At 73.5% G+C, this 41,330-nt stretch carries 39 protein-coding genes; 27 read left to right on the plus strand and 12 right to left on the minus strand.

All coding sequences use genetic code 11. The features are described 5' to 3' along the window. Nucleotides 1–86: 86 nt before the first annotated feature. Both RIM90_RS07495 and RIM90_RS07500 read right to left on the minus strand, forming a co-directional pair. Nucleotides 87–482 (minus strand): hypothetical protein, encoded by a 396-nt coding sequence (locus RIM90_RS07495; protein ID WP_309059784.1) that lies wholly within the window; start codon nucleotides 480–482, stop codon nucleotides 87–89. 126 nt (nucleotides 483–608) lie between these two features. Continuing rightward, nucleotides 609–1,031, minus strand: coding sequence for an Hsp20/alpha crystallin family protein (locus tag RIM90_RS07500; RefSeq protein WP_309059785.1), 423 nt, complete (start codon nucleotides 1,029–1,031; stop codon nucleotides 609–611). Nucleotides 1,032–1,346: 315 nt separating this feature from the next. On the opposite strand from RIM90_RS07500, the gene dnaK reads away from it, so the two are divergent. Both dnaK and grpE read left to right on the plus strand, forming a co-directional pair. Next, a complete protein-coding gene (gene dnaK / locus RIM90_RS07505; protein WP_309059786.1) occupies nucleotides 1,347–3,230 on the plus strand; it encodes a molecular chaperone DnaK in 1,884 nt (627 codons plus the stop codon). Then, the gene (gene grpE, locus RIM90_RS07510; protein ID WP_309059787.1) at nucleotides 3,227–3,811 is read left to right on the plus strand and encodes a nucleotide exchange factor GrpE; all 585 of its coding nucleotides are present in this window, start codon (nucleotides 3,227–3,229) and stop codon (nucleotides 3,809–3,811) included. The genes dnaK and grpE overlap by 4 nt, the downstream gene beginning before the upstream one ends. A 201-nt stretch (nucleotides 3,812–4,012) precedes the next feature. Here the strand turns inward: grpE and RIM90_RS07515 are convergent, their stop codons facing one another. Together RIM90_RS07515 and RIM90_RS07520 are read right to left on the minus strand one after the other, a co-directional pair. Continuing rightward, complete coding sequence (locus RIM90_RS07515; RefSeq protein WP_309059788.1) at nucleotides 4,013–4,174, minus strand: hypothetical protein; 162 nt, start codon at nucleotides 4,172–4,174, stop codon at nucleotides 4,013–4,015. Between the two features lie 57 nt (nucleotides 4,175–4,231). After that, nucleotides 4,232–4,657, minus strand: a complete 426-nt coding sequence (locus RIM90_RS07520) for an Hsp20/alpha crystallin family protein (protein WP_309059789.1) — start codon at nucleotides 4,655–4,657, stop codon at nucleotides 4,232–4,234. 353 nt (nucleotides 4,658–5,010) lie between these two features. On the opposite strand from RIM90_RS07520, the gene RIM90_RS07525 reads away from it, so the two are divergent. The 4 genes from RIM90_RS07525 (at nucleotide 5,011) to RIM90_RS07540 (ending at nucleotide 7,602) form a co-directional block, all read left to right on the plus strand. Then, nucleotides 5,011–5,385 (plus strand): hypothetical protein, encoded by a 375-nt coding sequence (locus RIM90_RS07525; RefSeq protein ID WP_309059790.1) that lies wholly within the window; start codon nucleotides 5,011–5,013, stop codon nucleotides 5,383–5,385. Between the two features lie 84 nt (nucleotides 5,386–5,469). After that, on the plus strand, nucleotides 5,470–5,892 hold the full coding sequence (locus tag RIM90_RS07530) for an Hsp20/alpha crystallin family protein (RefSeq protein ID WP_309059791.1): 423 nt from the start codon (nucleotides 5,470–5,472) through the stop codon (nucleotides 5,890–5,892). A 173-nt stretch (nucleotides 5,893–6,065) separates the two neighbouring features. Beyond that, nucleotides 6,066–6,458, plus strand: coding sequence for a DUF2267 domain-containing protein (locus RIM90_RS07535; RefSeq protein WP_309059792.1), 393 nt, complete (start codon nucleotides 6,066–6,068; stop codon nucleotides 6,456–6,458). A gap of 229 nt (nucleotides 6,459–6,687) precedes the next feature. Continuing rightward, entirely contained in the window at nucleotides 6,688–7,602 is a 915-nt protein-coding gene (locus RIM90_RS07540) for a HipA family kinase (RefSeq protein WP_309059793.1), read from the plus strand. A 66-nt stretch (nucleotides 7,603–7,668) separates the two neighbouring features. On the opposite strand, the gene aceB is transcribed toward RIM90_RS07540, so the two are convergent. Both aceB and RIM90_RS07550 read right to left on the minus strand, forming a co-directional pair. Beyond that, nucleotides 7,669–9,294, minus strand: a complete 1,626-nt coding sequence (gene aceB, locus RIM90_RS07545) for a malate synthase A (RefSeq protein WP_309059794.1) — start codon at nucleotides 9,292–9,294, stop codon at nucleotides 7,669–7,671. 244 nt (nucleotides 9,295–9,538) lie between these two features. Then, nucleotides 9,539–10,153, minus strand: coding sequence for a nucleotidyltransferase family protein (locus RIM90_RS07550; protein ID WP_309059795.1), 615 nt, complete (start codon nucleotides 10,151–10,153; stop codon nucleotides 9,539–9,541). 233 nt (nucleotides 10,154–10,386) lie between these two features. Between RIM90_RS07550 and RIM90_RS07555 the strand changes: the two genes are divergently transcribed. Continuing rightward, a complete protein-coding gene (locus tag RIM90_RS07555; RefSeq protein WP_309059796.1) occupies nucleotides 10,387–10,674 on the plus strand; it encodes a DUF5955 family protein in 288 nt (95 codons plus the stop codon). Between the two features lie 103 nt (nucleotides 10,675–10,777). Here RIM90_RS07555 and RIM90_RS07560 read toward each other — a convergent pair whose 3' ends face one another. Next, the gene (locus RIM90_RS07560) at nucleotides 10,778–11,584 is read right to left on the minus strand and encodes an IclR family transcriptional regulator (protein WP_309059797.1); all 807 of its coding nucleotides are present in this window, start codon (nucleotides 11,582–11,584) and stop codon (nucleotides 10,778–10,780) included. A gap of 262 nt (nucleotides 11,585–11,846) precedes the next feature. Between RIM90_RS07560 and allB the strand changes: the two genes are divergently transcribed. Continuing rightward, a complete protein-coding gene (allB, locus tag RIM90_RS07565) occupies nucleotides 11,847–13,187 on the plus strand; it encodes an allantoinase AllB (protein ID WP_309059798.1) in 1,341 nt (446 codons plus the stop codon). A gap of 31 nt (nucleotides 13,188–13,218) precedes the next feature. After that, the gene (gene alc, locus RIM90_RS07570) at nucleotides 13,219–14,343 is read left to right on the plus strand and encodes an allantoicase (RefSeq protein ID WP_309059799.1); all 1,125 of its coding nucleotides are present in this window, start codon (nucleotides 13,219–13,221) and stop codon (nucleotides 14,341–14,343) included. 70 nt (nucleotides 14,344–14,413) lie between these two features. Here the strand turns inward: alc and RIM90_RS07575 are convergent, their stop codons facing one another. Next, the gene (locus RIM90_RS07575; RefSeq protein WP_309059800.1) at nucleotides 14,414–15,169 is read right to left on the minus strand and encodes an SDR family oxidoreductase; all 756 of its coding nucleotides are present in this window, start codon (nucleotides 15,167–15,169) and stop codon (nucleotides 14,414–14,416) included. Nucleotides 15,170–15,311: 142 nt separating this feature from the next. Between RIM90_RS07575 and RIM90_RS07580 the strand changes: the two genes are divergently transcribed. Further along, the gene (locus RIM90_RS07580; RefSeq protein WP_309059828.1) at nucleotides 15,312–15,938 is read left to right on the plus strand and encodes a dihydrofolate reductase family protein; all 627 of its coding nucleotides are present in this window, start codon (nucleotides 15,312–15,314) and stop codon (nucleotides 15,936–15,938) included. Nucleotides 15,939–15,986: 48 nt separating this feature from the next. Here RIM90_RS07580 and RIM90_RS07585 read toward each other — a convergent pair whose 3' ends face one another. Beyond that, nucleotides 15,987–16,187: a hypothetical protein gene (locus RIM90_RS07585; RefSeq protein WP_309059801.1), complete on the minus strand. Its 201-nt coding sequence runs from the start codon at nucleotides 16,185–16,187 to the stop codon at nucleotides 15,987–15,989. Nucleotides 16,188–16,366: 179 nt separating this feature from the next. On the opposite strand from RIM90_RS07585, the gene RIM90_RS07590 reads away from it, so the two are divergent. Both RIM90_RS07590 and RIM90_RS07595 read left to right on the plus strand, forming a co-directional pair. Next, nucleotides 16,367–17,653, plus strand: coding sequence for a histidine kinase (locus RIM90_RS07590; RefSeq protein ID WP_309059802.1), 1,287 nt, complete (start codon nucleotides 16,367–16,369; stop codon nucleotides 17,651–17,653). Nucleotides 17,654–17,754: 101 nt separating this feature from the next. Beyond that, complete coding sequence (locus RIM90_RS07595; protein ID WP_309059803.1) at nucleotides 17,755–18,429, plus strand: response regulator transcription factor; 675 nt, start codon at nucleotides 17,755–17,757, stop codon at nucleotides 18,427–18,429. Nucleotides 18,430–18,459: 30 nt separating this feature from the next. Here RIM90_RS07595 and RIM90_RS07600 read toward each other — a convergent pair whose 3' ends face one another. Beyond that, nucleotides 18,460–19,482, minus strand: coding sequence for a Gfo/Idh/MocA family oxidoreductase (locus RIM90_RS07600; protein ID WP_309059804.1), 1,023 nt, complete (start codon nucleotides 19,480–19,482; stop codon nucleotides 18,460–18,462). Between the two features lie 128 nt (nucleotides 19,483–19,610). Here RIM90_RS07600 and RIM90_RS07605 point away from each other — a divergent pair, with 128 nt between their 5' ends. From RIM90_RS07605 to RIM90_RS07640, 8 genes are all read left to right on the plus strand, one after another. Then, the gene (locus tag RIM90_RS07605; RefSeq protein WP_309059829.1) at nucleotides 19,611–20,348 is read left to right on the plus strand and encodes a GntR family transcriptional regulator; all 738 of its coding nucleotides are present in this window, start codon (nucleotides 19,611–19,613) and stop codon (nucleotides 20,346–20,348) included. Between the two features lie 188 nt (nucleotides 20,349–20,536). Further along, the gene (locus tag RIM90_RS07610) at nucleotides 20,537–21,541 is read left to right on the plus strand and encodes a sugar ABC transporter substrate-binding protein (protein ID WP_309059805.1); all 1,005 of its coding nucleotides are present in this window, start codon (nucleotides 20,537–20,539) and stop codon (nucleotides 21,539–21,541) included. Further along, a complete protein-coding gene (locus tag RIM90_RS07615) occupies nucleotides 21,538–22,569 on the plus strand; it encodes an ABC transporter permease (protein WP_309059806.1) in 1,032 nt (343 codons plus the stop codon). Before RIM90_RS07610 ends, RIM90_RS07615 begins: the two co-directional genes overlap by 4 nt. Next, complete coding sequence (locus tag RIM90_RS07620; RefSeq protein WP_309059807.1) at nucleotides 22,566–23,429, plus strand: ATP-binding cassette domain-containing protein; 864 nt, start codon at nucleotides 22,566–22,568, stop codon at nucleotides 23,427–23,429. The genes RIM90_RS07615 and RIM90_RS07620 overlap by 4 nt, the downstream gene beginning before the upstream one ends. Before the next feature lie 89 nt (nucleotides 23,430–23,518). Next, nucleotides 23,519–24,667 carry an ROK family glucokinase gene (locus RIM90_RS07625; protein ID WP_309059808.1) on the plus strand — a complete coding sequence of 383 codons (1,149 nt, stop codon included), beginning with the start codon at nucleotides 23,519–23,521 and terminating at the stop codon, nucleotides 24,665–24,667. Beyond that, nucleotides 24,664–25,242 (plus strand): sugar kinase, encoded by a 579-nt coding sequence (locus RIM90_RS07630; protein WP_309059809.1) that lies wholly within the window; start codon nucleotides 24,664–24,666, stop codon nucleotides 25,240–25,242. Before RIM90_RS07625 ends, RIM90_RS07630 begins: the two co-directional genes overlap by 4 nt. Nucleotides 25,243–25,359: 117 nt before the next feature. Beyond that, nucleotides 25,360–28,281 carry a DEAD/DEAH box helicase gene (locus RIM90_RS07635; RefSeq protein WP_309059810.1) on the plus strand — a complete coding sequence of 974 codons (2,922 nt, stop codon included), beginning with the start codon at nucleotides 25,360–25,362 and terminating at the stop codon, nucleotides 28,279–28,281. After that, nucleotides 28,278–30,341 (plus strand): SWIM zinc finger family protein, encoded by a 2,064-nt coding sequence (locus RIM90_RS07640; RefSeq protein WP_309059811.1) that lies wholly within the window; start codon nucleotides 28,278–28,280, stop codon nucleotides 30,339–30,341. The genes RIM90_RS07635 and RIM90_RS07640 overlap by 4 nt, the downstream gene beginning before the upstream one ends. A gap of 78 nt (nucleotides 30,342–30,419) precedes the next feature. Here the strand turns inward: RIM90_RS07640 and RIM90_RS07645 are convergent, their stop codons facing one another. Beyond that, nucleotides 30,420–30,656: a hypothetical protein gene (locus tag RIM90_RS07645; RefSeq protein WP_309059812.1), complete on the minus strand. Its 237-nt coding sequence runs from the start codon at nucleotides 30,654–30,656 to the stop codon at nucleotides 30,420–30,422. Between the two features lie 109 nt (nucleotides 30,657–30,765). Continuing rightward, the gene (locus RIM90_RS07650; RefSeq protein ID WP_309059813.1) at nucleotides 30,766–31,815 is read right to left on the minus strand and encodes a TerC family protein; all 1,050 of its coding nucleotides are present in this window, start codon (nucleotides 31,813–31,815) and stop codon (nucleotides 30,766–30,768) included. Between the two features lie 609 nt (nucleotides 31,816–32,424). Between RIM90_RS07650 and RIM90_RS07655 the strand changes: the two genes are divergently transcribed. The 7 genes from RIM90_RS07655 to RIM90_RS07685 all read left to right on the plus strand — a co-directional run. Next, nucleotides 32,425–32,949, plus strand: a complete 525-nt coding sequence (locus RIM90_RS07655) for a hypothetical protein (RefSeq protein ID WP_309059814.1) — start codon at nucleotides 32,425–32,427, stop codon at nucleotides 32,947–32,949. A gap of 405 nt (nucleotides 32,950–33,354) precedes the next feature. Next, nucleotides 33,355–35,502, plus strand: a complete 2,148-nt coding sequence (locus RIM90_RS07660; RefSeq protein ID WP_309059815.1) for a hypothetical protein — start codon at nucleotides 33,355–33,357, stop codon at nucleotides 35,500–35,502. Between the two features lie 85 nt (nucleotides 35,503–35,587). Continuing rightward, complete coding sequence (gene pelF / locus RIM90_RS07665; RefSeq protein WP_309059816.1) at nucleotides 35,588–37,174, plus strand: GT4 family glycosyltransferase PelF; 1,587 nt, start codon at nucleotides 35,588–35,590, stop codon at nucleotides 37,172–37,174. Continuing rightward, nucleotides 37,171–38,583, plus strand: a complete 1,413-nt coding sequence (locus tag RIM90_RS07670) for a hypothetical protein (protein ID WP_309059817.1) — start codon at nucleotides 37,171–37,173, stop codon at nucleotides 38,581–38,583. Before pelF ends, RIM90_RS07670 begins: the two co-directional genes overlap by 4 nt. A gap of 82 nt (nucleotides 38,584–38,665) precedes the next feature. Next, complete coding sequence (locus RIM90_RS07675; RefSeq protein WP_309059818.1) at nucleotides 38,666–39,667, plus strand: GDP-mannose 4,6-dehydratase; 1,002 nt, start codon at nucleotides 38,666–38,668, stop codon at nucleotides 39,665–39,667. 53 nt (nucleotides 39,668–39,720) lie between these two features. After that, nucleotides 39,721–40,434, plus strand: a complete 714-nt coding sequence (locus tag RIM90_RS07680) for a sugar phosphate nucleotidyltransferase (RefSeq protein ID WP_309059819.1) — start codon at nucleotides 39,721–39,723, stop codon at nucleotides 40,432–40,434. 6 nt (nucleotides 40,435–40,440) lie between these two features. Beyond that, nucleotides 40,441–41,330, plus strand: an 890-nt coding sequence (locus RIM90_RS07685) for an NAD(P)-dependent oxidoreductase (RefSeq protein ID WP_309059820.1), incomplete at its 3' end; no start/stop codon positions are given.

The raw sequence follows: 41,330 nt of genomic DNA on the forward strand, positions 1-41,330 counted from the left end.
GGACGATCCACGGGTGGAGGCGGAGCGGGCCCCTGCCGCGGCGGGCCGTCACCGCTGCTTCCGGCCACCGGTGACGGCCCCGCACGTCATCCGTGCCCCGCCCGTCCGGACGAGGCGGCGGGAGTGTCCTGCTGGGGCTGCTCATGGGCGTTCGCCTCCAGCGGTGGTGCGGCATGCCGGTCGGTGCGGTGGAGCTCGCGGGACGTGGTGATCCTGTGCCGGGGGGTGCCGACGGGGCCGGGTGGGACGGGGACGGACCGGCGAGCGGTGAGACGACCCACCCAGCGACGGCCGCAGAGGGAGCAGGGCGGAGCGCCCTGGGGGTCATAGGGGGACGGCACGCCGTGACCGTCGCGGGTGAAGTACTCCCATTCGTCCCCGTTCTCGTCGCGGTAGTACTGCACGTCGTAGTCGGCGCTCCACCTGTGCCAGCAGTGGCCGCAGGTGAATTCCACGCGCTCCACAGCGAGTTCGGTGATCATCGGCTTGTCTCCTCTCGGATGCCTGTCTCCTTCCGGAGGGCCGTCGGCCGCACGTCCCCGCGGACCGGGCCCACCCGAGCGCCGACGGGTACGCCGCGTCCGGAGCACGGTCCGGACGCGCGGCCGTCAGCCGGTGATTTCCTTCTTCTCCCCGGCGTGGCCGACCTCGATCCTGCGGGGCTTCGCCTCCTCGGCCACCGGGATCTTCACCGTCAGCACCCCGGCGTCGTAACCGGCCTCGATGCGCTCCACGTCCAGCGTCTCGCCGAGGAACAGTTGCCGTCGGAACACCCCGTGCGGCCGCTCGGCCACGACCATCTCCGCCTGGGAGATCCCCGGCGCGGGGCGCTCGGCGTGCACGGTCAGCGCGTTCTGCTCGACACTCAGATCGATGCTGTCCGGGTCGACACCGGGAAGGTCCAGGTGGACCCAGAACGCACCCTCGCGTTCGTAGGCGTCCATCGGCATGGTCACCGGCCGGCCCGCGGCACCCAGGAGCTGCTCGGCCAGACGGTCCAGTTCACGGAAGGGATCGGTGCGCAGCAGCATCGCCGTCACACTCCTCTCGGATGGTGACAGGCCGTCCTCGACGGCCGCTTCCACGAACCGCTTTCACCGCCCCATATACCCCACACCAGGCATATTGGCAATGTGCGGGCAAGGCCGCCCGGTGGCCGGCTGCGCTCGGCAGGCGCAGGGCGGGACCGCACGTCCCCGGGGACCGGATTCCGCCCGTTGCGGGTCGCAAAAGCCCCCAAAGAGGTGGAAACCGTGACTCATTGACAAACCGAGATGCGCACTTTATCCAGACTCTTAGCGAGGTGTGTCTGCTCCGGTTCCGGGACGCAGATGGAGGAGAGGACCATGACACGCGCGGTGGGAATCGACCTCGGCACCACCAACTCGGTGGTCTGCGTGCTGGAGGGCGGAGAGCCCACGGTCATCACCAACACGGAAGGGGCGCGGACCACCCCGTCGGTGGTCGCCTTCGCCAAGAACGGCGAGGTGCTGGTCGGTGAGGTGGCCAAGCGCCAGGCCGTCACCAACATCGAGCGCACCGTGCGTTCCGTGAAGCGCCACATGGGCGAGGCGCAGTGGCGGTTCCCGGAGACGGGGAGCGTCGACGGCAAGCGGTACACGGCGCAGGAGATCTCCGCACGCGTGCTGCAGAAGCTGAAGCGGGACGCGGAGGCGTACCTCGGCGAGGACGTCACCGACGCGGTGATCACGGTTCCGGCGTACTTCAACGACTCCCAGCGCACCGCGACCAAGGAGGCGGGGGAGATCGCCGGGCTGAAGGTGCTGCGGATCATCAACGAGCCCACGTCCGCCGCCCTGGCCTACGGCCTGGACAAGGAGAACGACCAGACGGTGCTGGTCTTCGACCTCGGTGGCGGCACCTTCGACGTGTCGCTGCTGGAGATCGGCGAGGGCGTGGTCGAGGTCAAGGCCACCAACGGTGACACGCACCTGGGCGGCGACGACTGGGACCAGCGGATCGTCGACCACCTGGCCGAGCAGTTCAAGAACCACTACGGCGTCGACCTGACGAAGGACAAGATGGCCGTGCAGCGGCTGCGCGAGGCCGCGGAGCGGGCGAAGATCGAGCTGTCGTCGTCCTCCGAGACGACGATCAACCTGCCGTACGTCACCGCCTCCGCCGAGGGCCCGCTGCACCTGGACGAGAAGCTCACCCGCGCCCAGTTCGAGCAGCTGACGGCCGACCTGCTGGAGCGGTGCGAGGGCCCGTTCCACCATGCGGTCGAGGACGCCGGGATCAAGGTGTCCGACATCGACCACGTCATCCTGGTCGGCGGTTCGACGCGGATGCCGGCGGTGACCGGTCTGGTGCGGGAGCTGACCGGCAAGGACCCGCACAAGGGGGTCAACCCGGACGAGGTCGTCGCCGTCGGCGCAGCCCTGCAGGCCGGTGTCCTCAAGGGCGAGGTCAAGGACGTCCTGCTGCTGGACGTCACCCCGCTGTCCCTCGGCATCGAGACCAAGGGCGGCATCATGACCAAGCTGATCGAGCGCAACACCACGATCCCGACGAAGCGTTCGGAGATCTTCACCACGGCCGAGGACAACCAGCCGTCGGTGCAGATCCAGGTCTACCAGGGCGAGCGCGAGATCGCGGCCTACAACAAGAAGCTCGGCATGTTCGAGCTGACCGGTCTGCCCCCGGCGCCGCGCGGCGTCCCGCAGATCGAGGTCTCCTTCGACATCGACGCCAACGGCATCATGCACGTCTCCGCCAAGGACCTCGGCACGGGCAGGGAGCAGCGCATGACGGTCACCGGCGGCTCCTCCCTGCCGAAGGGGGACATCGACCGCATGATGCGCGAGGCCGAACAGCACGCCGAGGAGGACCGGCGCAGGCGCGAGGCCGCCGAGACCCGCAACCGCGCCGAGCAGGTCGCCTACCAGACCGAACGGCTGCTCGCCGACAACGCCGACAAGATCCCCGCCGACGTCAGGGGCGAGGTCGACAGCGCCCTGGCGGAGCTGAAGGAGGCGCTGAAGAGCGAGTCGGCCGACACGGCAACCCTGCGGCAGACCGCCGACAAGGTCACCGCCGCGGCCCAGAAGGTGGGCACCGTCATGTACGCGCAGGCTCAGCAGACCCAGGGCCGGCAGGCGGCCGGCGGTGGCGCGGGCGGCGGCGAGGAAGGCGCCGCCGGACAGGACGAGGAGGTCGTCGACGCCGAGATCGTCGACGACGACACGCGGCAGGAGGGCACCGGATGACCCGCCGAAGCGACCCGGACCGCCCTGTCGGGCACCCGCTGTCGATCGTCCGGGGCAACCCGCGGCCGGCTTCGGGAACCAGTCTGGAGCCCCGCCGCCGCGGCGACGTCGAGCCCGCCCGGCGGGCCGACGGGACCGCGGACGAGGCCGACCTGCTGCGGACGCGACTGCGTGAGTGCACGGCGGACCTGCAGCGGGTGACGTCCGAGTACGACAACTACCGCAAGCGGGTCCGCCGGGACCGCCGCTCGGTCGGGGAGGCCGCCGTGGCCAACGTGCTCACCGGACTCCTCCCCGTCCTCGACGCCATTGACGAGGCCCGCAGGCAGGGAGATGTCACCGGCGGCTTCCAGCGCGTCGTCGAGGTACTGGAAACCGAACTCGCGGCCCTGGGGCTGCGGTCGTTCGGCACGGCGGGCGATCTCTTCGACCCCGTGCTGCACGAGGCCGTCTCCTGCACCCGCTCCGCCCATGTCCACCGGCCCACCTGCACCGCGATCCTGCGCCCCGGCTACCGGGTCGGCGACCGGCTCCTGCGGCCCGCTCAGGCGGAGATCGCCGAACCACCGGCCCGCCGGTAGGACGCCTCGGGTCCGCGGACACCGAGCCGGCCGTCGGTTCACGCGCCGCGGTGGAACGGCCGGGGAGACGGGCGCCGGCGTGCGCGCAGGCCGGGGCCGACGACGACCGGGACGCGGGCGAAGCCGGCACCGCGCACGCGGGCGTCAGGGGGCGGGTCCCGGTCCTGCGCGCCGGTGCCGGGACCGCCGCGGACGGACGCGCTAGCGGCCGCCCAGGGCTGCTCGCAGCTGCTGGTGGCGGTCGAGGTCCTCCCACGTGTCGTGGTGGGGCGGACCGGGGCTGCGGCGCCCGGTGTTCCAGGCCCAGACGCTGGCGGTGATGCCGGTGACGAGCGGTACGAGCAGCCACAGCAGGGCGCTCACGATCGGACCTCCTCCACGTCGTTGACCGGTGTGCGTGAAACCGTGACGGCTGTCTTCTCAGGAAGTGAGCTGTTTGTGCGCGCCGCCGGTGATGGCGATCTTGCGGGGCTTGGCGTGGTCGGCGAGGGGGATGCGCAGCGTCAGGACGCCGTTGTCGTAGCGGGCGTCGACGGTGCTGCTGTCCAGGGCGTCGGACAGGGCCAGGCGGCGGGTGAACCGGCCGGTGGGACGCTCGGTCAGCACCGGGGCGGCGCCCGCGGGGATGGGCGAGGGGCGTTCGGCGGTCAGGGTCAGGGTGCCGCGTTCGACGGTCAGGTCGATGTCTGCGGGGTCCACGCCGGGCAGGTCGAACTGCAGGTAGAGGGCCTGGTCATCGCGCCAGGCATCCACCGGGATGACGGCGTCGGCCGCCCCCGCGGCGGCGTGCGTCGGCTGATGCGTCAACCGGTCGAGATCGCCGAGAGCTCCGGTGCGCACGAGCATGTCCCCATTTCTCCCTTCACTCCTGCGCCGGGTCGGCGGTCGCCTGGGGCCCGGCGGCATGGGCACGCGTTGTTCATATAATCAATCGCAGTAGATTTGACAAGTGGCGACTAGCTGAAATTGACAGCCTTCGACTCAAGTAGTCATCGGGATGCGCGAACGAGCGCGTCGACCGTCTGAATGACGTCACGCGGCGCGGTCGGCGCGGCCCGGGGCTCCGAAGGGAGGCCGCCGGTGACGGCACCGATCCCGGTGATGGCCGCCGGAGCCGGAGCACCGATCACCGGTGGCGCGGAGCTGCGGGCGGCGCCTGCGGCGCGCCGCGGATGCGGGGACACGGCAGGTGAGCGTCGATGACACGGTTGCGCGAGGACGGCGGTGACCTGGTGGTGCGGCTGCCGTGGCGGTGGGCGTGGGCCGCGCGGCGCCGCACCGTGCGTCTGCCGCTCGGACGCGTGGGCGAGGTGAGGGTGGAGCCGGACTGGTGGCGGGCCGTGCGGCCGCGGCCCGGTCGCCGCTACCGCTTCCGTCCCGGGCGCTGGTGTGTGGGCGAACTGGAGCATGTCCGGGGCCGCGACTTCGTCGCCCTGCGGGCCGGGGGCCCGGTCCTGGTGGTGACCGCCTTCGGCGGGGACGCGCCCTTCACCCGCCTCGCACTGTCGACGGACGACCCCGGGGCCGCGGCCGCATGGCTGCGCCGCGCGGCAGGAGAACGCCATAAATCTTGAGTCGAGGGGTGTCAACTTTCTCGATGTGAGGTATATAAGAAGGAGAGCGAAGGACAGGGACGACCACGTGAAGGAGGGGTGCAGATGCTGATGCGTACGGATCCCTTCCGCGAGCTCGACCGGCTCGTCGAGCGGGTCTGGGGCACGGCCGCCCGCCCGGTCGGCATGCCGATGGACGCCTGGCGCGAGGGTGACACGTTCTTCGCGGAACTCGACCTGCCCGGCGTGACGCCCGAGTCGATCGACCTCGACGTCGAGCGCAACGTCCTGACCGTGAAGGCCGAACGCGAGCCGGCGTACGGCGACGAGACCGAAACGGTGATCACCGAGCGGCCCACGGGGACGTTCAGCCGGCAGCTGTTCCTCGGCGAGAACCTGGACCCCGAGCGGATCGAGGCTTCCTACGAGGCGGGCGTGCTGAAGCTGCGGATCCCGGTCGCCGACCGGGCCAAGCCCCGCAAGATCGCCATCAGCGGCGGCGAGAGCCGCAAGGAACTCGACAGCTGACCCGAAGCCGACTCCCCCTTCGGCAGGTCACTGAGGACAGGGCCCAGGCAGCCGCCTGGGCCCTGAGGCATCCGGGCCGGATGCCGTGCCACGGAGGACGACCGGGGTACACGACACCGAACCCGGCAGGGGGGCCCGTGCGCCAGTACGGCGCGGGAGGAAGCGAGGCGGCGATGAAGCGCGACGAATTCCTCGCCCGGGTGCGCGAGCGCGGCGAGTACACCAACCAGGACGAGGCCCTGGCCATCACGCAGGAGGTCCTCGCCGTGCCGCCGCAACGGATCACACCCGGCGAGGCCGAGGACCTCGCGCCCCAGCCGCCCGGCCCGCTGCAGCAGGCGCTGACGTCCGCCGATCACGAGCAGCCCGAGAAGTTCGGGAGCGAGGAGTTCCACCGGCGGGTGGCGGAGCGCACCGGGGCCCGGCCCCGTACCGCCCTGTGGGACGACGGCGCGGTGCTGACCACGGTCGCCGACGCCGTCCCCGGCGGCGAGCTCAACCAGGTCATCAGCCGGCTCCCCTCCAGCCACGCCGTCCTGTTCGGCAAGGCGGACCTCGCCGGCTGAGCCCGCCGCGAAGCAGCCGACGGCGGCGGCTGCCGTGCGCCCGCGCCGCAGCTCGTCCGGCTCGGCACGCCTGCGGCACCGCGCTCGCCGGGATCCGGATCGGGCACTCCTCCCCGGCTGTCACACTCGGTTACTATGCTCACTTCATGCCGGAGGCCGGACGCAAGCGGCGCACCGCCTCGGAGCTGGTCATGGGATATGAGGCAAACGACCTGTGGGGCCTTGGAAGATGCTGAGAGAGGTCACCGCGACCCGCTACATCACACCCCTGCGCTCCGGCGGCTCCGTGCCCGGCGTCGTCGAGGCCGACGACCTGGGCACGTACGTCGTGAAGTTCACCGGCTCCGCGCAGGGGCACAAGGCGCTGGTCGCCGAGGTGATCGTCGGTGAGCTGGCCCGCGCCCTGGGCCTGCGCTTCCCCGAGCTGGTCCTGGTGCACTTCGACCCGGCGGTCGCCGAGCGCGAGCCGCACCAGGAGGTGCGGGAGCTGCACGCCTCCAGCGCCGGGCTCAACCTCGGCATGGACTACCTGCCGGGCGCGCGCGACTTCACCCCCGAGGTCGCGCAGGTGTTCCCCGTCGATCCGCTGGAGGCGGGGAGGATCGTCTGGCTCGACGCGCTGACCGTCAACGTCGACCGCACCGTCCACAGCTCCAACCTGATGGTCTGGCCGACGTTCGGCGTCGCACCCCCGCGCCTGTGGCTGATCGACCACGGGGCCGCACTCGTCTTCCACCACCGCTGGGACGGCACCGACCCGCGCAAGGCGTACGACTTCCGCCATCACGCCCTCGGCCACTACGGCCCCGACGTCCGCGCCGCCGACGCCGAACTCGCCCCCCGGGTGACCGAGGAGCTGCTGCGGTCGATCACCGCGGAGGTGCCCGACGCCTGGCTGGCCGACGAGCCGGACTTCGCCACGCCCGACGAGGCCCGCGAGGCGTACGTGACGTACCTCCACGCGCGTGCGCGGGCGTCCGAGGCCTGGCTGCCCACCGACTTCCCGAGCGCCCAGGAGCTCGCCGAGGAGAACGCCCGGCGTGCGGCGCGGACCCGGCAGGGCCGCCCGGACTGGCTCAAGCGGGTCCCGGACCTGCACGGCAAGCCGGCGGCGGAACAGGACTGGTCGGTGCACCTGGGGTGACGGCCGTACGCGGCGGACGGCCGAGTGGCCCGGGGGAGTCCCCGGGCCACTCGGTCACAGGAGGGCTCAGCCCTTGAGCTGCTCGTACGCCGGCAGGGTCAGGAAGTCGGCGTAGTCCTCGTCGAGGGAGACCTTCAGCAGCAGGTCGTGCGCCTGCTGCCAGTTGCCGGCCGCGAACGCCTCCTCGCCGATCTCGGCGCGGATGTTCGCCAGCTCCTCGGCGGCGACCTTGCGGGCCAGCTCGGCGGTGACCTGCTCGCCGTTGTCGAGGACGACGCCGGCGTTGATCCACTGCCAGATCTGGGAGCGGGAGATCTCGGCGGTGGCCGCGTCCTCCATCAGGTTGAAGATGGCCACCGCGCCGAGTCCGCGCAGCCAGGCCTCGATGTAGCGGATGCCGACCTGGACGGCGTTGACCAGGCCCGCGTACGTCGGCTTGGCGTCCAGCGAGTCGATGGCGATGAGGTCCTCCGCCTTGACGTCGACGTCCTCGCGCAGCCGGTCCTTCTGGTTCGGCTTGTCGCCGAGCACGCGGTCGAAGGACTCCATGGCGATCGGGACCAGGTCCGGGTGGGCGACCCAGGAGCCGTCGAAACCGTCGTTCGCCTCGCGGTCCTTGTCGGCGCGGACCTTCTCGAAGGCCACCTTGTTGACCTCCGGGTCACGGCGGGACGGGATGAACGCCGCCATGCCGCCGATCGCGTGCGCGCCGCGCTTGTGGCAGGTGCGCACGAGGAGTTCGGTGTACGCGCGCATGAACGGGGCCGTCATGGTGACCGCGTTGCGGTCCGGGAGGACGAACTTCGCCCCGCCGTCACGGAAGTTCTTGACGATGGAGAACAGGTAGTCCCAGCGGCCGGCGTTCAGTCCGGAGGCGTGGTCGCGCAGTTCGTAGAGGATCTCCTCCATCTCGTACGCGGCCGTGATCGTCTCGATGAGGACGGTGGCGCGGACGGTGCCCTGGGGGATGCCCAGGTAGTCCTGCGCGAAGACGAACACCTCGTTCCAGAGGCGGGCCTCCAGGTGGGACTCGGTCTTGGGGAGGTAGAAGTACGGGCCCTTGCCGAGGTCCAGCAGCCGCTTGGCGTTGTGGAAGAAGTACAGGCCGAAGTCGACCAGCGCACCGGGCACCGGGGTGCCGTCCGGGTCGGTGAGGTGGCGCTCGTTCAGGTGCCAGCCGCGCGGGCGCATGACGACCGTCGCCAGCTCCTCGTTCGGGCGCAGGGCGTAGGACTTGCCGGACCTCGGGTCGGTGAAGTCGATGTTCCGGGTGTAGGCGTCGATCAGGTTCAGCTGGCCGAGGACCACGTTCTCCCAGGTGGGCGCCGAGGCGTCCTCGAAGTCCGCGAGCCAGACCTTCGCGCCCGAGTTGAGGGCGTTGATGGTCATCTTGCGGTCGGTGGGGCCGGTGATCTCGACGCGGCGGTCGTTCAGGGCCTCGGGGGCCGGGGCCACCTGCCAGGAGTCGTCCGCGCGGACGGCGGCCGTCTCCGGGAGGAAGTCGAGGGTGGAGGTGCGGGCGATCTCGGCGCGGCGCTCCGCGCGGCGGGCGAGGAGTTCGTCACGCCGGGGCGTGAACCGGCGGTGCAGCTCGGCCACGAAGGCGAGTGCCGTGTCGGTGAGGACCTCGTCCTGCCGGGGCAGGGGCTCGGCGTCGACGATGGCCAGCGGGGACGGCGCTGGAGCGGACATCAGCTGTCACTTCCTTCGGCGTGCATGGCACCGGGTGCCGGTCGACCCGGGTACAGCGGTGGACGCCCGCACAAGGGCCGGGCGCTTCTGAGCAGTGGATAGTAGTTTCCTCATGGTGGAAGTTCAATGGTTTGTTGATGTCGAGATTCTCCGGGTCGAGGGAAGGTGGCTCTCGGTGCCTCCCCCACTCCCGGCTTCGCTCGAGCGGGAGGCGCCCCCACCGCTCGCTCGCCGCCGCCCCGGCTCATTCGAGGTGCGCCAGATCCGCCTCGGTGTCGATGTCGTACGCCGCGGCCACGTCCCCGCACTCGACGAGCGCGACACGCTCCGCGTGCTCCCTCAGATAGGCGCGTGCCCCCCGGTCGCCGGTCGCAGTCGCGGCGACCCCGGCCCAGTGCGCGGCGCCGAACAGGACGGGGTGGCCGCGCACGCCGTCGTAGGCGGCCGAGACGAGCGACTCGATCGAGACGTACGCGCCGAGGACCCGGGCGACGGCCTCCGCCCCGATCCCGGGCTGGTCGACCAGCGAGACCAGCGCGGCGCGCGCGCCGGTACCGGTCAGTGAGTCCAGCCCGGCCCGCAGGGAGGTGCCCATGCCCCGCTCCCACTGAGGGTTGTCGACGAGCACGCACCCCGGCAGCGCGGCGCGGGCGCGCACCTCGTCCGCCCGCGCGCCGAGGACCACGTGCACGCGCGCGCAGCCGCCCGCGCGCAGCGCCCGCACCGCGTGCTCCACGAGCGGCCGGCCCCGGTGGGTGAGCAGTGCCTTCGGCCGTCCGCCGAGGCGCCGGCCGCCGCCCGCGGCCAGCAGCAGTCCCGCCACCGCCGGGATGTCACGGCCCGTGTGATGCGTCGTCATGCGTCCTGCATACCGCACCGGCCGGCGGGCGCCGGGGCGCCGCGGGGTATGGGTGCCCCGGGCTACGATGTCACGCTGTGGAACAAGTCGATGACGCAGCGGACTGGCGCGAGGGGGCCGGGTTGGCGTTTACTGGCGCGCACCGACCGGCGGGGTGTGCTGGGGCCGGGCGGGGAGGCGCACAACGACGTGCCAGGGGGAGGACTGTGGTGCGGAGCGTGGAGCAGAGGCGGATGCCCGGCAGTCACGTGGACCCACGGGTGACGGAGCTGCGCTCCGCCGTGTCCCGGCTGCGCCGGCAACTCGCCGCACATCCCGCGGAGTTCCCGGACCGGGGCATCGCGGAGGAGGAGCTGGCCGTGCTGGATTCGCTGGTCGCGGACGGCAGCCCCGAAGTGCCCCGGCTGCGCCGTTCGCTGTTGCTGATCGCGGGCGCGATCGGCTCGGTGAGCGCGCTGGGACGGGGCGTGCGGGAGGTGCGGGACGCGGTGGAGCTGTTCGGGGAGCCGCCGCGGAACTGACGCGCACCCGCACGTACGCCCCGGGGCCCGGGTGGTGACGAGCCCCCGGCCCGCCGGGGCCGGGGGCTGCCGCCGCTGCGCCGGGGCCGGGGGCTGCGGACGGTCAGGCGGCCGGACCGGTGCCCGACGCGGTGAGCACCTCGGAGAGCTCCGCCGCGACCTGCTGGAGCACCGGCACGATCTTCTCCGTCGCCGCCTCCGTGACCCGCCCCGCGGGACCGGAGATGGAGATCGCCGCAGCCGTGGGGGAGTCCGGCACGGGCACCGCGAGGCAGCGGACGCCGATCTCCTGCTCGTTGTCGTCGACGGCGTAGCCCCGGCGGCGTACGTCCTCCAGCGCCGCGAGGAAGCCCTCCGGGGTGGTGATGGTCTTGTCCGTCGCGGCGGGCATGCCGGTGCGGGCCAGCAGCGCCCGGACCTCCTCCGGCGGGAAACCGGCCAGCAGGGCCTTGCCCACGCCGGTGGAGTGCGGCAGGACGCGCCGGCCGACCTCGGTGAACATTCGCATCGAGTGCTTGGACGGCACCTGCGCCACGTACACGATCTCGTCCCCGTCGAGCAGCGCCATGTTCGCCGTCTCGCCGGTCTCCTCCACCAGGCGGGCCAGGTACGGGCGTGCCCAGGTGCCCAGCAGCCGGGAGGCGGACTCGCCGAGCCGGATCAGGCGCGGGCCGAGCGCGTACCGGCGGTTGGCCTGCTGGCGTACGTAGCCGCAGGCCACGAGCGTGCGCATCAGGCGGTGGATGGTCGGCAGGGGCAGTCCGCTGCTCGCGGACAGCTCGCTCAGGCCGACCTCGCCGCCCGCGTCCGCCATCCGTTCGAGCAGGTCGAAGGCGCGCTCGAGGGACTGCACGCCACCACTGGCGGCGGACCGGGCGGAGTCGGTGGTGCTGGCGCTGGACGTCGGCACGGCGCGTTCCTTTCGGGGCTGGCGGGAAGGGCAGAAGCCTACCCGGCGGCCGGTTGACTGCCCGCTTGTGCATAGCTACATTCTGCTCACCGAAATTATATTTCCACTTCGTGGAATCGTCCAGGGTGTGCCCGTCGGGGCGGCCGCAGGGGGAGCGCGCCCTTGACGGGGTGGGGCCGGGAGTGAAGACTCCTTCAACAGAACGTTGAATTTCGCAGGTGGACGTCAAGTCCAGGCCGGCTGGAAGGTCAGGAGGATCCGGGTGTCCGACGCCGAACTGGTGCTGCGCTCGACGCGTGTCATCACTCCCGAGGGAACGCGCGCCGCGTCCGTCGCGGTCGCCGACGGCATCATCACGGCCGTCCTGCCGCACGACGCGCCCGTCCCCCGGACCGCCCGCCTGACGGACCTGGGCGACGACGTCCTGCTGCCGGGCCTGGTCGACACTCACGTACACGTCAACGACCCCGGCCGCACGGAGTGGGAGGGCTTCTGGACCGCCACGCGCGCCGCGGCGGCCGGCGGCATCACCACGCTCGTCGACATGCCGCTCAACTCCCTCCCGCCGACCACCACGGTCGACCACCTGCGCACCAAGCAGCGGGTCGCCGCCGACAAGGCGCACATCGACGTCGGCTTCTGGGGCGGCGCCCTGCCGGACAACGTCAAGGACCTGCGCCCGCTGCACGAGGCCGGCGTCTTCGGCTTCAAGGCCTTCCTGTCGCCCTCCGGCGTGGACGAGTTCCCGCACCTGGACCAGGAGCAACTGGCCCGCTCCCTCGCCGAGATCGCCGCCTTCGACGGGCTGCTGATCGTGCACGCCGAGGATCCGCACCACCTCGCCGCCGCCCCGCAGCCCGCCGGCCCGAAGTACGCCGACTTCCTCGCCTCCCGCCCGCGCGACGCCGAGGACACCGCCATCGCCCACCTCGTCGACCAGGCCAGACGCCTGGGCGCGCGCGTGCACGTGCTGCACCTCTCCTCCAGCGACGCGCTGCCCCTGATCGCCGCGGCCAAGGCGGACGGCGTGCGCGTCACGGTCGAGACCTGTCCCCACTACCTGACCCTCACCGCGGAGGAGGTCCCGGACGGCGCCAGCGAGTTCAAGTGCTGCCCGCCCATCCGCGAGGCCGCCAACCAGGACCTGCTCTGGCAGGCACTGGCGGACGGCACCATCGACTGCGTCGTCACCGACCACTCCCCGTCCACCGCCGACCTCAAGACGGACGACTTCTCGACCGCCTGGGGCGGCATATCCGGCCTCCAGCTGAGCCTGCCGGCCGTCTGGACCGAGGCCCGCAGGCGCGGCCACGGCCTGGAGGACGTCGTGCGCTGGATGTCGACGCGAACGGCCGAACTCGTCGGACTCGAGGCGCGCAAGGGCGCCATCGCACCCGGCCGCGACGCCGACTTCGCCGTCCTCGCCCCCGACGAGACCTTCACCGTCGACCCGGCGGCCCTCCAGCACCGCAACCCCGTGACGGCGTACGCCGGCAGGACCCTGTACGGCGTCGTGAGGTCCACCTGGTTGCGCGGCCGGCGCATCGTCGCCGACGGCGAGTTCACCGAACCGAAGGGCCATCTGCTCACCCGCTCCCACTGACCCCGACCCCGAAAGGCAGGACCAGATCATCGTGACGGCGATCCCGAGCTTCACCGGCGACGCGAACCCCTACGGCGGCGGTGACCCGTACGCCGACTACCGCACCGCCGACTTCCCCTTCACCCACCTCGCCGATCTCGCCGACCGCCGGCTCGGCGCCGGTGTCATCGCCGCCAACGACGAGTTCTTCGCCCAGCGCGAGAACCTGCTGCTGCCGGGGCGCGCCGAGTTCGACCCCGAGCACTTCGGGCACAAGGGCAAGGTCATGGACGGCTGGGAGACCCGGCGCAGGCGCGGCACCTCCGCCGAGCACCCCTGGCCGGCCGCCGAGGACCACGACTGGGCGCTGATCCGGCTCGGCGCGCCCGGAGTCGTCCGCGGCATCGTCGTGGACACCGCCCACTTCCGCGGCAACTATCCGCAGGCCGTGTCCGTCGAGGGCACCTCGGTGCCGGGCGCCCCGGCCCCGGAGGAACTGCTCTCGGACCGGGTGAAGTGGACGACCCTGGTCCCGCCCACGCCGGTCGGCGGCCACGCCGCCAACGGCTTCGCCGTGTCGGCCGAACAGCGCTTCACCCACCTGCGCCTCAAGCAGCACCCCGACGGCGGCATCGCCCGCCTGCGCGTGTACGGCGAGGTCGTCCCGGACCCGGCGTGGCTGGAGGCGCTGGGCACCTTCGACGTCGTCGCCCTGGAGAACGGCGGCCGGGTCGAGGACGCGTCGAACCTCTTCTACTCACCGGCCACGAACACCATCCAGCCCGGCCGCTCGCGCAAGATGGACGACGGCTGGGAGACCCGGCGCCGACGCGACCGGGGCCACGACTGGATCCGCTACCAGCTGGTGGCCCAGGCGCAGATCCGCGCCCTGGAGATCGACACGGCGTATCTGAAGGGCAACAGCGCCGGCTGGGCCTCGGTGTCGGTGAAGGACACCGCGGCCGACGGGACCGGCGAGTGGCGGGAGGTCCTGCCCCGCACCCGCCTCCAGCCCGACACCAACCACCGCTTCGTCCTCCCGGAACCGGCGGTCGGCACCCACGCGCGCGTGGACATCTTCCCCGACGGCGGCATCTCCCGCCTGCGCCTGTTCGGCACCCTCACCGAGCAGGGCGCGAGCACCCTGGCCGCCCGCCACCGGGAACTGGGCGGCTGACACGACGAGAGCCCGCGGGGAGGGAGCGTCACCCCGCGGGCACATCACCACCCCGTGCGGCGCGTCGGCCTCACGCCGCGTGGCCGCCGTCCACGGCGAACTCCGCGCCGGTGACGTACGCCGCCCCTGCCAGATGGGCGATCGTGTCCGCCACCTCGTCGGCCGTGCCGAAGCGGCCCAGCGCGGTCATGGCCGCCTGGCCGGAGGCGTAGGGGCCGTCCGCCGGGTTCAGGTCGGTGTCGATCGGGCCCGGGTGGACGATGTTCGCCGTGATCCCGCGCCCGCCCAGTTCCCGCGCCAGGGCCTTGGTCAGCCCCACCAGGGCCGACTTGCTCATCGCGTAGAGCGTCCCGCCGGGACCGGGCACGCGCTGGGTCATGCAGGTGCCGACGGTGATGATGCGCCCCCCTTCCGGCAGGTGGGCGGCGGCCGCCCGGGAGGCCATGAAGACCCCGCGCACGTTCACCGCGAGAACCCGGTCGACGTCGGCGGCGGACAGGGTCTCCACCGGGCCGAGCAGACCGACGCCCGCGTTGTTCACCAGGATGTCGAGCCGGCCCAGCGCCCGCACCGCGGCCGTCACCGCCCCGGCGGCCTCCGCCGCGTCCGCCGCGTCCGCGCGCAGGGCCACCGCGCGGCGCCCCAGCGCCTCGACGGCCCGTACGACGTCCGCGGCCGCATCCTTGCCGTTCACATAGGTCACGGCCACGTCCGCGCCCTCCCGCGCGAGCCGCAGCGCCGTCGCCGCGCCGATCCCGCGACTGCCGCCGGTCACCAGGGCCGCCTTGCCGTACAGGGTTCCCGAAGAGTTCGTCAGTGAGTTCATGCGTCCATTCCAGCGGCCCGGGCCCCGGGGTGCTGGCGGCGAACGGACGCCGACCTGGCGCACGACCGATGAGTCGCGGGCGCCGCCGGAGTCCGAACTGATGACCACGCACGCCCCGGACACCGAGAGGCAGGAACCCGCCATGGGCAAGCTCGTTGTCACCACCTTCGTCTCCCTCGACGGCGTCTACCAGGCCCCCGGCGGCCCCCGGGAGGACACCAGGGACGGCTTCGGGCAGGGAGGCTGGAGCGTCCCGTACGGCGACGAGGACTTCGGCCGCTTCGTCAGCGGGGTCTTCTCCCGCGCGGGCGCCTTCCTCCTCGGTCGTCGCACGTACGACATCTTCGCCACGTACTGGCCGAAGGTGACCGACCCGGACGACCCGATCGCCGGCAAGCTGAACGCCCTGCCGAAGTACGTCGTCTCCGGCACCCTCACCGACCCCGGGTGGGCCGGCACCGCCGTGATCGGCGGCGACCTCGCCAAGGAGGTCACCGCCCTCAAGGAGCGCACCGACGGCGAGCTCCAGGTGCACGGCAGCGGCGCCCTCGCGCGGTCCCTGTTCGCGCTCGACCTCGTGGACACCCTCCACCTGCTGACCTTCCCGGTCGTCCTCGGCGCCGGACGCCGCCTGTTCCCGGAGGGCTCGGCAGCGACGGCGTTCCGGCACACCGGCGGGGAGGTCACGGCCGCGGGCGTCTCCGTCCAGTCCTACGACCTGGCGGGCCGCCCCGAGTACGGTTCGTACGAGCTTCCGGAGAACCCCTGACGGCGGCCGGCCGGTGGGCGCCGCCCCGGACGGCGGGCCGGTCGGCGGTCAGCCGGACCTCCGGCTCTCCGCGGCGGCGAACAGGGCGACGCCCAGCACGAGCAGGGCGACGCTCGCGTAGACCTCGTGGCCGTCGAGGAAACCGATCCGCTGCACCAGCCCCCAGTGCCCGTCGGAGAACTCGGTCACCAGACCCGCCACGCCCTGCACCACCGCGATGAAACCCAGGAATCCCAGCAACTGCTTCATGCCGTCGACCCTCGCCCCACGGACCCCCCGCCCGCATCGGCCGCGGGGCGGGACCGGCCCGACGGAAGACCGAGGTCCGCGCCGTCCGGTGCGCCGGAAGTCTGCGGCGGTGCGACTTCGGTAGGCGATCGAGCCCGCGGCGCGGTGGCGCGGATGCCCCGTGCGTAGATTTGCCGACTGTGACTGGTGACAAGGCGGCGCAGACCGCCCCGGTGTTCACGGGGCGCAGATGGTTCTTCCCGTCCGCCCTCATCCACGAACTCGACCCCGACACGGCCCGTTCCGGGCGCCGGCCCCGGCGCACCGCGCGCGACTGGGTCATCGACTTCTCCTGCTTCCTGCTGGCCGTCCTCGTGGGCCTGACGGGCGCCGAAGCGCTCGCCGGCAACTCCGCCGTCCCGGAGTCCCTGGCCCTCGTCGACCAGGTGCTCGGCGCGCTGTCCTGCGCCGCGATCTGGCTGCGCCGGAGATGGCCGCTCGGACTGGCCGCGGTCATGGTCCCGGTCAGTTTCGTCTCGGAGACCTCCGGCGGCGTGGCCGTCATCGCCCTGTTCACGCTCGCCGTGCACCGCCCCTTCCGGTACGTGGCGTGGGTGGGCGGCGCCCACGTGGTGCTCGTCCCGTTCTACTTCTGGTGGCGCCCCGATCCCGATCTGCCGTACCTCGCCTCGCTCGTCCTCTTCACGGTGCTGGCGGTCGCGGTCGTCGGCTGGGGCATGTTCGTGCGGTCCAAGCGGCAGCTCATGCTGAGCCTCAGGGACCGGGCCCGGCGCGCCGAGACGGAGGCGCGGCTGCGGGCCGAGCAGGCGCAGCGGCTCGCGCGCGAGGCCATCGCCCGGGAGATGCACGACGTGCTCGCGCACCGGCTGACGCTGCTGAGCGTGCACGCGGGCGCCCTGGAGTTCCGGCCCGACGCGCCCCGTGAGGAGATCGCGCGGGCGGCGGGTGTCATCCGGGAGAGCGCGCACGAGGCGCTGCAGGACCTGCGGGAGATCATCGGCGTGCTGCGGGCCGGCGAGTCCGACGACGCGGGCCGGCCGCAGCCGACGCTCGCGGCGCTCGGCACGCTGGTCGCCGAGTCCCGGCAGGCCGGTATGAAAGTCACCCTGGAGCAGCGCGTCACCGATCCGGCCGCCGTCCCCGCCTCCGCCGGCCGCACCGCCTACCGGATCGTCCAGGAGGGCCTGACCAACGCCCGCAAGCACGCCCCCGGTGCGGAGGTCACCGTGTCGGTCACCGGCGGCCCGGGGGAGGGCCTCACCGTGACCGTGCGCAATCCCCCGCCCGAGGGACACGTACCGCCCGTGCCCGGCGCCGGGCAGGGCCTGATCGGCCTCACCGAACGGGCCACCCTGGCGGGCGGCACCCTGGACCACGGGCCCACGTCCGACGGCGGGTTCGAGGTGCGGGCACGGCTGCCCTGGGGACGGGCGGGGGCCGCCGCCGGGGCCGGGGAGCGGCGGTGAGCCGTGTGCCGGGCGTGCCGGTGGAAAACCCCCTCACGGGGCCCGGCGGATCGGCCGCTCGGCGTGTCCCGGCCCCGCCCCGCCGTGATGACATACACCCCATGACCGCGATCAGACTGCTCCTCGTCGACGACGACCCACTGGTGCGGGCCGGGCTGTCCTTCATGATGGGCGGCGCCGACGACATCGAGATCGTCGGCGAGGCCGCCGACGGCGGCGAGGTCGAGGCGCTCGTCGACCGCACCCGCCCGGACGTCGTCCTCATGGACATCCGGATGCCGACGGTGGACGGGCTCGCCGCCACCGAGATGCTGCGCCGGCGCGAGGACGCCCCGCAGGTGGTGGTGCTCACCACCTTCCACGCCGACGAGCAGGTGCTGCGGGCACTGCGCGCGGGCGCCGCCGGTTTCGTCCTCAAGGACACACCGCCCGCCGAGATCCTCGCCGCGGTGCGCCGGGTCGCGGCCGGCGACCCCGTCCTGTCGCCCGCCGTCACCCGTCAGCTGATGGAGCACGCGGCCGGCACCGCCGCCGATACCCGGCGCACGCGCGCGCGTGAGCGCATCACCGCCCTCAACGACCGGGAACGCGAGGTCGCCGTCGCGGTCGGCCGGGGCCTGGCCAACGCCGAGATCGCCGCGCGGCTCTTCATGAGCGTGGCCACGGTCAAGACCCACGTCTCCCGGATCCTGGCCAAGCTCGATCTCAACAACCGCGTGCAGATCGCCCTGCTCGCCCACGACGCCGGACTCCTGGAGGACACCGAGGGGCGATAGCGCCGTGCGGACGCGCCCTGCCCGCCCCCGTCAGTCGAACGCCGCGTCCGTCCCGCCCGCGGGCTCTACCGGCCGGACCGGTCTGCGCTCCCGCCGGGACAGCTCGCACGCCTCCGCGATCCGCAGCGCCCGCAGGGCCTCGCGCCCGTCGCAGGGATTGGCCCGCTCACCCCGCACCACCTCGACGAACGCGTTCAGCTCCGCCTCGTACGCGGGCCCGAACCGCTCCAGGAACCCGGTCCACGGCTTGTCCGCGGGCGGCGGCCCGGTCGGCTCGGTGGACGCGATCGGCGTACGGTCGTCCAGGCCGACGGCGATCTGGTCCCGCTCCCCGGCGAGCTCCATGCGCACGTCGTAGCCCGCGCCGTTCAGGCGGGTCGCGGTGACCGTGGCGAGCGTGCCGTCGTCGAGGGTGAGGAGTACCGCGCCGGTGTCGACGTCGCCCGCCTCCCGGAACATCGCGGGCCCCGCGTCGGACCCGGCGGCGTAGACGTCCACGACCTCCCGGCCGGTCACCCAGCGCAGGATGTCGAAGTCGTGGATCAGGGTGTCCCGGTACAGTCCCCCGGACTGCGGCAGGTCCCCGGCCGGCGGCGGCTCCGGGTCGCCGGTCGTCGCCCGTACGGTGTGCAGCCGCCCGAGCCGGCCCGAGCGCACCGCCTCGCGCGCGCCCGTGTAACCGGTGTCGAAACGGCGCTGGAAGCCCATCTGCAGGACGGTTCCGGCGGCCTCGACCTCCGTGATCGCCTGCAACGTGCCCGCGAGGTCCAGGGCGATGGGCTTCTCGCAGAACACCGGCAGCCCCGCGCGCGCCGCCCGGCCGATCAGTTCGGCGTGGGCGGACGTGGTCGTCGCGATCACCACGGCGTCCACTCCCCAGGTGAAGATCTCGTCCACCCCGGGCGCCGCCGTCTCACCGAGCCGCTGCGCGAGCGCCTGGGCCCGCGCGGGGTCCGCGTCCGTGAGGATCAGCGAGCCGACGTCGCGGTGCCTGCTGAGCGTGCGGGCGTGAAGGGTGCCGATGCGACCCGTACCGATGACCCCGATGCGCATGGAAACAAAGTGCGGTCCGCGCCCCCTCCTGTCAATGCGTATGTCCGGACAACCGAACTACACAACTTCCCGTCAACAGCGCACGGAGCTACGCTCGGGCCGTGCCGAAACCAGAAGTGGACCCGACCGTGCAGCTGGAGCTGAGCGTGGACCGCAGCTCCCCCGTGCCGTTGTACTTCCAGCTGTCCCAGCAGCTGGAGGCCGCTATCGAGCACGGCACGCTGACCCCCGGCAGCCTGCTGGGCAACGAGATCGAGCTCGCCGCGCGGCTCGGTCTGTCCCGGCCGACCGTCCGCCAGGCCATCCAGTCCCTCGTCGACAAGGGCCTCCTCGTACGCCGCCGCGGAGTCGGCACCCAGGTGGTGCACAGCCAGGTCAAGCGCCCCCTGGAGCTCAGCAGCCTCTACGACGACCTGGAGTCGGCGGGCCAGCGCCCGGCCACGAAGGTCCTGGTCAACACCGTCGTCGCCGCGTCCGCCGAGGTCGCGGCCGCCCTCGGGGTGGCCGAGGGCGGCGAGGTGCACCGGATCGAGCGGCTGCGGCTCGCGCACGGGGAGCCGATTGCGTACCTGTGCAACCACCTGCCGCCCGGCCTGCTCGACCTGGAGACCGGACAGCTCGAGGCCACCGGCCTGTACCGGCTGATGCGGGCCGCCGGCATCACCCTGCACAGCGCCCGCCAGACCATCGGCGCCCGGGCCGCCACCGCGGACGAGGCCGAGCGGCTCGGCGAGCAGACCGGCGCCCCGCTGCTCACCATGCAGCGCGTGACCTTCGACGACACCGGCCGTGCGGTGGAGTTCGGCACCCACACCTACCGGCCCTCCCGCTACTCCTTCGAGTTCCAGTTGCTCGTCCGGTCCTGACGGTCCCTCCGCGGCGCGGGATGCGCGGCCGGGCGCGCGGCTCTTCGTCGCAATGTCCGGACAACATGACCGGTTTTCCGCTCCCCGGGCGGGGACGCCTGATGCCCGTGTTCGAGAATGGGGCGTTTGGGGCTGGTGCGGTCATCAGTCCCACGCACGGCAGAACACAGCAAGAAGGGCACGGCCTCGTGGCACGGTTTTGGACCTGGGTGAGCGTCGCGGTGGCGGGGGCGCTGAGCCTCTCGCTCGCCGGATGCAGCAGTACCGGCGGGAAACGGGCGGAGGACGCCCGTGAGGCCGCGGCGGCCCAGGGGAGGGCGGCGGTGAACACCCCCCGCTGGACCTTCGCGATGGTCACCCACGCGGGGGACGGCGACACCTTCTGGGACATCGTCCAGAACGGCGCGAAGCAGGCCGCCGTGAAGGACAACGTCCGCTTCCTGTACTCCCACGACGACGAGGCCCAGCAGCAGGCGCAGCTCGTGGACGCCGCCGTCGACAAGGAGGTGGACGGGCTCATCGTCACCCTCGCCAAGCCGGACGCGATGAAGGCGGCCCTCGCCCGGGCCCGCGAGGCCGGCATCCCGGTGATCACCGTGAACTCCGGTTCGGCCGCGTCCGAGGAGTTCGGCGCGCTCGCCCACATCGGGCAGGACGAGACGATCGCCGGTGAGGCCGTCGGCGAGGAGCTGAACGAGCGGGGCCGGAAGAAGGCCCTCTGCGTCCTGCACGAGCAGGGCAACGTCGGCCACGAGCAGCGCTGCGACGGCATCGGGAAGACCTTCGACGGCACGCTGGTCCGGCTCCACGTCAACGGCACGAGCATGCCCGACGTCCAGTCGGCGATCGAGGCCCGGCTCCAGTCCGACACCGACGTGGACGCCGTCGTCACGCTGGGCGCGCCCTACGCCGACACCGCGGTGAAGGCCCGGGAGGGCGCGGGCAGCGACGCCGAGATCGACACCTTCGACCTCAACGCCAAGGTCGCCGCCGGACTGAAGGACGGCAGCCTCGGCTTCGCCGTCGACCAGCAGCCCTACCTCCAGGGCTACGAGGCGGTCGACCTGCTGTGGCTGTACCGGTACAACGCCGACGTCCTGGGCGGCGGCCGCCCGGTGCTCACCGGCCCGCAGATCATCACCGAGGACGACGCGGCCGCGCTCGAGGCGTACACGAAGCGGGGCACGCGATGAGCGCGACCACTGAAGAAAGGTTTCTGCGCGGCTCGTCCCCGCTCCAGCGGCTGCTGAGCCGTCCCGAGCTCGGCTCCGTCGTCGGCGCGGTCGCCGTCTTCTGCTGCTTCGCCCTCGCCGCCGACAGCTTCCTGCGCGCCTCCAGCCTCGGCACCGTGCTGTACGCGTCCTCCACGATCGGCATCATGGCCGTCCCGGTGGCGCTGCTGATGATCGGCGGCGAGTTCGATCTGTCGGCCGGGGTCCTGGTCACCTCGTCGGCGCTGCTCTCGTCGATGTTCAGCTACCAGATGACCGCCAACGTCTGGGTCGGCGTCGGGGTGTCCCTGCTGGTCACGCTCGCCGTCGGCGCCTTCAACGGCGTCATGCTGGCCCGCACGAAGCTGCCGAGCTTCATCATCACGCTCGGCACCTTCCTGATGCTGACCGGCATGAACCTCGGCTTCACCAAGCTGATCAGCGGCACCGTCTCCACCAGGACGATCGCCGACATGGAGGGCTTCGACAGCGCACGGGCCCTGTTCGCCTCGACCTTCACCGTCGGCGGCGTCCCCGTCAAGGTCACCGTCGTGTGGTGGCTCGCCCTGGTCGCCCTCGGCAGCTGGATCCTGCTGCGCACCCGCGCGGGCAACTGGATCTTCGCGGTCGGCGGCAACGAGCGGGCGGCCCGCGCGGTGGGCGTCCCCGTGGCCGGGACCAAGACCGGCCTCTACATGGGCGTGGCCCTCGGCGCCTGGATCTGCGGCCAGCACCTGCTCTTCAGCTACGACGTCGTCCAGTCCGGCGAGGGCGTCGGCAACGAGCTGATCTACATCATCGCGGCCGTCATCGGCGGCTGCCTGATCACCGGCGGCCACGGCAGCGCCGTCGGCTCGGCGGTCGGCGCGCTGCTGTTCGGCATGACCAGCAAGGGCATCGTCTTCGCCGAATGGAATCCGGACTGGTTCAAGTTCTTCCTCGGAGCGATGCTGCTCCTCGCGACCCTGCTCAACACCTGGGTGCGCCGCCGCGCGGAGGCCACGAAATGACCCGGACCGCAGGACGGACGCCGCTCGTGGAGCTGTCCGGCGTCAGCAAGCACTACGGCAACGTGCGCGCCCTCGAAGGGGTCTCCCTCCAGGTGCACGCCGGTGAGGTCACCTGCGTGCTGGGCGACAACGGCGCCGGCAAGTCCACCCTGATCAAGATCATCGCGGGGCTGCACCGGCACGACGGCGGCACGCTGGCCCTGGACGGCGAGGCCACGCGCCTGTCCTCCCCGCGCGAGGCCCTGGACCGCGGCATCGCCACCGTCCACCAGGACCTGGCCGTCGTCCCGCTCATGCCGGTCTGGCGGAACTTCTTCCTCGGCTCCGAGCCGCGCAGGGGCGTCGGCCCCTTCAAGCGGATGGACGTCGACCTCATGCGCCGCACCACCCGCGCCGAACTCCTCCGGATGGGCATCGACCTGCGCGACGTCGACCAGCCGATCGGCACCCTCTCCGGCGGCGAACGGCAGTGCGTGGCGATCGCGCGCGCGGTGTACTTCGGCGCCAAGGTGCTGGTGCTGGACGAGCCCACGGCGGCGCTGGGCGTGAAGCAGTCCGGAGTGGTCCTGAAGTACGTGGCGGCGGCACGCGACAGGGGCCTGGGTGTTGTCTTCATCACCCACAACCCGCACCACGCGTATCTGGTGGGGGACAGATTCGTGCTCCTGAAGCGGGGCACGATGACCGGTGAGCACACGCGTGACGAGGTCGCCCTGGACGAGCTGACCCGGCAGATGGCGGGGGGAGCGGAGCTGGACGGCCTGCGCCACGAACTGCGGCGCGCCCAGGACGACGAACCGCGGCGCGCCCGGGACGCGGGGCCGCGCCGGTCCGCGGCTCTGCCGCCCGGGCGCGGGTGACCACGGCGCACCCGCCCCCGGAAACGATCCGCACCACCCCACCCGCCCCGTACCGCGATCGGCGCACGCGTGCGGCAGAATCGGGCTCGATGAGCACCTACCGCGACCTCACCGCCCCCATCGGATCCCGCCGGGCCCCGGTCCTCAGAACCGTCGGCACGCGGGAGCGCCGCTCCCACCTGACGGCACCCCGTGTCCCGACGGTGGGCATCGACATCGGCGGCACCAAGGTCATGGCGGGCGTCGTGGACGCCGACGGCAACATCCTGGAGAAGCTCCGCGCGGAGACCCCGGACAAGTCCAAGAGCCCGAAGGTCGTCGAGGACACCATCGTCGAACTGGTGCTGGACCTCTCCGACCGGCACGACGTGCACGCGGTCGGCATCGGCGCGGCCGGCTGGGTCGACGCCGACCGCAACCGCGTGCTGTTCGCCCCCCACCTGTCCTGGCGCAACGAGCCGCTGCGCGACCGCCTCTCCGGGCGGCTGTCCGTGCCCGTGCTGGTCGACAACGACGCCAACACCGCCGCCTGGGCCGAGTGGCGCTTCGGTGCCGGGCGCGGCGAGGACCACCTCGTCATGATCACCCTGGGCACCGGCATCGGCGGCGCGATCCTGGAGGACGGGCAGGTCAAGCGCGGCAAGTACGGCGTCGCCGGCGAGTTCGGCCACATGCAGGTCGTCCCCGGCGGCCACCGCTGCCCCTGCGGCAACCGCGGCTGCTGGGAGCAGTACAGCTCCGGCAACGCCCTGGTCCGCGAGGCGCGCGAGCTGGCCGCCGCCGACTCGCCGGTCGCCTTCGGGATCATCGAGCACGTCAAGGGCAACATCGCCGACATCAGCGGGCCGATGATCACCGAGCTGGCCCGCGAGGGCGACGCCATGTGCACCGAGCTGCTCCAGGACATCGGGCAGTGGCTCGGCGTCGGCATCGCCAACCTCGCCGCCGCGCTCGACCCCTCCTGCTTCGTCGTCGGCGGCGGGGTCTCGGCCGCCGACGACCTGCTGATCGGCCCCGCGCGGGACGCCTTCAAACGCCACCTCACCGGCCGCGGCTACCGCCCCGAGGCCCGCATCGTCCGTGCCCAGCTCGGCCCCGAGGCCGGCATGGTCGGCGCCGCCGACCTCGCCCGCCTGGTCGCCCGCCGCTTCCGCCGGGCCAAGCGCCGCCGGGTCGAGCGGTACGAGCGCTACGAGCGGTACGCGGAGGTCCGCCGCACCATCCGGGAGGCGCTGTGACGGGCGAGTTCCCCCAGCAGGCGGGGTTCCCGGACGGGGCGCGCCCGGCCGAGGGCCGCCGGCACGTGATCCGCCGCAGGGCGCTCACCCTGCTGATCATCGTGCTGCTCATCGGCATCCCGGCCGGGTACCTGGTGATCTCCGCGAACCAGAGCCGGGCCAGCGGCAAGGACAAGGAGGCGAAGTACTCCGCGACCGGTCTGACCGAGGGCTGGCCGTCGAAGCTGCAGCGCCGCCTCTACCAGGTGCCCGTCCCGCACCCCGCCTGGTGGGTGGCGTACTACGAGACGAACAACTGGAAGACCAGTCGCCTCTACGTCGAGTTCGAGACCACCGACGCGGGCCTGAGCGCCTTCCTCACCAGCATGGGCGTGCAGCCGGACGACCTGAAGCCGGGCGACATCCCCATCGGCGAACGCGACCGGGACGTCACCGGCTGGACCTTCGACGGCCCCGGCACCTGGTCGGGCCTCGTCCACGAGCAGAAGGACCCGGCACCCACCCACGAGGTCGTCGTCAACCACGACAAGCCGGGCTACCCCAGGGTGTACGTGGTCTCCCGCACCGTGCCCTGACCCCGCGCCGCCCCCGGCCCCGGTGTGCGCGAGGAGGTCTCCGGGGCCGGTTGTCGGACCCCGCCCGTAGAGTCGGAGGCGACTGATCGGACACGCGGGCGGGAGGTGACGAGGCGTATGGGCGAGCGGACCGCGACGGCCGAACGGACCACGACCGGGACCGGCGGCACCGGCGGGACGGACGCCCCCGTCCGGTTCGCGGCCGTCTTCCTGCCCGCGCCCCTCCCGCGCGACGGACGCGTCGCCTTCTACGACCCCGAGGGCGGCCCCGTCGGGCAGGAGCACCCCGGACCGCTCGACGACGCGACCGGACCCGCCCCGGCGCGGCACACCGACCTCACCGTCGTCCGCCCGCACGGCGCCGGAGTGCGCCGGCGGACGACCCCGGCGCTCTCGCTCCCCGTCGACGAGGCACTGCCCCTGCTGGTCCGTGCCCGCCACGACCCCGCGGCCCACCCCGCCACCGCCTGCTGGGGCGCCGCCGCCCTGCACGCGCTGCGGCTCACGGCGCGCGGCCGGCTGCTGCCCGGCCTGACCGCCACCGGCCACGACAGCTGGCGCGCGGGCCCGCTCGATCCGGACGACGTGGCGCACCTGCGCGCCGTGGCCGCCGCCCTGCCGTACGAGGGCCACGCCGTTCCGCTGCCCGGCCCCGGCCCCCTCCGGCTGCCGCAGCCCGAAGCGCTGGTGCGCGCCTTCCTGGACGCGGTCGCCGACACCCTGCCCCGCACCCCGGCCGCGCCGTACGCCTCCGGGCTGCCGTTCGCGGCCCGGAAGGCCCAGCGGCTGCCCGGTGCCCACGACTGGGCCGCCGAGGTCGCCGCCGGAATGGACGCCGGGGTACGGATCTCGCTGCGCCTCGACCTGTCCGCGTACGACCTCTTCGACAGCGACGGCCCGGGAACCGGCGGGGACGGCGACGGTGCGGGCACGCGCGGCGCGGGCGCGGCGATCGTCCAGGTGCACAGCCTCGCCGACCCCACGCTCGTGGCCGACGCGGCGGCCCTGTGGGCGGGCGGGGCGGACGGCGCCTTCGGCCCCCGCGCGCGCGTGGACGCCGCCCTCGCCGTCCGCCGCGCGGCCCGCGTCTGGCCGCCGCTGGACCGGCTCTGCGACCAGGACGTGCCCGACGTGCTGGCGCTGTCCGAGGACGAGGTGAACGACCTGCTCGGCGTGGCGGCCACCCGGCTCGCCGCGGCCGGGGTCGCGGTGCACTGGCCCCGCGACCTCGCCCAGGACCTGACCGCCACGGCGGTGATCCGCCCGGCTCCCGGCTCGGCGACCGACGGCACCGGCTTCTTCGAGAGCGAGGACCTGCTGCGGTTCGGCTGGCAGCTCGCGCTCGGCGGCGACCCGCTCACCGAGGCCGAGATGGACGCCCTGGCCGAGGCCCACCGTCCGGTCGTCCGGCTGCGCGACCAGTGGGTGCTGGTCGACCCCGCCCTCGTCCGCAAGGCCCGCACACGGGACCTGGGGCTGCTCGACCCGGTCGACGCGCTGTCCGTCGCCCTCACCGGCCAGGCGGAGGTCGACGGCGAGACGGTCGAGGCCGTGCCGACCGGTGCCCTGGCCGCCCTCCGCGACCGCCTGACCGCCGGCGTACGGCCCGCCGGACCGCCGCCCGGCCTGAACGCCACCCTGCGCGACTACCAGCTGCGGGGCCTGGCCTGGCTCGACCTCATGACCTCCCTCGGCCTCGGCGGCTGCCTCGCGGACGACATGGGCCTCGGCAAGACCGTCACCGTCATCGCCCTGCACCTGAAACGGGCCCGCACCGAACCGACCCTGGTGGTCTGCCCGGCCTCGCTGCTCGGCAACTGGCAGCGGGAGATCAACCGGTTCGCACCCGGCGTCCCCGTCCGCCGCTTCCACGGCCCCGACCGCACCCTGGACGACCTGGACGGCGGCTTCGTCCTCACCACCTACGGCACCATGCGCTCCGCCGCACCGGCCCTGGCCGCGCGGACGTGGGGCATGGTCGTCGCCGACGAGGCCCAGCACGTCAAGAACCCCCACTCGGCCACGGCGAAGGCACTGCGCACCATCGGGACCCCCGCGCGCGTGGCGCTGACCGGCACCCCCGTCGAGAACAACCTCTCCGAGCTGTGGGCCCTGCTCGACTGGACGACCCCGGGACTCCTCGGTCCCCTGAAGTCCTTCCGCGCCCGGCACGCGCGCGCGGTGGAGACCGGCGAGGACGAGGAGGCGGCCGAACGCCTCGCCCGTCTGGTCCGCCCCTTCCTCCTGCGGCGCAGGAAGTCCGACCCGGGCATCGTCCCCGAGCTGCCGCCCAAGACCGAGACGGACCACCCCGTACCGCTCACCCGCGAACAGGCCGCGCTCTACGAGGCGGTGGTGCGCGAGTCGATGCAGGCCATCGAGAGCGCACGGGGCATGGGCCGCCGCGGCCTGGTGCTGAAACTGCTGACCTCGCTCAAGCAGATCTGCGACCACCCGGCGCTGTACCTGAAGGAGGAGCACGCGCGGGCCGGGGGCGACCGGCTCGCCGCCCGCTCGGGCAAACTCGCCCTGCTGGACGAGCTGCTGGACACCCTGCTCGCCGAGGACGGCTCGGCCCTCGTGTTCACGCAGTACGTCGGGATGGCCCGCCTGATCACCGCGCATCTGACCGGACGCGCGGTCCCGGTCGAACTCCTCCACGGCGGTACGCCGGTGCCGGAGCGGGAGCGCCTGGTGGACCGCTTCCAGAGCGGGGCGACCCCCGTCCTGGTGCTGTCGCTCAAGGCCGCCGGCACCGGCCTGAACCTCACCCGCGCGGGCCACGTCGTCCACTTCGACCGCTGGTGGAACCCGGCGGTCGAGGAGCAGGCCACCGACCGCGCCTACCGCATCGGCCAGACCCAGCCCGTCCAGGTCCACCGCCTCATCACCGAGGGCACCGTCGAGGACCGCATCGCCGAGATGCTCCAGTCCAAGCGCGCCCTCGCCGACGCGATCCTCGGTTCCGGCGAGTCGGCCCTCACGGAACTGTCCGACCGCGAACTGTCCGACCTGGTGTCCCTGCGGAGGCCGGCATGACGCCCCGTCCGTCCGACGAGGCCCGCGAGGCCCTGCGCGCGGCGCGGGAGCGGGCGGACCGCGAGCCCGTGGCCACCGCCGGCACCCCCGACCGGCGGACCACCCCCGGCACGGCTGCCGGGCGGTCCGAGCGGCCGGCGGACCGGGAGCACCGCCCGGGTGACGCGGCCCGCGAGGCGCTGCGCCGCGCGGTGCGGTCCCGGCGCGGCGTGGCACCCGCGGCCGGTGAGGCCGGCGACCCCGGCGGGGAGAACGTCGACGCGTCCGTGGAGCGGGGCACGGCCGACGCTCCGGAAGTCGCCTCTCCGGAAGTCGTCTCCCCGGCCGCCGTCTCCCCGGCGGTCGGCGACGCACCGTCCGACGACGCGCCGACCGCCGCCGGGCACGGAGCCGAGGGGGCCGCGCACCGCCCCGCACAGCGCCCCGGGGACATCGCCCGGGAGGCCCTGCGCTCCGCCCGCGAGGAGCGCGCACGCACGGAGACCGACGACCGGGAGAGGCGGGCCGAGCCCCGCCGGCGGCGCGCACCGTCCCCCGTCCCCCGTGTCCCGCGCACCACCCGCGGCGACCGCACCGCCGACGTCCGGGCGCGTGGGGTACGGGAGTCGCTCACCGGCGCCTTCCGCATGCCCGACCCGGCGGACGAGCCGGAGCAGGCACCCGGCGCGGGCCCCCACCGGAGCACGCCGGCGCCCGGCGCCCCCGGCTCACCCGGAACCCGGCGGGACACCGGACCCGGCACCGCACCGCCGGCGCCCCCCGCCTCCCACGCCGCGCCGCACGCCGTCCCCCGCTCCATGGCCGCCCCCGCGCGCGACGGCGACCTGCGCCGCACCTTCCCGGCCTTCCCGCCCCGCACCCGGGACGGCGAGGGCTTCGCCGAGACCTGGTGGGGCAACGCGTGGGTCACCGCGCTCGAGGAGGGCGCGCTGGACGCCGCGCGGCTGGCGCGCGGGCGCGGGTACGCCGAGCAGGGCCACGTCGACGCGATCACCGTCACCCCGGGGCTCGTCCTCGCGTACGTGCGGGGCAGCCGACCGCGGCCGTACCGCGTACAGGTGCGGTTGCGCACGTTCGGGGACGCCGACTGGGAGCGGTTCCTGGACGCCGCCGCCGACCGGCCCGGCCACATCGCGGCACTGCTGGACAAGGAGATGCCCCAGTCCCTCGCCGACTGCGGAGCCCCCCTGCTGCCCGCCCCCGGCGACCTCGACCCGCGGTGCAGCTGCCCCGATTCCGGTCACCCCTGCAAGCACGCCGCCGCGCTCTGCTACCAGACCGCCCGGCTGCTCGACGCCGACCCGTTCGTGCTGCTCCTGCTGCGCGGACGCGGCGAGCGCGAGGTGATCGACGCCCTGTCCCGGCTGAGCGCCGCCCGCGCGGCCCGCGCCGCCCGGGAGAAGGAACCGGAGCCCCTGCCCGGCGTACGGGCCGCCGACGCCCTCGCCCCGCGCGCCCTCCCGCCGCTCCCGGCCCCGCTGCCCCCGCCCGCGCATCCCGGACCGCCCCCGGTGTACCCCGCGTCCCCCGGCGGCCCGGACCCGTTCGCGCTCGACCAGCTGGCCACCGACGCGGCCGCCCGCGCCCACGCCCTGCTCACCACCGGCCGCGACCCGGTCGGCGGGCTCACCCTGTGGCAGGACGCGGTGCGGCTCGCCGCCGGCCGCCCCGGCTCCGGCCTGACCGCGGCGACGCGCGCGCTGTACTCCTCCCTCGCCACCGCCGCCGGGCGCACCCCCGCCGAGCTGGCGCGCGCGGTCGCCGCTTGGCGCCAGGGCGGTCCGACGGGCCTCGCCGTCCTGGAGGAGCCGTGGGACCCGCCGGCCGGCCGCTTCGACCGCGCCCGCCCGCTCCTCCTCGCCGCCGACCTCCCCGCCTTCCGCCCCCGGCACAACCGCCTCACCCACCCCCGGGGCCATGTCCAGCTCCGCCTCGGCCGCGACAACCTGTGGTACGCCTACGAGTCCGAACCGGGCCACGACGACTGGTGGCCCCGCGGCACCCCCGACCCGGACCCCGTCGGCGCGCTGACCGGCCTCGACACACTGGGCGATCCGTGAGGGCCCGGAGTGAGGGCGGCGGGTCCGGGCCCGGAACGCCTGCGCGGCCGGTGCCGGCCGGGACGCCGCGGCCCTTGCTCAGTGGCGTTTCCAGCCCGCCAGGCTGCGCCAGGTGGCAGCGCGCACCGAGTCGATCGGCGCCTGCTGCGGTACGTACTCCCGGCACCGCGGGTTGTGGCACGGGCCCGCGATCCACACGGGGACGAAGATGCCCATGGTCTTGTGCCGTTCCACGACGGCGTCCACGGGCTGTTTGCAGGAGGGACAGGCATATCCGGACGGCGGGGCCGTCCTGCTCCGCTTTCCGCTGCTCATATGTTCACTTTACGACCGGTTTAACCGTTTTTGATAGTCCCTTGAAGGCGGCGATACGGCTGCGGACCGGCGCCCGCGGAACCCGGTGTCTCCCGCGGGACGCCGGGCGTCAGGCGCGCGGATCCGCCGGTGGGTCCGGGTCGGCCGCACGGGAGCCCTCCTCGGCGGGAGCGGATTCCCGGGAGGCGCCGGCGTCCGTCCGCGGTCGTTCGCCGGCGTGGCCGGACGGCACGGGGCGGACCAGGCTGAGCACGACGGAAACGGTCAGTACGGTGACGATGACGGCGAGGCTGAGGGGGGAGGGGATTTCCGGTACGGCGGTGCTGATCGTCTCGTGCGACGCCTGGAGGATGAGCTTGACGCCGATGAAGGCGAGGATGAGCGCCAGGCCCTTGCTGAGGTAGTGGAAGCGGTCCAGCAGGCCGGCGAGCATGAAGTACAGGGCGCGCAGGCCCAGGATCGCGAAGGCGTTGCTGGTGTAGACGATGAAGGCGTCGCTGCTGACGGCCAGGACGGCGGGCACGCTGTCGACGGCGAAGACGAGGTCGGCGGCCTCGATCGCGGCGACGACCGCGAGCAGTGGCGTGGCCACGCGCTTTCCGGCCTCCCTGACGAAGAACCGTGCTCCCGCGTAGTCGTCGCGCACGGGGACGATCTTGCGGAGCAGTTTGACGGCGATGCTCCTGCCGGGGTCGAAGCTGTCCTCCTCCTCTTTGAGGATCTTGTACGTGCTGTAGAAGAGGACGGCCGCGAAGACGAACAGGACGGCGGTGAAGCGGCTGACCACCGCCACGCCGGCGGCGAGGAAGACGCCGCGGAAGACCAGGGCACCCAGGACGCCGAGGAACAGCACGCGGTGCTGGTAGGCACGGGGCACCTGGAAGTAGCCGAAGATCAGCGCGAAGACGAAGAGGTTGTCGACCGACAGACTCTTCTCCAGCAGCCACGCGGTGGTGTACTCCACCCCCGCCGTCGTGCCGACCACGAGGAAGATCACGGCGCCGAAGACGATCGCCAGTCCCACCCAGACCGCACTCCAGGCGGCGGCTTCCTTGAAGCCGATCACATGTGCCTGGCGGTGCGCGAGCAGATCGACCGCCAGCGACACCACGACGGTGACGGCGAACGCCAGCCACAGCCACACGGGCACGTCATGCACGGGTCCGACCTCTCCAACGCGATCCCGGCGGTCTTCCTACGAGTCTGAAGCATGCGACGGCCGTTGTCCTCCCGGCCCCGGCCCCGGCCCCGGCCCCGGCCCCGGCACGGTGGCGCGGTCCGCCGCGCGGCGAAGGGAACCACGCCGGCACGGTCCGGTCCCGGTGAGACTGTTCTCCGGGTGGTCCTCACGGGCGGGTGGCCGGCCGGCGGCCCTCGTCGCGCCGGTGCGCATCCGGTCGCGGGTGCGGGTGCGGCACCGCGGACGCCCTGCGGTCCGGCTGCCGGTGCCGACGCCCGCGTGTCCGCGTCCCGGCGTGGCGCTCGTCGCGCCGGCCGGCCCGTGGCGCGCGCCGGCGCCGTCGTCCCGGGCGGTCACCGAAGCGGTACGCGCCAAAATCCCCGGGCGCGGCAGCGCGGCCCCTCCGCCCCGCCCCTCCCCCCGGCCCCGCCACCGAACCGTCCGTGCCGTGCGGTGATGCGGCAGGTCGACGGGCGTCACGATTTCCTCACGCCTTCTTCACGGGAGGTGCGCTTTCGGTCGGCGGGCGGGCGGGAGGGCGGCCGTGGAGAAGACGGTTCCCGTGCCGCGTGCCTAGCCTCCCGGGTCATGCGATCACCACTGAGACGCCTTGGGCCCGCCACCGTTCTCGGCCTCGTCCTCGCCCTGTTCGGCATGGCTCCCCATGCCACCGCGGCCGAGCCCGCGCCCGCCGAGCTGACGTTCACCACCGACACCGCCACCACCGTGCCCGGTGGCACGGTCCAGCTGTCGATGACCCTCACCAACAACAGGACGCACGACATCTGGTTCGTCTACCAGACGATCGACCCCACCTGGCTCACCACCCAGCGCCCCGACCTGAAGTACAGCTTCACCGGCTGCGCCCTGACCACCGCGACCGGCAGCACCCCCTGCTCGGGGACCGGGCCCGCCGACCTCGGCGCCAACTACGGCACCACCGTCCCGCCCGGGCAGAGCCGGACCGTCACGCTGACCCTGCAGATCGCGCCCGACTCCGGCTGCAACGGCAACATCGGCTTCTACTCGTACTACTACGCCGAGTTCAGCGACAGCGCGAACACGAGCGGCGGCCCGGTCCACTCGCCGGAGACGCGGGTGCTCTGCGCCTGACGGCCCGGCCGGCCCCGCCGCCGTCGACCGATGACCGATTCCGCTCCGGCGCCGGACCGGCCGCGAGGTCCAGACCTCCGGCGGTCGCACCGGCGGGCCGCCCCGGCCCGCCGGTGCTCCCCGCGCGGCTCCGACCTGCTCCGACGCCGTGTGCGCCCGCTACGTCCTCCCGTGTCCCGGGGCGCCGCACCGGTCGCTTCCGGACCGCCGACGTTCTGGCGGGCACCCGCGCTTTTCCGTCAGGTTTCGCAACTCGCCCACGGAAAGCACACGAGGACATCACCATGTGACGCGACGGATGCGTCGACGACCGGCTTCTGAGGGGGACGCCGGCGTCACGCAAGGGGGTGCGTCGGCTCCATCGGAGCGGTGCCCACCCCTGCCCGCGGGAGGGGACTGCACCGCATGAAGCGGACCACACGCACCGCCGTGCTCACGGTGGGCGCGCTCATCGCCACGCTCGGTGTGCCGAGCGCAGCGGCACACGCCGAGGACGCCTTGCCCCGCGTCGACCTGCGCGTCCTGGTCGTGAGCGACGGCGGTCCGGCCGTGGACGCCATCGCGGCCGAACTGGAGGCCGCCGGCACGCCGTACACCGAGGTGGACCTGACCCGGCCCGACCGGCCGGCCATCGACGCCGGCTTCCTCGCCGACACCGTGGACGGACGACCGCGCGCCAAGTACCAGGCGGTGGTCCTGCCCGACGACAACCCGTTCCCGGCGGACTCGCCCGAGATGACGGCCCTCGCCACCTACGAACGCACCTACGACATCCCGCAGGTCGACGCCTACACCTACGCGCGTCCCGAGGCGGGCCTGCAGTACCCGGTCCACGGCGGCTACGCCGGCAGTGTCGACGGGGCACAGGCCGAGGTGACCGCCGCCGGCCGGGCGGGCCCCTTCGGCTACCTGGACGGCCGGGTTCCCTTCGAGGACAACTCACCCACCGTGGGCGAGAGCTACGCCTACCTGTCGACGCCCGCGCCCGGGGCGGACTTCACCCCGTACGTCGAGGCCGTGATCCCCGGCCGGACCCAGCGGGGCTCGCTGGTGGGGGAGTACCGGCACGACGGGCGGCGGGAACTCGTCGTCACCTTCGTGTACAACCGGCACCAGCAGCAGTTCAGACTGCTGGCCCGCGGCATCGTGGACTGGATGACCGGCGGCGTGCACCTGGGGGCCTCCAGGAACTACTTCGCCGTGCACGTCGACGACGTCTTCGCCGCCGACGACCGCTGGGACACGCGGCTGAACTGCACCCCCGGCGACGTCGACTGCCCCGAGGGCGAGGGCACGCCCGACCCGATCCGCATGACCCCCGCCGACGTCGACCACGCCACCTCCTGGCAGCGCGGGCGGAACTTCACCCTCGACCTCGCCTACAACGGCGCCGGCAGCGTCGACCAGCGTCAGGACAACGACGGCGCCGACGCCCTCGCGGACAGACTGATCGCCGAGCGCGACGAGTTCCGCTGGATCAACCACACCTACACGCACGCCTTCCTGGGCTGCGAGCAGGACACGACGGTGGTGCCCTGGCGGTGCGCCACCGACACCGACGGCGGCACCAGGTGGGTCGACCGCACCACCATCTCCGACGAGATCGCCACCAACCGCGCCTGGGGACGGACCACCGGGCTGCCCCTGCACGACGACGAGCTGGTGACCGGTGAGCACTCCGGCCTCAAGGTGCTGCCGCAGCAGCCCGACGACAACCCCAACCTGGCGCCCGCCCTCGCCGACAACGACATCGCCTGGCTCGCCTCGGACAACTCCCGTGACCCCGTGCAGCGTCGGGTCGGCCCGGCCACGACCGTGTCCCGCTACCCGGTGAACGTCTTCTACAACGCCGGGCGGGTCGCCGAGCAGGTCGACGAGTACAACTGGATCTACACCGGCCGCGCCCAGGGCGGAAGCGGCATCTGCGAGGACAACCCGGCCACCACGACGTGCCTGCCGGCCCCGCTGGACACCGCGACGGGGTACACCGAGCACATCGTCCCCCTGGAGACCCGGACCGCGCTCGGCCACGTCCTCGCCAACGACCCCAAGCCGCACTTCATCCACCAGTCCAACCTGGCCGAGGACCGCATCGCCTATCCGGTCCTGAACGGCGTCCTCGACGGCTACGAGGCCCTGTTCGCCGACAACACCCCCGTGGTGAACCTGCGGATGAAGGACATCGGCCGCGAACTTCGGCGTCGCGCCGCCTGGACCGCCGCCCTGCGCGACGGCCGGGTCACCGCCCACCGCATCGGCGGCACGGTGACCGTCGAGGCACCGGACGGCACGGCCGTCACCGCCACCGTGCCCACCGGAACCACCCTCGCGGGCGGGGCGTTCGGCGAGGCGTACGCGGGCCGGGCGTCCGGCTGGACCCCGTCGGCGGGCCAGGCCCTGGTCTTCACGCTGCCGCCGTCCGCCACGACCGGTGCCGCCACCGCCGACGACGGACCGGCCCCGGCGGCGAAGACCCGGCCCACGAAGCCGGCCCCCGACACCCGGGTCCCCGCCGGCGTGCGCGACCGCGTCCCGTACACCCCGCAGAGCTGAACGGCGCACCGCCCCGAGGTCCCGGCCGCCCGCCCGTGGCCGGGACCGGCACGACCACCCCACACCCCGGCCGTGGAGCACACCGATGCACGTTCACCACGGCGCGCGACGCCCCCGCGCGGCGCACGTCACCCTGCTCACCGAAGGCACCTATCCGCACAGCCACGGCGGTGTGAGCGTCTGGTGCGACCAACTCGTCCGCGGCATGCCCGACATCGACTTCGACGTCCTCGCCGTCACCGGCACCGGCCGCGAACCGGTCGTGTGGGACCTGCCCGCGCACGTCTCGAACGTCCTGACCGTCCCGATGTGGGGAGCCCCGCCGGAGGGCCGTCCGCCGCGAAGACGCCTGCGCGACCGCCTCGCCGGCGCCTACGAGCAGTTCCTGACGGCGCTGCTCGACCCGTGCGCGGAGAACGGGTTCGCCCCGGCCCTGCACACGATGGCGCGGGCCGCCACCGACGGAACGCTGAGCCCCTTCCTGCGCGGCGACCGGGCGGTCGCCGTCCTGACCGCCGTGTGGAACCGCCGGGGTCTGGTCGTCCGCGAGGCCCGGCCCACGCTGCACGACGCGGTCACCGCCACCGGGCTGCTCGAGCACGCCCTGCGCCCGCTGGCCGCGCCGCTGCCGGAGGACGGGGTCGCCCACGCGGTCAGCGGGGGCGTCGCCGTACTGCCCGGACTGGCCGCCCTGGAACGGCACGGTGTTCCCCTGCTGCTCACCGAGCACGGCGTCTACCTCCGCGAGCGCTACCTCGGCTACCGCACCGCCCCCTACCGGTGGCCGGTCAAGGCGGTCGTCCTGGGCTTCTTCCGGCTCCTGGCCGAGGAGAGCTACCGCAGGGCGGCCCTGATCACGCCCGGCAACCGCTACAACCGGCTGTGGGAGGAGGAGGGCGGTGCCGATCCGGCGTCGATCCGCACGGTCTACAACGGGGTGGACCCGGACGCCTTCCCGCCGGCCGGACCCGAGCCGGACGTGCCGACCCTCAGCTGGGCCGGCCGCGTCGACCCGATCAAGGACCTGGAGACCCTCATCCGGGCCCTCGCCCTGGTCAGGGCGGAGCGTCCCGACGTCCGGCTGCGGCTGTTCGGCGGGACACCGCGGGGCGGGGAGGCCTACCGGGAACGGTGCGAAGCCCTCGCCGCCGAACTCGGTCACGGGGACGCCGTCACCTTCGAGGGCCGCGTCGACGACATCAAGGACGCGTACGCCGCCGGCAACGTCGTGATGCTCTCCAGCATCAGCGAGGGCTTCCCGTTCACCCTGATCGAGGCCATGTCCTGCGGGCGGGCGACGGTGTCCACCGATGTCGGCGGAGTGCGCGAGGCCGTGGGGGACACCGGTCTGGTCGTACCGCCGCGTGACCCGGCCGCGATGGCCGCCGCCGCGCTGGAACTGCTCGGCGATCCCGCGCGGCGCAGGGCCATGGGGGAGGCGGCCCGGCTCCGGGTGATCGAGCAGTTCACCCTGCGTCGGACCGTCGACACCTTCCGCACCATCTACCTGGAGCTGTCCGGCACTCGGCGGCAGCCGGCCGGGGCGGGGACACGGGACGGCGCGGGGACCCCCGCGCCGCGGTCGGCCGGCTCCGTCGTCACGGCCGTCCGGCCCCCGAACGGGCGCACGCACGTCCCGGCACCCACGGCGGCAAGGAGCGTGGCCATATGAGCGGACCCATGGCGCTGGAACCGGGCGGGGCCGAACAGGACACCCTCGCGCTCCGGCTGGCCGGAACCGCCACACGGCTGCCGCGGACCGGTCCCGCCGACGACCCCACCCTCGTCGTGCGACTGCCGCGGCCCACCCCGCACCAGGAGGAGGTGGACCGGCTGGCCGCCGGCATGGCCGACCGCATCGGCCCCGCCGTCCACCCCTACGAGGTGGCCGCGCTGCTGGAGGCGGAGGGACTGTCCGCGGACGTCATCAGACAGCGGTACGGCCATCCGAACCTGTTCTCCCTGGCCTCCGCGCTGTACGAGCGCGTCCCCCGGGCGTTCCCCGAGCCCGCGCCCACCCCCGACCCCTGGCGTCCCGACACCGTGCGCTGCCTGCTGCGCGGAGTGCTGTTCGCCCTGCCGGGCCTCGCCTACCTGCTCGCCGCACCGCTGTGGCAGGCCGCCCGGCACGCCCCCGCCCTCATCGCGGCCGGTGTCGTCTCCTGGGCCTGGGGGCAGGCGCTCGGGCACCGCGCCCACCTGCGCCTGGCGACGGGACACCGCGAGGCGGGCCGCACCCTGCTGACCGGAGGCGTCCTCGGCGCGGCCCTGGCCACGGCGACCGCGGCCGTGGCGGCCGGCGGCGGACCGGTCACCCTGGCCGCCGCCGGACAGTCGCTGTACCTGGCCGCCGCCGGGGTGCTGCTGGTCCTCGCCCGGGAACGGCTGCTGCTGGCGGCCCTGACCCCGCTGGCCGCCGGCGCCGCGGTGCTGCCGTGGTGGGAGCCCGGCCCCGTGCTGCGCGCCGGCCTGCCCCTGCTGGCGCTGGCGGCCACGCTCGCCGCCACCGGCCGGTCGCTGCGGGGCGTGCTCGGCGCGCCGCCCGCCGCCGACGCGCGCCGCCCGCCGCTGACGGCCTCCCTGCCCTACGGGCTGTTCGGTCTCGCCGCGGCGCTGCTGGTCCTGCTGGAGGGCCGACGGCACCCGTACGCCGTGATCGTGCTGACCGTGAGCATGGGACCGGCCGAGTGGCTGCTGTACCGCTACCGCGGCCGGTCGGTCGCGGCGCTGCGGGTGACCGCCACGCCCACCGCCTTCCTCCTGCGGTCGGCCGGCCTCCTGGCCCTCTGCCTGCTCGCCTACCTCCTGCCGCTGACGCCCGCGGCACTCCTCACCGGAGCCGACCCGGCCGCGCTGCTGCTCCTCGCCGCGACGCTGTGGACGGCGTTGCTGCTCCAGGCGTTCGGCGTCGCCTGGCCCTCCGCCCTGATCTGCCTGACCGCCGCGGGCTGCGCCGCGGTGGTCACCCTGCTGCGTCTGCCACCGGGGCCGGCCGTCATGCCCCTGTGCTGCGGCGCCGCGGCCCTGTGCCTGTCGGTGTGCGTGCTGCTGCGGCTCGGCCGGCCGGCCGTGCACGCCTGACCGCCCGTGCGCACCGCCGTGCCGTGAGGCCGACGGGCACCACCTCACACCACCCGTTCAAGCAACCGGAAGGAAACCCGAGTTGACCTCCGCACCGCTCGCCGCCGTCACCGGGGCCGAAGGCTTCATCGGCTCGCACCTCACCGAAACGCTCGTCGCCTCCGGGCACCGCGTCCGGGCCATGGCCCAGTACAACTCCTTCTCCTCCTACGGATGGCTGGAGACCCTGTCCCCCGACGTCCTGGACCAAGTGGAGATCGTCCTCGGCGACGTCCGGGACCCCGGCTCGGTGCGCGGCCTGCTCGAAGGGGCCGACTGCGCCTACCACCTGGCCGCGCTCATCGCGATCCCGTACTCGTACCGGGCGCCGCACAGCTACGTGGACACCAATGTCACCGGCACCCTCAACGTGCTCGAGGCGGTACGCCAGTTGGGCACACCGAGGCTGGTGCACACCTCCACCAGCGAGACCTACGGCACCGCGCGGACCGTGCCGATCACCGAGGACCACCCCATCAACACCCAGTCCCCGTACGCCGCCTCGAAGGCGGGCGGGGACCGGCTGGCCGACAGCTACCACGCGAGCTTCGACACCCCGGTGGTGACGCTGCGGCCGTTCAACACCTTCGGGCCGCGCCAGTCGATGCGCGCGGTGATCCCGACCGTCATCGGCCAGGTCGCGGCGGGGGAGCGCACCATCACTCTCGGTGACCTGCGGCCCACGCGGGACTTCACCTACGTGAAGGACATGGCACGGGCCTTCCTCGCCGTCGGCACCGCACCCGCCGAGCGGGTCGTGGGCCGCACCCTCAACGCCGGGACCGGCGGGGAGATCTCGGTCGGCGACCTCGTCGCGCTGATCGGCAAGGTGATGGACACCGCCCTCGACGTACGGGAGGACACGGCGCGTCTGCGGCCCGCGGGCTCCGAGGTGATGCGGCTGGTCGCCGACGCCACCCGGCTCACCGCCGCCACCGGCTGGCGGCCCGCCCACACGCTGGAGGAAGGACTCGCCCGGACCGTGGAGTTCTTCCGCGACCCGGCCAACCTGGCCCGCTACAAGACCGGCATCTACAACATCTGACCGGCCTCCGGCACGTCCCCGGGGAACACGAAGCATTCCGAAGGAGGAGCCCCATGCACGCAGTGATACTGGCCGGAGGCAAGGGCGTCCGGCTGCGGCCCTACACCACGGCGCTTCCCAAGCCGCTCGTCCCCATCGGCGACCAGCACGCCATCCTGGAAATCGTGCTGCGCCAGCTCTCCACGGCCGGCTTCACCCACTGCACCGTCGCCATCGGCCACCTCGGCGAGATCATCCGCGCCTATGTCGGCGACGGCTCCCAGTGGGGCATGAACATCGACTACGCCGTCGAGGAGAGCCCCCTGGGCACCATGGGCCCCCTGCTCACGCTGCGCGAGCGGCTGCCCGAGACCTTCCTGGTGATGAACGGCGACGTCCTGACCGACCTCGACTACGCCGACGTCCTGGACCGGCACCGGGAGTCCGGCGCCCCGCTGACCATCGCGACCTACGCCCGCAAGGTCCACATCGACTTCGGCGTGCTGACCACGCGGGCGAGCAAGGTCGTCGCCTTCACCGAGAAACCCAGCATGGACTACCGCGTCTCCATGGGCGTCTACGGGCTGTCCCGCTCGACACTCGAGGGCTACACGCCCGGCCTTCCGCTGGGCTTCGACGAACTCGTCCTGGACCTCCTCGCCGCCCAGGACCCGCCGCACGCCTACGAGTTCGACGGATACTGGCTGGACATCGGACGCCCCGACGACTACGACCGGGCGAACGCGGAGTTCACCACCCGCAAGTCCATGCTGCTCAAGGGAGCCTGAGCCCGCATGCGCGTTCTCGTCCTGGGCCGTACCGGCTATCTGGGCCGTCATGTCGTCGCACGCCTGCGCGACCTGCCGGACACACAGCTGCCCGGCGCCGGCCGCTCACCCGGCGCCGGTCTGCGCATCGACCTGGCCGGCGACCCCCCGGACCGGCTGGCCGGGACCCTGGCGGAGGCCGCGCCCGACGCCGTGATCAACTGCGCGGGCGCGACCGGCGGGGACGCGGTCACCCTGGCCGAGGTCAACGCCCGCGGCCCCGCCGCCCTGTGTGCCGCACTGCGGCAGGCCGCTCCCCGGGCACGCCTGGTGCACCTGGGGTCGGCCGCCGAGTACGGCCCGGGGGAGCCGGGCACCAGGGCGACGGAGGCGGCGGCCACCCGTCCGCTCGGACCGTACGGCGCGACCAAACTCGCGGGCACGGTGGCGGTGGCCGCCTCCGGCCTGGACGCGGTGGTGCTGCGGGTGGGCAACCCGGTGGGGCCGGGCGCACCACCCACGGGGCTGCCCGGCCGGGTCGCCGCCCTGTTGCGCGAGGCCGGCCCGGACCCGGAGGCGGTGCTGCGGCTCGGTGACCTGTCCGCGTACCGCGACTTCGTCGACGTACGCGACGTCGCGCGCGCGGCGGTGCTCGCCGTCACGGCGGCCGGGCCCCTGCCGCCCGTCCTCAACATCGGAGGCGGTGAGGCGGTGCGGGTGCGCGATCTGGTGCACCGGCTGGCCCACCGGGCCGGTTTCGGGGGACGGATCGAGGAGGACGCGGGAGGGTCGGCCCGCTCGACGGCGGTGTCGTGGCAGTGCTCCGACATCACGGCGGCGGGCGAGGCGCTGGGCTGGCGCCCCTCGTACACCCTCGAGGAGTCGCTGGCCGCGCTGTGGGCGGACGGCGGCACGGA

This window comes from Streptomyces sp., from assembly GCF_031181555.1.
Lineage (GTDB): Bacteria > Actinomycetota > Actinomycetes > Streptomycetales > Streptomycetaceae > Streptomyces > Streptomyces fimbriatus.

Excerpts from the sequence above, each read along its gene's own strand:
- RIM90_RS07495 (WP_309059784.1), bottom strand. The coding sequence starts at position 482 with ATGATCACCGAACTCGCTGTGGAGCGCGTGGAATTCACCTGCGGCCAC.
- grpE (WP_309059787.1), top strand. The coding sequence starts at position 3,227 with ATGACCCGCCGAAGCGACCCGGACCGCCCTGTCGGGCACCCGCTGTCG.
- RIM90_RS07595 (WP_309059803.1), top strand. The coding sequence starts at position 17,755 with ATGACCGCGATCAGACTGCTCCTCGTCGACGACGACCCACTGGTGCGG.
- RIM90_RS07520 (WP_309059789.1), bottom strand. The coding sequence starts at position 4,657 with ATGCTCGTGCGCACCGGAGCTCTCGGCGATCTCGACCGGTTGACGCAT.
- aceB (WP_309059794.1), bottom strand. The coding sequence starts at position 9,294 with ATGTCCGCTCCAGCGCCGTCCCCGCTGGCCATCGTCGACGCCGAGCCC.
- RIM90_RS07575 (WP_309059800.1), bottom strand. The coding sequence starts at position 15,169 with ATGAACTCACTGACGAACTCTTCGGGAACCCTGTACGGCAAGGCGGCC.
- RIM90_RS07680 (WP_309059819.1), top strand. The coding sequence starts at position 39,721 with ATGCACGCAGTGATACTGGCCGGAGGCAAGGGCGTCCGGCTGCGGCCC.
- RIM90_RS07530 (WP_309059791.1), top strand. The coding sequence starts at position 5,470 with ATGCTGATGCGTACGGATCCCTTCCGCGAGCTCGACCGGCTCGTCGAG.
- RIM90_RS07555 (WP_309059796.1), top strand. The coding sequence starts at position 10,387 with ATGCCCGGCAGTCACGTGGACCCACGGGTGACGGAGCTGCGCTCCGCC.
- pelF (WP_309059816.1), top strand. The coding sequence starts at position 35,588 with ATGCACGTTCACCACGGCGCGCGACGCCCCCGCGCGGCGCACGTCACC.
- RIM90_RS07625 (WP_309059808.1), top strand. The coding sequence starts at position 23,519 with ATGAGCACCTACCGCGACCTCACCGCCCCCATCGGATCCCGCCGGGCC.
- RIM90_RS07620 (WP_309059807.1), top strand. The coding sequence starts at position 22,566 with ATGACCCGGACCGCAGGACGGACGCCGCTCGTGGAGCTGTCCGGCGTC.
- RIM90_RS07550 (WP_309059795.1), bottom strand. The coding sequence starts at position 10,153 with ATGACGACGCATCACACGGGCCGTGACATCCCGGCGGTGGCGGGACTG.
- RIM90_RS07500 (WP_309059785.1), bottom strand. The coding sequence starts at position 1,031 with ATGCTGCTGCGCACCGATCCCTTCCGTGAACTGGACCGTCTGGCCGAG.
- RIM90_RS07535 (WP_309059792.1), top strand. The coding sequence starts at position 6,066 with ATGAAGCGCGACGAATTCCTCGCCCGGGTGCGCGAGCGCGGCGAGTAC.
- dnaK (WP_309059786.1), top strand. The coding sequence starts at position 1,347 with ATGACACGCGCGGTGGGAATCGACCTCGGCACCACCAACTCGGTGGTC.
- RIM90_RS07655 (WP_309059814.1), top strand. The coding sequence starts at position 32,425 with ATGCGATCACCACTGAGACGCCTTGGGCCCGCCACCGTTCTCGGCCTC.
- RIM90_RS07645 (WP_309059812.1), bottom strand. The coding sequence starts at position 30,656 with ATGAGCAGCGGAAAGCGGAGCAGGACGGCCCCGCCGTCCGGATATGCC.
- RIM90_RS07640 (WP_309059811.1), top strand. The coding sequence starts at position 28,278 with ATGACGCCCCGTCCGTCCGACGAGGCCCGCGAGGCCCTGCGCGCGGCG.
- RIM90_RS07525 (WP_309059790.1), top strand. The coding sequence starts at position 5,011 with ATGACACGGTTGCGCGAGGACGGCGGTGACCTGGTGGTGCGGCTGCCG.
- RIM90_RS07635 (WP_309059810.1), top strand. The coding sequence starts at position 25,360 with ATGGGCGAGCGGACCGCGACGGCCGAACGGACCACGACCGGGACCGGC.
- RIM90_RS07600 (WP_309059804.1), bottom strand. The coding sequence starts at position 19,482 with ATGCGCATCGGGGTCATCGGTACGGGTCGCATCGGCACCCTTCACGCC.
- RIM90_RS07615 (WP_309059806.1), top strand. The coding sequence starts at position 21,538 with ATGAGCGCGACCACTGAAGAAAGGTTTCTGCGCGGCTCGTCCCCGCTC.
- RIM90_RS07580 (WP_309059828.1), top strand. The coding sequence starts at position 15,312 with ATGGGCAAGCTCGTTGTCACCACCTTCGTCTCCCTCGACGGCGTCTAC.
- RIM90_RS07670 (WP_309059817.1), top strand. The coding sequence starts at position 37,171 with ATGAGCGGACCCATGGCGCTGGAACCGGGCGGGGCCGAACAGGACACC.
- RIM90_RS07660 (WP_309059815.1), top strand. The coding sequence starts at position 33,355 with ATGAAGCGGACCACACGCACCGCCGTGCTCACGGTGGGCGCGCTCATC.
- RIM90_RS07585 (WP_309059801.1), bottom strand. The coding sequence starts at position 16,187 with ATGAAGCAGTTGCTGGGATTCCTGGGTTTCATCGCGGTGGTGCAGGGC.
- RIM90_RS07540 (WP_309059793.1), top strand. The coding sequence starts at position 6,688 with ATGCTGAGAGAGGTCACCGCGACCCGCTACATCACACCCCTGCGCTCC.